This is a genomic window from Isosphaeraceae bacterium EP7 (genome assembly GCA_038400315.1).
In the GTDB taxonomy this organism is placed as follows: Bacteria; Planctomycetota; Planctomycetia; order Isosphaerales; family Isosphaeraceae; genus EP7.
In genome coordinates, this window is the sequence record CP151667.1 from 1,557,134 (window position 1) to 1,614,804 (window position 57,671).

The window sequence follows — 57,671 nt, forward strand, 5'->3', positions numbered from 1 at the left end:
ACGACCTGGACGATTGACCCCGAGCCGACCTCCCCTGATCCCAACCGCCGCCTCGACCCCGGACCTTGCCCGTGTGCCCTGCGCCCATGAGTCGCCCGCCGCGCGTCCCGAATGACGCGCCCGATGTCGCCCCATTGCCCGACCGCGGGCTCGAGCAGGAAATCACCCCGATCAGCGTGGCCATCCGGGCGAACGGCTTCCACCCGTTCGTCTACAAGAAGATGGTCCTGGGACCGACCGGGTCTGCTCGTCCGCGCGACGGGGACATCGTCCGGGTTGTCGACCGCGACGAGCATCCGATCGGCTATGCCCTCTGGAACGCCCGATCGCAGATCGCTCTGAGGATTCTCTCCCGTGCGGAAACCCCGCCCGCGACCGACTTCTGGGTCGATCGCGTCGACCGCGCCATCGACCTTCGCAAGAACATGCTGGGGCTCGACGCCCAGACGAACGCCTATCGGGTGATCCACGCCGAGGCCGACGGCCTCTCCGGCCTGATCGTCGACCGTTACGACGACGTGCTCTCCGCCGAGATTTACAGCCTGGGGATGTACCAGCGTAGTGGCGCGATCCTGCGTCTGATCGCCGACCGGCTGGGGACGAAGCACGCCCGGGTCCAGGTCGACGAGCGCATTGCCCTGGCCGAAGACTTCCCGGGCCGCCCCGCCGCCACCCCGAGGGTGCCACCGAAAGTCACGATCAAGGAGAACGGCCTGCGCTATCGGGTGCTGTTCGAGCACTCGCACAAGACCGGCTTCTTCTGCGATCAGCGGGACAACCGCCGCGACCTTGCGAAGTTTACGGTCGACCGATCGGTGCTCGACCTCTGCTGCTACACCGGCGGATTCGGCATCAGCGCCCTTGCCGCGGGCAAGGCGAAGGATGTGACGTGCGTCGACCTCGACGAGCGTGCGATCGCGATGGCTCGCGACAACGCCAACGCCAACAACGTCAAGCCCACGCTGGTGCATGCCGACGCCTTCGGCTACATGCGTCAGATGGGCATGAACCAGAAGCAGTACGGCGTGGTGGTTCTCGATCCGCCCAAGCTGATCCCGGGCCGGCTGGACATTTCCAGCGGCAAGCGGAAATACTTCGACCTGAACGTGCTGGCGATGGGGTTGGTCGAGCAGGGCGGCTTGCTTCTGACCTGCTCATGCTCGGGCCTGCTCTCGCCGGAGGAATTCCTCTACCTGCTCCGCGCCGCGGCGCGCAAGGCGGGCCGAGGGGTGCAAGTCCTGGCGATGACAGGCGCGGCGCCCGATCATCCGGTCGGCCTCGATGCGCTCGAAGGGGCCTATCTCAAGGCGGCCTGGCTGCGGATGGGCGACAAGTTCGCCCCGCCCGGAATGGCCTTCAGCCCCGAGAGTGACCGCGACGGCAATGCCGAGGGCGACGGCGACGCGGAATGATCACATCGCGGAAACGGTCGACGAGAGCTCATCCGGCCTGGACAAGGCAGGGGGGGTGGCAATGCCTAGTCTGACGGTCGAAAATTACGTGAAGATGATCTTTCAGATCTCCTCACGAGAGTCTGGCCGGCCGACCGTTGGCACGGGCGAGCTTGCCAATGCGCTCGACGTCTCGCCGGGCACCGTCACAGGGATGCTCAAGACGCTCTCGGAGTCCGACCTCGCCACCTATACGCCGTACGAAGGCGCGCAGCTCACGAGCAGCGGCCGCCGGCTGGCTCTGGCGGTGATTCGCCGTCATCGCCTGGTCGAGCTCTTCCTGGCGCGGACCCTGCAAATGTCCTGGGACGAGCTGCACGACGAGGCCGAGAACCTGGAGCACGCCGTCTCCGATCGCCTGGTCGACCGGATGGACGCCTTCCTCGGCTACCCGGCCGTCGACCCCCACGGCGACCCGATCCCTCAGGCCGATGGGACCCTCAACGAGCCGACCTGCGAGGCCCTGGTCCAGCTGGCACGCGGCAGCCGGTTCCGGGTGGTCCGGGTCGTCGATCAGCACCCGGCCTTCCTGCGATACCTGACCGAGTGCGGCGTCGAGATCGGCGTCGAGGGGACGTTGCTCGAAAATCGGCCCGAGGCGGGGGCGGTCGTGATCGTCCTGAGGGATCAGCCGATCGCGATGGGCGTCGACATCGCCGGCAAAGTCCTTGTCTCCCCAATCGACGGCACAGGCCCCACCGCCGCCGGCTGATCGCGGCGAATTCGCTCCGAGGGCGCGTCCGGGGCACCGATGAAATCGGAGTCGAGAGGTCGTCGCCCGAGACGGGTGAGCCTCGGTGGATCCGGTCGTCGGGAGGAAGCCATCATGGATGGTGCGGTTGGGAATTCCGGCGGGCCGAGCCGGCTGTCGAAGCGTCGCAAGCCTGGCATTGAACCTTGCGAGGGGCGCCTGCTCCTCTCCACGGTCACCGGTATCAAGCAGGCCCAGGTTCAGGCCCCCACGCAGACGAGGGCCCAGGCCGCCGCGGGCTTCCCCCAGAGCGGGGGTATTCTGGGCACGGCTCTCTCCACCGGGGTTGACCCCGCCGTCATCGCCGGCGGCGTGGGCGTGCCCACCCGGCACGAGGCGAGCCGGAACGCGTTCGTCGCCAAGTTCGCGGGCAACTACGACAGTGTCGGCGGGCGGACGAGCGAACTCGCCGCCACCACCAGGCTGGCCGCCAATGGCGCTTGGACCAATATCCTCAAGGGGTCAACCCTGGCGATCCTGTCGACACCCAAGCCCTCCGCGACGAACCCCGGCTTCGCCCAGGGGATCGTCGAGTTGAATCCTCGATCGATCAGCGTCACGGGCCAGCTCATCCTGCGAGTCGAGGGCACCGTCGGAGATACCAACCTGCCCACGCCCACGAAGCTGACCTGGGTTGTCGACCCCACCAGCAGCGGCGCCTACAACAACGCGACCGGGCAGGGGACCGTCGAGCTGCGGTATTTCCCCAAGGGACCCCGTAACGGCGGGACCACGGGATCCTTCCGCATGATCATCACCGGCACGCTCATCCGCTCCGGGCTCCCCTTCTGAGGGATGTTTCGCGGAATCGCGATGGCGATCAGGAGCGGATCGCCTCCTCGACACTGGCCGATGGCTCGCGGCCGACCCGGAACGGCTCCAGGTCGATCGCGGGCTCCAGGCCCAGCACCAGGTCGGCGAGGATCTCCGCGGTGGCCGGGGATTGTTGCAACCCGGCCCGCTTGTGCCCGGTGGCGACGTACAGGTTCGAGAGCCCCGGGACCGGCCCGAGATAGGGCCTGGTGTCGACACTTCCCGGTCTCAGCCCTGCCCACGACGTCTCGACCTCGGCGTGGGCCAGCGCGGGGCAGAGGATCAGAGCCTGCTCGATGAGCGACCTGACCTCGGGCTCGGTCGATTCGATGTCGAAGCCCGCGTCTTCCTCGGTGGCACCCATCAGCGTCCGGCCGTCGTCGCGGGGGATGAGGTAGTGCTTGCCGTGCTCGACGATCCGACGTAGCGCCGGTGTTTCACCGCGGAACATGACGATCTGCCCCTTCAGGGGCGGCGTCGGTACCTGGGCCCCGACCCCCGCGAGCAGGGCCTCGGACCAGGCGCCAGCGGAGACGATCGCCGCGCCGCACGGGATCGTGGCTTCGCTCGTTTCGACGCCCGTCACTCGACCTCCGACGCGACGGAATCCGGTGACGGCCCGACCTTCAAGCAGCGTCACGCCCCTCGCGCGGCAGGCCTCGACGAGCGCCCGGACGTGCCTCGGGTTACGGATCTGGGCGCGATCGGGCAGGAAGTACGCGAGGCGGATCGACGGGCCGAGGCCGGGTTCGACCCGGTGAAACTCGGACGGAACGAGCCGCTCGTAGGCGATCCCCTCGACCCTCCATCGGCCTGCCGTGGTCTTCAGGTCGAGCTCATCGCGGTCGGTGATCGCGACGTCCACGCCGCCCGTCCGGCGATATCCGTTGTCGATGCCCGTCTCGGCCCGCAGCCATTCCGTCCAGGCCGGGAACAGGGCCGCGGATCGCGCCCGCAGCGCCGCGATTGGGTTGATTCTGGGATTGGTCTGCTCCGGGGCGATCATTCCGGCGCCGGCCCACGATGCCGCGCGGCCCATCGCCTGCGATTCGACGACCGTCGAGCGGTGTCCGCGACGTGCCAGCTCGTAGGCGATCGACAGCCCGATCACCCCGCCGCCTACGATCACGACCTCAGTGGATTCGTCCATTACTTCCCGGCCCGCGCCCTGGCGGCCTGCCAGGTCGCTTCCTTGATTCGATAGACACCGCGAAATTCGCCCGCGAGCAGCAGGTCGGCCCCGTCCCAGCTGATCGATTCGATCTGATCCAGGACGATGAATCGGAGCGACCTGTGCGGCGTCAGCGTGCCGTCGAGCCCGCGATCATAGACCCGCACTCCCCCCATCCAGCACACGGCCAGCCGTCGCCCGTCATCCGAGAGCGAGCAGCCGGTCGCCGCGTCCTCGAACCCTTCAAGCTTGCCGAGCCTCACCGGGATCGCGGGCTTCGAGGGGCCGGTCGGGGTCATCGGGATCCTGAACAGGACCGCGTCGCGGCGGTCGAATTGCTTGGTGATCAGGATGATCGAGGTGCCGTCGAGGTAGAAGGCTTCGGCATCGAAGCGATTCTTCTTGCCGCCGTCGAATGCGTAGTGGATCGCCTCGCGGACGGGCAGGGGGCCTTCGGGGGCGGGCAGGGCGGGGTCGGGCTCGTCGATACGATAGATGGCACGATTCGCCAGGGCTCCGCCGTTGTTGCCGATGTCGCCGATCCAGATCGATCCGCGGTCGTCGACGATCAGCTCTTCCCAGTCGACATTCGGCGCTTCGACGGCATATTCGCGGATCAAGGACCCGTCGGCCCGCACGGCGAAGAGGGCCGGGGGGTTGCCCGAGTCATTGATAACCCAGAAGACCCCGGGGTGACGGCGGCTGCGGGCCAGGCCCGAGGCCTCGCGGATGGCCGGGTGTTTCAGGGTCCCGGCGCGTTCGAGCTTGACCTTGTCATCGGCGACGCCCGGCGAAGCGACCAGGGCCAGCCAGACTGCTGTGACTGCCGTCGTATTCAACGATTCTTCCCCTCGACGCCTGGCGCCGGATGACGCCCCTCCGCTATCAGACCCAATCTGATGAGTCCCGGTCAACCGAGCCCCGTCGGCTGGCCCTTGTGGGCGGCCCTTCGAGCGGTCACATTGGGGGCGACTCCGGCCGGATCGGACCGGACTTCCTCAACGATGCGCAGGTCGACATCCCATGGAAAGCCCGCAAGTCCGCCCCGGTCTCGTCAAGGACGAAGGACCGATGACCCGCGTGGTGGCGTTCTTCTATAACGCCGCCCAGGGGAACGTCACGATCCAGATGCTCGCGGCCATCGGCATCCCCAGCGACAAGCTCGGAGTGACGCCGCCCGAGAAGATCGAGACCGGCCAGGGGATGCTGCTCTCGATCCCCTGCCCGGACGAGAAGAAGCTGCAAGCCGTCGAGAAGCTCTGCCGCCAGCAGGGGGCTGAAGTCCACCGCCAGCGCCGCTGAGGGAGAGGGAGGCGAGACTCTGGCGGGGGGGCTTCGCGCCTGCTACGATCCGGCCCGCCAAGCCCGGATGACCCCGCCCCAACTCCCCCCTCCCGAGAGGACTGCGATGCGTCTGCCCAAGCCCCTGGCGGCCCTCGGCACCTGCCTGGCCGCCCTCATCCCGCTCTGCGCCCTGGCCGACTCGCCGGCCGTTCCCGACTACGCCAAGAACCCGCCCAAGGTCGAGTCGGGCCCGCCGGTCTTCGCCTTCAACGGCAAGGACCTGACGGGCTTCTACCCCTACACCCACAAGAACAAGTTCGCCGATCCGGACAAGGTCTTCACCGTGGTGGACGGCCAGATCAGGATCTCGGGCGAAGACTTCGGCGGCCTGGCCACCGGCGGCAACTTCAGCGATTACCACCTCGTCACCGAGTGGCGTTGGGGGACCAAGACGTGGCCTCCCCGAGTCAAAGCTTCGCGCGACTCGGGCATCCTGCTCCATTGCGTCGGCGCCGATGGCGCGGTCGGCGGGCACTGGATGGAATCCCAGGAGTGCCAGATCATCGAGGGGGGCGTCGGCGACTTCATCGTCGTCGCGGGCAAGAACAAGCCGAACATGACCTGCGAGGCGCGGCTCGGGCCCGACAAGCAGCTCTACTTCGAAAAGGGGGCGCCCCCCGTCACCCGCGACGCGGGCCGCATCAACTGGTGGGGCCGAGACCCCGCCTGGACCGACACGCTGGGCATCCGCGGCAAGCGCGACGTCGAGAAGCCGACGGGCGAGTGGAATCGACTGGAAGTGATCTGCGATGGCGGCAATATTTCCGTGATCCTCAACGGATTGCTGGTCAACCAGGCGAGCAAGTCGAGCCACACCGAGGGGAAGCTCCAGTTCCAGTCGGAAGGGGCAGAGCTGTTCTTCCGCAAGATCGAGATCAGGCCGCTGATCAAGCCGACGAAGTGAGCGGCGAGGGATGAAATTGAGGGGATGTGGTCCCAATCGGCCTCCACGGGCGTACAATCTAGGGCGTGCCCACGCATGTCCGGCCCGGGTCGAGAGCACGTCGACATGACCCATCCCCTCCGCATCTTCGGCCTGGCGATTGCGACCCTCCTGGGTTCGTCATCGCAGGTGCATGCCCAGGTCGAGGGAAACAACCCGGCGATTGGCCGCGGCGTGGCCTTCCTGCGAGGTCGCGCGTCGGGCGGCATGCAGGTGGGCGAGTCGGCCCTGATGGCCTTGGCCCTGATCAAGGCCGAGGTCCCGCCCGGCGATGCCGCGCTCGGCCTGCTCATCTCCAAGATCATGACCCGCTTCCCGGGCGGCGGCAGTTATGACCCCGAGCGACGCGGCGGGCATGACATCTACGAGGCGGGCGTGGTCACCCTGGCGCTGGTGAACCACGACCCCAAGGCCCACAAGCCCCTCATCAAGGCCGTGGCCGAATACCTGATGTCGAAGCAGAAGCCCAACGGGTCGTGGGACTACGACGCGCGGACCGCCGGCGACACGTCGATCAGCCAGTACGCGGTGCTCGGGCTCTGGGAGGCCGAGAATGCCGGCGTCGACGTCAGCCCCGAGGTCTGGGACCGGGCGGCGCAGTGGTATCTGTCGGTGCAGAGCCCGATCGGCAGCTGGAACTATCACCGGGACGACGGCGCCTCGCCCGAGACCGTCTCGATGACCGCCGCGGGCCTGGGCAGCCTGCTCATCTGCCAGCGTCAGCTCAACCTGCACCGCCAGTTCGCCAGCGTCTCCAACCCGCTGCTCATCCCCTTGAACCCGATCGGCTCGGGCGGACGGAACCTGCTGTACAAGCCGACGACCTCCAACCCGCGCATCAGCCAGGCCGTGGCCCGGGGGATCAACTGGATCGGCCGGAACTTCTTCATCGGCGGCGATGCACGCACCGGCATGTCCCGCTATTACGCCCTCTACGGCGTGGAGCGGCTGGCCGCCCTGAGCGATCGCAAGATGATCGGATCGATCGACTGGTATGCGATGGGCGAGCGGTACATCCTGTCCGCGCAGAAGCCCGACGGCGGCTGGACGGACCGGTTTGGCGACGAGGCCGAGTCCTCCTGGGCATTGCTGTTCATGACCAAGTCGACCGCCAAGTCGATCAAGGCGGTCGAGGTCCGACGGCTGGGGGCCGGGACGCTGCTCGGCGGCCGTGGCCTGCCCAAGGATCTCTCCAACCTGACCGTCGCGGGCGGGCGTGTCGTCGTCAGGCCGATGAACGGGGCGGTCGAGGGGATGCTCGCCGTTCTGGAAGACCCCCGCGCCACCGATGCCGACGCGGCACTGGCCGGACTGGTCACACGCTACCGGACCGAAGGACCCTCGGCCCTGAAGCCGCAGCGTGATCGATTCCTCAAGCTCATCGGCGACCGAGATCCGGGTGTCCGCAGGGTCGCGGCCTGGGGGCTGGCGCGGATGGGAGAAATCGACCTGGCGCCGAGCTTGATCTCGGCACTGAACGACCCCGATGACGCCGTGGTGGGCGAGGCCCGAGCGGGCCTGCAACTGCTCAGCCGCAAGCCCGAAGGCCTCGGCCCGCCGATTCCCCCCACGGCCGAGCAGCGAGCGGCGGCCGTCAAGGCCTGGGGCGACTGGTATCGATCGACCCGGCCGATCAGCCTGGACGATGAAGAGGAGCAGAAGAAGCCTCAGGCCCCCGCCGCCAAGACCGATGCGAGGGCCACGCCATGAGCGCCTCGATTGCGTCACCGACGGGGAAGGTCCCCGCGCGGGTCGATCCCAGGGTCAGGGGCGAGTCGGACTTCGACCGCGTCAGCTCGATGCTGATGGCCGTCGTCGTCGGCACCAGTCTGGTGGTCGGCTGGCTCTTTCTCGTCTACCTGACAAACCAGGGGTACAACGGCCGGGTCGCGGCCCCGCTGGAGATCGTCGATGTGTTCGGCGGAGGCGGCGGGAGCCCTGACGGCACGCCCGGCTCGACCGAGTCGATCGACGTGCCGGGCGCCGAGGCGGGGGCCGTGGCGTCGAACAACGAGGAAGTGGCCGCCGACTTCGAAGAGCCCTCGGTGATGAACACGCCCGCGGCGATGCTCGACGCCGTGTCCGAGGCGGGCGAGAGCCTGGCCGAGGTCGACCTGGGCGCGGTGATGCCCAACGGCGGCGCCGTGGCCAGCGGCAAGAGGTCATCGAAGCTCGGCACCGGAGGCCCCGGCCTAGGCTTCGGGCCCGGAGACGGCGGAGTCCCGCGCGAGCAGCGATGGAGCATCCTCTACAACCCCGGTCAGACCGCCGAGGAATATGCCCGCCAGCTCGACGGACTCGGGGTGGAACTCGCGGTAGTCTCGGGCAAGCAGATGCTTTACGCCTCGGGGCTCTCGTCGGACAAGCCCAGGGTCCGCAGCGGATCGGGCCAGGGGGACGACCGGCTCTACTTCCTCTGGCAGGGCCAGGGGCGCAAAGGTTCCGACGTCGCCTTGCTGAAGAAGGCCGGCATCGACCCCGGCGAGATGCCCCTGTTCCATTTCTACCCGAAGGGTGTCGAACAGACCCTGGCCCAGCTCGAAGTCAGATACAAAGGGCGCCAACCCATCGAGATCCGGATGACCCGGTTCAATGTCGTGCCCAAGGGTGACGGCTACGGCTTCGACGTGATGGCCCAGGATTTACTCCGCTGAGAGACGCCGCGGCGGGCCGGCGATCCCCGCTCGATCGAATCCCCTCGACCCAGGACCGGAACCCTGCATGGCGACGCTCGAAGTGCACGACGGCCGCGGAGGTGTAAGGCGGGAGGCGATCTCCCGCGAGAGCACGCTCCTGTTCGGGACAAGCCCGAAGTGCGACATCGTGCTCGAAGGCGAGGGGATCGAGCCCATCCACGGGCGGATCCGCTGGAAGGGGAGCCGGTTCAAGGTCGACGCCTCGCCCGATTGCCCGCCCATCGAGGTCAACGGCAAGCTCCTCACCTCGTCCAGCCTGCGGAAAGGGGACGAGGTCCGGGTCGGCAACTGCCGGATCTTCCTGATCCGCGACGATGCCCAGCCCGCCGCCGACGAGCCGACGATTGTCCAGGCCCCGCCCACGGCCCGAACGCCGAAGTCGGGCACCCTGAAGGCGGCCAGGGCTAAGGCCGTCGCCAGGAAGGCCGTCCAGGCGAGTCGCCCTTCGAAGCTCGATAGCCCGGATTGGTTCGAGGCGCTGGGAGTCGCCCCTTCCAAGCAGGTCGTCGAGCAGGAGTTCGTCCCCGAGCCCAGGCGAGAAACGCTCTCGGCTCGCCTGTTGCGGAAGTTCCCGCTCGAACGCCTCACGTCATGGATTCCCCGAGACGACACCCCGGGTCGAGAAGAGATCGCTCGCTCCCCGCTGATCCTTGGTCTCGCCGCGTCGATCGTCGCGCTGACTTTACTTGGCTGGGCGCTGTATGGCGTCATCGTACGCACGACGGCGAACAACCTGTTCCTTCAGGCGATCGAGGACTACGACGGTGGGAACTATCGCAACGCGGCGGATAAGTTCGATCGGTTCCTCGCCGCGAACAAGACCGATTCCAGGGCCGGACGCGCGACGGTGATGAGCGCGCTCTCCGGTGTCCGCCAGTTCGCCTCGGGCGCCGCCCCGTCGTGGTCCAACGCCGTGACCGCGGCGCGGGAGATGGTGGGGAAGGTCGGCGAGGTTCCCGCCTACCGCGATTACAATGTGGAACTGGGCGAACTGGTGGTGGCCGCGACCGAGGGGCTGGCCGACCGCGCCAAGGTCTCCGGCGACCCCGCAGGCCTGGCCGAGGCCGAGGCCGCCCTCCAGCTCCACCGATCGATCGCGGGCGAGGCGACCGACGCTCAGCTCAACCGGTCGCGGGCGCCCGCCAAGTTGGCCGACGCCCGAGCCGCCGTCGCCAAGGCCCAGGCCCGACTCTCGACGCTGGCGGCGATGGATGCCGCCATCAAAGCTTCTTCACCCGACGGCGCATACGACGCCCGCGATGCGCTCGTGGCCGCCTATTCCGACCTCGCCGGCGACCGGTCGCTGATCGAGCGGCTGACGAAGGCGAACGACCTGATCCGCGCCGCGGCGAAGTTCGACCCGTCGCGGCGTCCCGCCGAGAGCCAGCCCGGCATCGAGCCGCTCGGCCCGCCGACCACCCTCGTCCTCCGATCTCCGCCCGCCGCGGCGCCGCCGGACACGCCGACGCCTCCGATGGTCTTCGCGCTCGCCGATGGCTTCGCGTTCGGCCTGGATGCCAGGTCCGGCACGCCGCTCTGGCAGGTCCCCGTCGGGCTTTCGAGCCCCTTCAGGCCGCAACTGATCCCCGGCGATGAAAGTTCGGTCCTGGCCTTCGATTCCCGCCACGACGAGCTGCTGAGGCTGGAAGCACGCACCGGCAAGCTGCTCTGGCGCCAGCCCATGGGCGAGCCGATCGTCGCGCCCCCACTGGTGCTCGGCGACCAGATGGTGCAGGCGATGCCCGGCGGAACCTTGGTGGTGCTGGACCTGGGAAGCGGGGAAGTGCGCGGCACGTTATCACTGAATCGGCCGCTCGCGGGGGTCGTCGCGGCCGACGAGGCGGGCCAGTTCTTTTATGTGCCGGGCGACGAGGCGACCCTGTTCGTCGTAGCCCGCGACCCGATGGCCTGCACCTCGGTGGAATACCTGGGCCACGACTCGGGGACCATCCCGTGTCCCCCGGCACGCATCGGCCGCTATCTGGTCGTCACCGAGAACCAGGGGATCGACGCGGGCCGCTGGCGGGTCTTCGTGCTGGAACAGGACGGCGCGAGGCCCAGGCCGGTGCAGACCGTGCCGCTCGCCGGCTGGGGCTGGGGCACCCCCGCGTCGTCGGGCTCGGTGATCTGGGGCGTCAGCGACCGCGCCGGAACGGTGGCGTATTCGCTGGGCCCTTATGAGTCCAAGGCACCGTTCACTCCCGTTGCACGGCTTGCCCCCGACGCCGAGTCGTCGGGCCCGGCCTACGCACTGGCCACGACCGATCGGGACGTTCTGATCGCGTCGGGCCGTTCGACTCGCTTGACGCTCGACCCAGAGCGTGCCGCCCTGGCCAATGCCTGGACGCTGGGCGAGGCGGGCCCGGCGCTCGCGCCGCCTCAGCTCTCCGGCTCGCTCCTGATCCTCACCCAGAAGTACACCGAAGCTCAGGGTGTCGCCCTCTGGGGAGTCGATCCCGCCTCGGGAGCCGTGCGCTGGAAGACGATCCTCGGCTCTGCCTGGCCTCTACCTCCCACGGCCATGCCCGACCGCGCGGCGATCGGTGTGGTCGACGTCCGCGGCAAGCTGGCCCCGCTGGCCTCGGAACGGCTGCACGCCGGCGGCTTCATCGAGCGTCCCCTGCCGCAGCCCGGCACGTTCCGGTTGCCCGCAGGCGAGCTGGCCCGAGTCGAGGTCGCCGGCAGCGTGATCCTGGTGCCTCGCGGCCAGGTGGATGATGTGCTCGTCGAGGACGTGGCGGGCGACCCCAGGAAATTGGCCCTGCCCACCCCGCTGGCCGCAACTCCGCTGGCCTGGGGCGACGGCCTGCTGGTGCCCGGTGTCGATGGCCTGGTCTACTGGATCGACCCCAAGACAGGCGCCTCGCGGGCAGAGCCCCTGGTGCCGACCTTCAATCGCTCCAGCCCGACCCGCTGGCTCGCCCCGGTCGCGCTTGAGGACGGCTCGGTCGTCCTGGCGGATGCGTCGGGCAAGCTCCGCAAGCTCGAGCTGCCCAAGGGACCGGCACCCAGGCTTGTCGCGTCGCAGGAGGTCTCGCTCGATCAACCCCTGGTGGCCGACCCCGCATCGACGGGCACCTCGATCGTCGTGGCGACGGCCGACGGCCGGGTCCGCTCGCTCTCGGGTCGTGACTTCAGCCCCTCGGGCGCCTGGCCAATCGAAGCACGACGGGTCGTCGGCCCGGTTGCGGTCGACGGGCACGTCTTCGTGGCCGACGCCGCGGGAAACCTCCTGCTGATCGGGCCCGACGGTCGTCGGCTCTGGAGCCAGCGGCTGCGCGAGTCATCCGCCGCGGGGCCTCCCTCGATCCGCGAGGGCCAGATCTCCGTGGTCGGCCGCGACGGCGCCGTCAGCCGGTTTGCGCTCGCCGACGGCACGCCCATCGATCGCCGCGAGCTTGGCGTCGTCCCAGTCGGCGGCCCGATCCCGCTCGTCGATGGCGTCGTGTTGCCGACCGGCCTTGGCACCTTGCAGCTCATTCGACCTTGATCCGAACGGGGCCGGCCTCATGCTCTCCGTGAATCGATCGGGAACCTTCGGACGCGCCCTCGCGGCCTGCCTGGCCGCGACCTGCGTGGTCGCCTGCGCCTGGGCGGAAGACGCGGAACGGCCCGCCGACCTGCTGAGCGGCAGCCCATTCGATCGGATCACGCTGGTCGACAACAGCGTCTACGACATCGAGCCGCTCGCCCCCAGGCCGCTGCCCGAATACGATCCGGCCAAGGAGAAGAAGGCCGAGGACGTGCCCGTCCGCGCCAGGAACAGGCGCAAGAACCGGCAGGCCAAGGACGAAGGCCCCGAGGAGGTGAAGGACGACGACGGGCCGCCCGGCAGCATGGTCGTCATCCATCTGCTCGAAGGCGAGATGCGCGACTACAAAGTCAAGCGCAAGAATATCAAGAAGATCGAGTATTTCGAGGACATGCTCATCGCCGAGGCCGACAGGCTGGCCCGCGATCGCGAATTCGGCAAGGCCTTCGAACGCCTCCTCGTCGTCCGCCAGCGCGATCCCGCCTGGAGCGGGCTGGAAGAGAAGGTGAACACCCTCCTTTACGAGGAAGGTGCCCAGGCCCTGATGGACAACGACCGCGACCGCGGTCTGAGGCTGCTGGGCGACCTTAGCCGACGCAAGCCCGACTACCCAGGCCTGGCCGAGCAGCTCGCCAAGGCCTACTCGTCGCGCGTTGACCAGTCGCTGCAAGTCGGCGCCTTCGCCAAGGGACGTGCCCTGATCCGCGAGCTGGACTCGATCGCCCCCGGGCACCCCGTGGTGGTCGCCTCGACCGCGAGGTTCGTCGAGCGGGCCAGGGGGGCCGCCGACTCGTCGGACAAGCTCGAAGGCTTCGCGAAGCTCGACGCCCTCACCGAGGCGGCCCGCGTCTGGCCTTCGCTGGACGGACTGACACCCCGATTCGCGGAGGCCTTCCGCGCCGCCCCCACGCTGTTCGTCGGGGTCAACGAGGTCGCGGGCGTGCCTTCCCCTTGGCCTCGTTCGCCCGCCGCGGACCGTCAGGCGCGGCTGATCTATCGTCCCTTACTTGCGCGTGACGACGATGCCTCGCGCAAGGGAGAGACGCCCGGTCAGGTCTCCTCGGGAATCGAGGTGGCCGAGCTGGGCCGTCGCCTGGAGATCCGCGTGAAGGAGGGCGTCCCCTGGTCTGATGGCAGCCGCCCGGTTTCCGCGATCGACGTGGCACGCAACCTGACCGATCGAGCGGTGGCCAGCTCGCCCGGCTATCAGGCCCGCTGGGCCGACCTCCTGGATCAGGTGGAAGTCCTCGACGAGAGACGTGTCGGCCTGCGATTCACGCGATCCGTCCTCAAGCCCGAGGCCTGGCTTCTCGACCCGGTCGGCCCTGCGCACGGCGGCCGTGAAGGACTGGTGCCGACGCAGGATCGCGGTCGGATTGCGGTCTCCGACGGCGCCTACCAGCTCGGCGAGGTCGCCTCAGATCGCACCACCTTCTTGGCGACCGGTCCCGCGCCGATCCGCCGGATCGTCGAGCTTCCTCGAGACGCGGCAAAGGCCACCGTCACGGCCCTGGTGCGCGGTGACGTCAGCCTGCTCGAACGCGTCCCGCCCGATCGCATTGCCGAGCTTTCCGCCATGCCGGGCATCAAGATCGGCAGTTACAACCGCCCGAGCCTGCACCGGATCGCGCTGGATGGCCGCAACCCGCTGCTGCGGAACAGGACGCTGAGGCGCGCCATGTCGACGGCCATCGATCGGCGATTGCTGCTGGAAGATGTCCTGCTCAAGCACCCGGTCGACGACGTGAACCGGCCGCTCGACGGCCCGTTCGCCAAGGGGAGCTACGCTGACGCTCCCGACGTCCCCGCGCTCGGGTACGACCCGCTCCTGGCTCGGATGCTGGTGGCCGCCGCGCGTAAGGAGCTGAACGGCGTGGCTCTCGCCTTCGACTTCGAGTATCCGGCCAGGCCCGACGCTCGGGTTGTGGCGGCCAGGATTGCCGAGATGCTCACGCTTGCAGGCGTCGAGATCAGGCTCATCGAGCGGCCCGAGTCCGAGCTGGAATCGGCCCTCAGGGCGGGGCGGAAGTTCGACCTGGCCTATCGCGTTGGCCGGTGCGCCGAGCCTGCCTGGGACGCGGGCCCGTTCCTCTGCCCGGGCTACGACGCGGCCCCCTCGGCCGATGCGCTCGCGTCGATCGCCAGCCCGAGGATCAGGCAGCTGCTGCTCCTGCTCGACAGGGCCCCGGAGTGGCCGACCGCCCGAGCCCTGGTCATCCAGATCGACCGCGAGGTGCGAGACGAGCTGCCGATCCTCCCGCTCTGGCAGCTCAAGGACCACTACGCCTGGCGCGACCACCTGAAGGGCCCCGCCGAGGCGGCCGACGACTTGTATCAAAACATCGAAACCTGGGAGGTCGAGCCGTGGTTTGCACGAGACGCCGCGCCCTCCTCGCCCTGATCGTCGTCGCTTCGGCCTTCGCCACCTCGCTCGCCCGCGCCGAGGACTCCAAGCCCGCGACTCCGACCGAGCGGACCCCCTACGCCATCCGCGTCTCGCTCTCGACGGCGCCCGAGGCACGCATCGACCCCAAGGGGCGTGCCGCGCTGGTGGCTTCCTGGCGTGATCTGGTCAACCGCTTCGTCGGCTCTCCCTGGAAACTGGACGTCGTCGACGGCGAGGGGGAGCTCGCGGTTTCGCTCGGCTCGATCGATCCGGCCTCGCTCTCCGAACCCGCCAAGGGGGCCGACCGCCTCTGGCTGATCCGTGTCGAGCCTTCCGGCACCGGCCTGGACGTTTCGGGCCGATCCTTCGACCCGGAGACGGCGACCCTCGGGCCGATTCACCTTCGTACCGCAATCGTCCCGGCCGAGCTGCCAAGGGCCTTGTTTCGCGTCGCCCTCGACCTGTTCGTCCCGAGCGCACGCATCGACGAATCGGCGGCCGGCGGAGTGTCGATCACCGTCCAGGGCGCGGGCCTCGCCGCGGCATCTCCCCTGGGACAGGTCGTCGCGCCCGGCACCGTGTTCAGGCCCTATCGAATCTTCCAGTCTCCCGACGGGGCGACGCTCAAGATCGACGAGATCCGCTGGAGCTATCTGAAGGTCGATTCGCTGGCGGGCGCCGTCGCTCGCTGCTCGATCGTCAGCGGCCTGCGTGACCCGCTCACGCGGAGAGTGGCCCGCCGCAACCGCCTGATCGCGCGAGGGGTGAAGCCCTCGGATCAGCCGACCTTGTTCCGCTTCACCACCGAACCCGACAAGGCACCCGCCGCCGGGTATGTTCTGACGGCCCGGACCGTGCCCGACGGGGCGCCCTTCGAGGTGGGCACCACCGATCGCGACGGCCGAATCGCGCTCGGCCCGGGCGTGCGTCGCGAGTTGCTCGTCTTCCGGTTGCTCAGCGGATCGGTGGAACCGATGGTCGAGTTCCCCGCCATGCCCGGCGACGTCAGCGGCGAGCACACCATCCCGTTCGACCCCAAGACCCTGACCGTTGCCCTTGAGATCCAGCTCGACTCCCTCAAGGACGCGATCGTCGACGTCGTCGCGGTCCGGGCCCGTCTGGAATCGAGGCTCAAGGCTCGCCTGGCCGGGAGCGACTGGAACGCCGCCGACGAGTCGCTGGCCGAGTTCCGCAAGCTCACCCCCAAGGCAAGCTTCGCCGACCGCCTCGCCAAGCTCAAAGATGAGGCCGCCCGGAAGCAGGCGGCGACGAAGACCCCGATCCTCACCAAGACCGCCCAGGCCCAGGTCGCCGACGTCCAGGCGCTCATCGACCGCTACCTCGACGACGAGGCCTTCAACGCCTATGCCGAGGCCATCGCCCAGGGCCGCGCCGCGCCCGCCGAGGGCAAGGACAAATCCAAGGCCGCCAAAAAGACAGCCGGCACCGAGATCCCCAAGGTCTTGCCCGGCGCCGCTGCCTTCGCCCAGCCCGAGTCCGTGACGGAACCGGCTGCCCCGGCCGAGGTGCCCGCTGCCCCGGCCGTCAAGAAACCCGCGCCGGCGAAGGGAGGTGTCCCGTTCTGAAGCCCGAACATCAAGGCTTCTGGGCGACGGTCTCGGCCGGCTCGTGGCCGACGAGGCCGAAGATCTTGGCGATCTTGGCGCCACCGGCAAACAGGCGTTGCAGCGCGGGGGTCGGCATCCGGTCGATGTAGCCGTACCAGGCGGTCACCATCCGCGTGAAGTCGAGCATCTTCTCGAGCTGCTCGCGGGTGTATTGCTCGGCGTTTCCGCCGGCATTGGCCTCCTGGACGCAGTGCTCCAACAGCGCGATGGTCGGGTCCATCTCGCGCCGCTTGCGCTCGGCCATGATGACGTGGAACGTCTCCATCACGTCCTTGAGGGCCTCGAATCGGTCGCGGCGGTCGCCGATGATATGCACACGCCGCACCACGCCCCAGGTGATCAACTCGCGCAGGCTCGTCGAGACGTTCGATCGGCTCACATCGAGGAGGGCGCTGATCGACTCGGCATCCAGTGCCTCCGGCGAGACGAACAGGAGCGCGTGCACTTGCGCCATCGTCCGGTTGATGCCCCAGGCCTGGCCCATCTCTCCCCAGTGGAGCACGAACTTCTTCGCCGCCGGCGTCAATTCCACGTCCCACCGTCCTTTCGGTCGCGACAGTCCCAACCGAAATGTTAGACCGCCGGCCGGGGCCGGTCAATGAGAGGCGGGCCGTTTCGGCCTGGATTCGGAGGACTTGCCAAAACGATGTTCACGATTTAGGATGGGACCTCACTTCGACGTTTGTCAGGGCCTTCGATCCCCCGCGGGGGAGGGGTCAGCACATGCCCAGACGATCGATGCTCGGCGGCCTCCTGCTCGGATTCTCGGCCGGCTGCGGCGGCAACATCCCGCTTCCGGATCCGCAGCCCGTCCCCAAGGCGGCCGTCAAGACGGCCGTCCAGGTTCGGGTTCCCCCCAGCCTGGTCGTCTCCCCGCCGGCTGCAACGCTTGGTCCCGATGACTCGGGCCTCCAGCTCATCGTCGTCGGATCGGATGCGAAACTGGCCGACGCGACCTGGACGGCGTCCCCCGCGGGGGTGGTCTCCGTCGACTCGGGCGGCTACGTGCGAGCGATCGGGCCCGGAGAGGCGGTGGTTGCGGTCAAGGCGGGACTCGCCACGGGGCGTGCGACGCTGAACGTGGCCGAACGGTCGGGCCGGCCCTGGAGTTTCGGCCAGGACATCGTGCCGATCCTGACCCGTGGCGGGTGCAACGCAGGCGGATGTCACGGCAAGAAGGACGGCCAGAACGGCTTCAAGCTGTCGTTCACCGGTTACGACCACGAGGCCGATTTCGTGGCTATTTGCCGCGACTCGTCCGGCCGGCGGGTCTCGCTGCTCGACCCCAAATCGAGCCTGCTGGTGACCAAGGCGACCGGCACCGTCGGCCACGCCGGCGGACTCAGGTTTACTGCGGGGAGCGACGAGGCGAAGACGCTGATGGCCTGGGTCGCCGCGGGGGCCCCGCGCGAGCTGGGCAAGCCGCACGGCCCTTTGAAGTCGCTGGCCATCGAGCCCGGTTCGATGATCCTGCCCGGCCCTGGGATCAGGCAACTCAGGGTCGAGGCTATCTACGCCGACGGCCATCGCCGCGACGTGACCCGTCTTGCGGCGTACTCGTCGCTCGACGACTCTTCGGCGACCGTTGATGCCAACGGACGGGTCGAGCTGAAGCGAAGGGCGGAGGTCGACTTGGTCGTCAGGTATCAGGACAAGGTCGTCAGCCTCCGCGTGGGGACACCGATCAACCCCGACCTGGCGTATGACTTCAAGGCGAGACCTCGTGCGAATTTCATCGACGAGATGCTCTTCAAGCGGCTCGAATCCGTGAAGGTCCCGCCCAGCCCCGTGGCCGGCGACGTTGCGTTTCTGCGACGAGTCTCGCTCGACCTGACGGGCGAGCAACCGACGCCGGAGCAGGTCCGGCTTTACCTGGCGGACCGCGACCCGAAGAAGCGCGACAAGCTGGTCGACCGGCTGCTGGCCAGCCGCGACTTCGTTCGGTTCTGGCAACTCAAGTTCGGCGACCTGCTGGCCATCACGTCGGCACGGCTCGGGGCCGGGGCGGCGCGATACGAGACCTGGCTGGCCGAACGCCTGACGTCGAATACGCCCTATGACGCGATGGTCCGAGAGCTTCTGACAGCGACCGGAAACCCGTCCGGTTTCGAAGGGGGCGCGGCGAATTATGCGCTCGACAGCCCCGACCCCAAGGTCCAGGCCGAGCTGGCCGCCCAGAGGTTCCTCGGTCTGCGGATCCGCTGCGCCCAGTGCCACGACCACCCGTTCGACGTCTGGACCCAGGACGATTACTACGGACTGGCCGCCGCGTTCACTAAGGTGCAGAGCGGCGGGATGGGCCGGATGACGGTCCGGATCAATCCCGAAGGGAAGCTTGACCACCCGAGGACCGGCAAGCCGGCCACGCCCCGGCAGTTGGACGGCACCCCAATCGTGGTGGCCGCCGCCGAAGATCCGCGCAAGCCGCTCGCCGCTTGGATCACCGACCCCAAGAATCCGCAGTTCGCCCGAGCTTCGGCGAATTGGGCCTGGTCGCAGTTCTTCGGCAAGGGGATCGTCGACCCGCCCGACGATCTGAGCCGATCGAATCCGCCGGTCCACCCCGAGCTGCTCGAGGCGCTTGCAGGCCACTTCATCGCGCACAAGTTCGATCTGCGCGACCTCGTCCGCACGATCGCCACGAGTGAAGCCTATGCGTTGTCGTCGGCGACCGTGGCGGGCAATGAGCACGACTCGCGGTTCTTCTCGCACCAGATGCCCCGGCCCCTCACGGCCCACCAGATGGCCGACGCCATCGCGCAGGCGACGGGCGTGCCCAATCAATTCGCCGATCAGTTGAGCGCCCGGCGCGCGATCGAGATCGTCGATCCCGCGAAGCCGAGCACAATCCTCGACGCGTTCGGCCGCTGCGGGCGGATGACCGGATGTGCGTCGGTGGCCACGCCGTCGCTGAGCTTGCGGCAGTCGCTGCTGCTCATCGGCGGCGACGTGATCGAATCGAAGGTGACGAGCCTGGGAGGCTATCTGACCCACCTGCTCGAACTGGCGCCCGAGCCCGACGAGGTGGTCGAGAACCTCTACATGCGCACCGTCTGCCGGGCCCCGACCGACCTCGAACGCGACCACTGGGCCGCCGAGCTGAAGAAGGATCCTTCGATGCGTGAGGCGGCGGAAGACCTGTTCTGGTCGCTCCTGAACTCGCGTGAGTTCGCCTTCAACCACTGATCTCAAGGCTCTCAGGAGGACGACCGATGCCCAGCTCAGCCGCCTCTCACCTGTGCCGTGGCCCAAGTCGCCGCGATGCCTTGCGCGTCGGGATGCTGGCGGCGTTCGGGCTGGGGGTTGATGACCTGTTCCGGCTGCGCGCCCTGGCCGCGGGCCCGTCGAGCCACGTCAGTCCGATCCAGGCCAGGGCCAAGAGCTGCATCCTCGTCTGGCTTGCCGGCGGGCCGTCGCACGTCGACACGTTCGACCCGAAGCCAGACGCTCCGGCCGAGATCCGCGGCGAGTTCAAGGCGATTAACTCGTCGGTGCCCGGCCTTCAGTTGAGCGAAGTTTTTCCCGCGATCGCGCAGCAGATGGACATGGCGACTCTGATTCGGGGTGTTACGTCGCCCGAGGGAGATCACGATCGCGCGGCTCACCATCTCCTGACCGGGTATCGGCCGAGTCCGGCCCTGGTCTATCCGAGTTTCGGCAGCGTGACCGCGAAACTCGGTAACGACGCGAGCAGCCGGCTTCCCTCGTACGTAGCCGTGCCGGACGCTCCGCTCTTCTCGTCGAGCGGTTATCTGACCCCTGCCTTCGACCCGTTCTCGATCAACGGCGATCCGAACAGCGCGGGGTTCCGGGTCCGTGACCTGACGCCCCCCGACCGCCTGACGCTCGATCGACTCAAACGGAGGCGGTCGATGGTCCATCGACTGGACGGGTTCGCCGGCGAGGTCGGGCAGAGTTCCTTGACGGTCAGCCGCGACCAGTTCAGCGAGCGGGCCTACGACCTGCTCACCTCGAACGCCGCGCAATCGGCGTTCCAGATGGACGCGGAGACCCCAGAAACCCGCGACCGCTACGGCCGGAATGCGCTGGGGCAGGGGTGCCTGCTCGCCAGGAGGCTGGTCGAGGCGGGCGTCCCGTTCGTCACGGTCAATGACCGGGGGGCGGGCCAGCTCGGCTGGGACACGCATCAGGAGAATTTCAAGCGAATCCGCGAGGACCTTGCGCCCAGGCTGGACCGCGGGGTCGGGGCTCTGCTCGCCGATCTGCGAGCCCGCGGGCTGCTCGATTCCACGCTCGTGGTGGTGATGGGGGAGTTCGGGCGGACCCCCAAGATCAACCCGATGGCGGGCCGCGACCATCACGGTCGGGCCAACTGCGCGCTGCTGGCCGGCGGCGGGATCCCGAAAGGCCTGCTGTTGGGCCGGACCGATGCCAAGGCCGATTCGCCGCTGGACAACCCGGTCACGCCGGCCGACCTTGCCGCGGTGATTTACAGCCAGCTCGGGATCAGCCCCGACCTCCAGTTCGAGACGCCCGACGGCCGACCAATCCGACTGGTCGACGGCGGCAAGGTACCGAAGGAATTGGCCTGAACGACCGCGGGCGGGCCAATCCGGTTGGACGGCTCGCCCGCTGGGTTGAAGTCTGTTGGGCCTGGCGGCCGGCAGGATCAGGAGATGGCGCGCGGTCGGGCGGCGAAGAAGCCGAACGCGAGCACGATGATCGCGCCCAGGATGGACATGATCCAGCCGCCCGGCTGGTAGGGCGAGGTCCCGAGCTTGAGGGCGTAGGCGATGCCGCCACCGACCAGCGAGCCGATGACGCCCAGGATAATCGTGGAGCCGATCCCGAGGTCATCGGGTCCCGGGTGGATGGCTCGTCCGACGAGGCCGGCGATGAAGCCGAAGACCGTCCAGGCGATGAGACTCGTGATCATCTGAGAAATCCTTGAAGCGGGACATGACGACCGGGGGAAGTGGCCTCCCGGGGGAGTTCTTAGTCGCAATGTAATGCATCCCCTATGCCAATCTCGGGCGAAAGCAAGGGGGGCGTTGTGTGTGGGGCGTGATCCTGGTCTGATCGGGGAACGGCCGACCCACCTCGGGACGGTTGCCTCCGCTCCGACCCCCAGCCTCTTTGGATCCAGGGATGCCCAACTCACGCAGCTCGCCGACGTTCGAGGAGATCGTGGAGACTCGCGACCCGTCCCTGTTCTCGGTCGCCACCAAGGCGGCCGGGCCGGCGGGGAGCCTGCCTTTGACCGACGAGATGCTGCGGCAGTGGCCCTCGGGCGACCTGTTCGGTCTGAGCCAGGACGCGGGGATGGGGTGGGACCCCTCGTCGGTGAACCGCGACCAGTTCCTGATCCTGAGCACCCAGGGGGGGATGCGTGCTGAGGACGGCAGCCCCATTGCGCTGGGGTATCACACGGGTCATTGGGAGATCGCACTGCTGGTGAAGGCGGCAGCTGAGGAGTTGCGCGCGCTGGGCCGACTGCCTTTTGCCGGGATGGTCAGCGATCCATGCGACGGGCGTTCGCAGGGGACCACCGGCATGATGGACAGCCTGCCGTACCGCAACGACGCCGCGATCGTCTTCCGCCGCCTGATCCGGTCGCTTCCCAGACGCAAGGGGGTCGTCGGCATCGCCACCTGCGACAAGGGGGCGCCGGCGATGCTGTTGGCGCTGGCGGGGTGCAAGGGGTTGCCCTCGGTGTTCGTGCCGGGCGGGGTCACGCTGCCCCCGGCCTGGGGCGAGGACGCCGGCAAGATCCAGACGATCGGGGCGCGGTACAGCCACGGCGAGATCTCGCTGGAAGAGGCCGCCGACATGGGTTGCCGGGCCTGCGCCAGCCCGGGGGGTGGCTGCCAGTTTTTGGGGACCGCCGCGACGGCGCAGGTGGTGGCCGAGGCCCTGGGCATGAGCCTGCCGCACTCGGCACTTGCCCCCTCAGGCCAGCCGATCTGGACCGATATGGCCCGGCGTTCGGCGCGGGCCGTGGTGGCGATGGCGCAGAAGGGGATTACGACGGCCTCGATCCTGACCGACGGGGCCATCCGCAACGCGATGGTGGTGCACGCGGCGTTCGGCGGTTCCACCAACCTGCTGCTGCACATCCCGGCGATCGCCTTCGCGGCGGGCCTGCGGCGGCCGACCTCGGCCGACTGGCACGAGATCAACTGCAAGGTGCCGAGGCTCGTCTCGGTGCTGCCCAACGGGCCCGAGTCGCACCCCACCGTCCGCGCGTTCCTGGCCGGCGGTGTGCCCGAAGTCATGCTGCATCTCCGGCCGTTAGGGCTGCTGGATGAGGACGTCTCGACGGTTGCCGGCGTGCCGCTGGGCGCGGTGCTCGACTGGTGGGAGGCCAGCGAGCGGCGGCGGCGGAGCCGTGAGTGGCTGTTCGAACAGGACGGCGTCGAGCCCGACCGGGTCATCATGAGCCCGGACCAGGCCAGGGAGCGGGGCCTGACCAGCACGGTCACGTTCCCAACCGGAAACCTGGCGCCTGAAGGGTCGGTCATCAAGAGCACGTCCATCGACCCGAGCGTGGTCGATGGCGACGGTGTCTATCGCAAGCTGGGTCGGGCCAGGGTCTTCACCAAGGAGCGGGATGCGGTCGCGGCGATCAAGGGGCAGGGGGGCTTCAGCCCGATCGTCGGCGGCGAGGTGATCGTCCTGATCGGCCGGGGGCCGATGGGTGCCGGGATGGAGGAGATCTATCAGGTCACCTCAGCCTTGAAGTTCCTGCCGTTCGGCAAGCACGTCGCGGTGATCACCGACGCCAGATTCTCGGGCGTCTCGACCGGCGCCTGCGTCGGTCACGTCGGGCCGGAAGCCCTGGCGGGTGGGCCGGTGGGCAAGGTCCGCGACGGCGACCTGATCAGGATCGTGGTGGACAGGCTGAAGCTGGAAGGGACGGTTGACCTCGTGGGGGCGGATGGTGTCGAGTTCGGTGCAGAGCGCGGGGCCTTTGTTCTGGCAGGCCGGGCAGCGCATCCAGACCTGGCCCCGGACCCCGACCTGCCCGACGACACCCGGCTCTGGGCGGCGCTCCAGGCCGTCGGCGGCGGCACCTGGGGGGGCTGCGTCTACGACCCCGATGCCATCATCGACAGGCTCAACCGGGGACGAGGCTGAAGTCGATCCGCAACGGGAGGTGGTCGCTGGCCCGGCGCGATCCGTGGGTCTTGACGATCTGGGCGTGGTCGACGTTGATCGCGCCCCGAGTGAATGCCTTATCGAGCGAGCCCATGGCCATCCAGGCGGGGAACGACCGGAAACGGCTGGGGGGTGCGGTCACCTGGCTGAACCCTTGGTGGGCGAACGGGCCTCTCGTCAGGGTGTTCCTCCAGTCATTGAAGTCGCCGATGATCAAGGTCGGCAGGTGGGCGGATTCCAGGAAGAGGGGGTGATTCAGCAGGTGGGCGGCCTGCCAGTGGCGTTCCTTCTCGGCCAGGCCGAGGTGCCAGTGAACCAGGTGAAAGTTTCCCTGAGGGGTGTCGATGACGACGAGTTGGGCACCCCTCGGCTTGCGACGGCCGAGCTTGAGCGAGACTTGATGCGACGTCAGGACGGGCCAGCGGGTGACGATCAGATTGCCATAACCCCCTTCCAGCTTGGGCACATTGAGCTGGTACAGGAGGGTACTGTTCTTCAAAGTCTCGGCGATGAGCCGCGGCTGATCGTCGTGCCTCGAGCGGCGGACGTTGAGGTCCACCTCCTGGAGGCAGGCGATGTCGGGCTCCTCATGCTCGATGACCTTCAGGATGCGTTCGAGGCGGTATCGGCGGTCTCGGCCGCCGACCCCTTTGTGAATGTTGTAGCTCAGAAGTCGCATCGACGGCGCCGTGATCGAGGTAGATTGGCCTGTTTGGAGCGGATGATGCCCCGGATCGGCTCATCATAGCGTCCCAGGAGACTCGATGCCGGCCTAGGCCGCGAGATCCGAGGTTTGGTCGACTTCCGACAGCAACCGGTCGCGGTCCAGGTCCCCCTTGATCGAGCCGTCCAGCACCTCAGAAGGGTGCCAGGCGGTCGGCAGGCGGTCCTTCAATGCGACGCTGATGCCGCGGAGGGCCAGCAGGTGCGAGACGGCGCGGAAGACGAACCAGTAGCCGATCAGATTCGGGCCGGGGAACGGGGCGAGCAGCAGCGATAGGGGCGCCAGCAGCAGGTTTGCCACCAGCCAGATCGTGTGCGAGATTCGCCGACGCCGCAGGTAGGTGTTCCATGCCTGCCTGGCCTCGATCTCGGTCATCGCCGAAGGGTGGTGGATGGCCAGTTCCTGGGCCAGCCGGAGGTTCGTGAGCATCGACTCGTCCGACGGGATCAGCCCGTGCAGCCAGTCCCAGGTCTTCGCAAGTCCTTTGCCAACACCCTTCTTCGACTTGCGGATGGCGTCCCGGGCGGCGCGAAATTTATCCTCCACCCAGCCACGCGCGGCCCCCTTGCGCGACTCGTTCAGGGCCCTCTCTGAGTGGTTGAGCCCTTCGGAGTGGAACGCGGTGCCGACCACTTCGACTCGGTAGACGTAGATCTTCATGCGACCACCTCGACGAAGTTCGGGGCCAACTGTTGCGGGCGATCGACGCGCCCCATTAATACGACGGTTCCATGATCTAGTTCGGCCACGAGTTTCGTTTCTTCGGCTTACAGGTAAGGGAAGAAGAGGCCGGCGGCTCCGTCCCTTAACTTGGCCGGCAGCGACCTCTGCCTGATTGAATCAAGCGTCACGGCTTCGGCCGACTGCTTGTGCGCCGACAAGATCTTGAGCAGTTTCGAGGCCAATTCGGGGCAGTAGCACTCCAGGTTCAGCTCGAAGTTGAGTCGGAGGCTCCGAGGGTCGAGGTTTGCCGAGCCCAGGAAGGTCCACGAGCCGTCGACGACCATCAGCTTGGTATGGTCGAATGGCGGGCTGGTCCACCAGACGCGGCAGCCCCCTTCCAGGACCTGCTCGATCAATGAGGTTGAAGCCCACTTCACGAAGGCCAGATTGTTTTGGGAGGGGAGCAAGATATCGACCTCGACGCCCCTCATGGCGGTGACCTGGAGCGCCGAGATCAGGGCTTCGTCGGGCAGGAAATAGGGGGTCACCAGCAGGACCGATCTCCGGGCCTCACCCAGGCCGCCCAGGATCATGTTCTGGAGCGGGTCGGTGTCGTTGTCGGGCCCGTCCATCACGGCGCGGCTGAAGACGGAGCCTTCCTTCTCCAGTCGAGGGAACCAGCCTTCGCCGCGGAGGATCTCACCGGTCGTGAAGCTCCAGTCGTCGGCGAAGACGCGCTGGAGGGTCTTGACGATCGGGCCCTGGACGCGGAAGTGGAGGTCTCGCTTGAGTTTGGGCGGATCAAGACTCTCCTGGTAATCGGCCAGGATGTTCATCCCGCCCGTGAAAGCGATCGACCCATCGACGACCATGATCTTGCGATGGTTCCGCAGGTTGAAGAACGGCAGTCGCAACGGCGTGGACGTCGGCAGGAAGGCGGCGTGCTTGATGTCGGTCGATTTCAGGACCTTCAGGATCGTCGGCCAGTTGTAGCGAGCCCCGACGTCGTCGACCAGGACGCGGACCTCGACCCCACGGTCGACGGCCCGCTGGAGGGCCCCCACGAATTGCTTGCCGGCGTCGTCGTTGTTGAACAGATACGAGCAGAGCGAGACGGTCCGGGAGGCCCCTTCGATGGCGGCCAGCATGGCCGGATAGGTCTCGTCGCCGCTTTCCAGCGGCTCGATCTGGTTCCCCTGGAGCAGCGGCAGGTTCGTCACGCTGCCGCCCAGATGTTCGAGCGAGCGGAGCTGCCAGTCCTCGGGCGTCTTGGCCGACCTCGGTTCGACCGGCTCGGCCATCTCGGCGAAGTTCTGGACCTTCAGCTTGCGTCTCTGCTGGAGGCTACGCCCCCTCCGGTTAATTCGATTGATGCCGAGCATGACATAAAGGACCGTGCCGATGATCGGCGAGAGCCAGATGAGGCCGATCCAGCTGACCGCCGATCGCGGGTTGCGCTTGGTCAGCAAGACGTGCCCGCTGGCAATGAGACTGACGACGATATCCAGCAGCGTGACGAGAATTCCGAACCACGTTGAGATCTCGAAGCGGATGTTGGGAATTTGGAACACTTCAACCTCACCATCGACAATCAACGCCGCGGCCGGCACCGGCAGTCCGCCTCGAAGGGTCATTCTACAGTAGACCTCCCGCCGTCGCTGTCCTCCGACGCAAACCGAGAAACAAACACGAGATCGGAGGCGCCGGGTTCGTTTCGAAATCTTCGTTCGAGCGATCGGAACGAACCCATCTGCCAGATCGAAATGCCCTATCCCAGACGCAATGTCTTTGTATGCTCGAGAGGCGGACCAATTCGGGAGTGAACACTCACCGACCTAGGTTGAGAAATTCGCGAATCCCTCATGAATACCATCGTTCGAACTGGCGATTTTCTCCCTAGAACTTGAGGAAATTTCCAAACTTTTGCTCAGTCTTGACATAACCACTGATTTAGACATGGCTTAAAACTTTGTCGTTCGGCCGAATCATGCCGCCCCCGCTCTGGCTCTTGCATGGGCGAGCGGGAAGGCTTACTCTCCGACTGTTGTCATTGGAAGGAGCGTGGGCCCCGAGTGTTCCTCGCCGCGAGAATTGCGAGTTCCACCGATGGTGCAGACCGAGGCTACCGACGTTGTCCGGCGGACTTCCTTGGTTCGGTCGATGATCCTCATCGCGATCTTCGCCGCAGACATGGCATTCCTGCGCTCCATCGAAGTTCGGGCGCTTCCCGATCCCGGAATTATGGTGATGGTGATCGTGCTGGAGGTCGGGCTCTGGCGTAAGACGGCTCGACGAGCGCGAATCGTGCCGGAGTGGGTGGGCTTTCAGCTCGCGGGATGGGCTTACGTGGCCGTCCTCGTCATCTATGCCAGGCCGATCAGGCTGTTGTCGGCCCAATTCTTCCTGAGGGTGATTCTGGGCAGCCCGGTCTTCATGGACAACCGGCAGCGCTGGGCCTTCTTCGCGATCTCATGGGGGGGGCAGTTGGCGATCGCGCTGAGCCTGGCCATGCTGGGCGGGTTTATCGCTGGCCGGTTGTGGGAGCTGATCGGGAGCCCTGAATCCATCGAGGCGATCCGGGAGCGAGAGACGCCCCTCGATGCGCTGGGCTGACGGGACCAACCGGAGTTCTGTCGCCGACCGCAGGTCAGGGCCCGGCGATCGGCAACGGAGTCTCATCTCGGTCAGACACGAGCCGGAGGCTCGGACCTCGTCGAGCGGGTCTGCGACGGTTAGACCACGGACCTGCGGAGTCGCCAGAAGGCCAGGGCGAGCAAACCCAGGCCGCCGCTGACGATCGATGAGGGTTCGGGCACGACGGTGGTCGCGATCGTCACCGTGCCGGATCCGCTGCCGTTGGGCAGACCCGCGAACGAATTGATGTCGATGATCGCGGCGTAGGTGCCCGGGATGAGTGACAGGCCGGGGTCTGTATAGACCTGGTCGCCGTAGAAGTTCAGGGTGTTGCCGTCGTCGAAGTTGAGGTCGAAGAGGCCCCCAGGCTCGAGCGGGAAGAATTCGACGCTCGACAGCGTCGTGTTCACCAACGACCCGTCGAGGAAGTACTGGAAATTGAACGCCGTCGAGGTCGGATTCGCATCAAGCGGGTCGGGCACGTCGAAGGAGAAGGACCAGAGGCTACCCGGGGCCGAGTAGTCCGACACCGGTGCGTCGGCGCCCCAGGTCCCCGACCCCGAGATCGTGACGAGGTCGGCCCGGGCGGCCGTTTGCGCGAAGAGCACGCATGCGCATGCCGCGGCGATCGAAAATGCTCTTATTTTCATGTCACAATGTCCCCGAGTTGGGATGGCGGGGCCTCTTCGTGCATCCCGAGATCGATCGAAGCGTATGGGTTCGGGAGAGTATGGGACGGCCTGGAAGGCCCGGTCAACAGATTCCCTAGATAGACATCGATTCGTCCCATTTGGGGGACATATCTTGACACGCAAACGCATAAGCCTGATTAAGCCGGTTGTTCATTTGGGCCCCTGGCAAGGGGGAAGGGCCTTGCCCCAACGGATTCCGCGTGCTGATAATCCCCGTTCAGCTCGGCCGCATCGACCGCCGGCCGACGCATCTCTTCCCCTCCGAAACCGCCGGGAATCGACCGCGGAATCAGTCCGTATCAATGAATGTCTTCGTCAATGCGGCAGGCCGTCCGGCCTCCCGGAAGGCCCGTCGGCACGAGTCAGAGATTCGGAAACGATCGAACACACCCGCTAAGGGTCAGCCGGGGAACACATCATGATGCCTTCAGCTTCGGGCAGGGTGAGTCTGGCGGGTCGAAGATCAACCGGGTCAAAGCGCGGGCGAAGGCCGGGGGTCGAGACGCTCGAGGGGCGGCAGATGCTCGCCGCGGACATCAGCGTCGGCGGCGATCCCATCGTCCACCCCGCCGATTTCCGGATCACGACCTTCGCCAGCGGGCTCAACTATCCGCACGGCTTGCAGGCGCTGCCCGACGGCTCGATGCTCGTGGCCGTGAACAATCCCAATAACGGGGGCGCCAACATCTTCGACTCGACCGGTGCGCTGCTCCGGTTCGTCGACGCGAACGGCGACGGCGTGGCCGACGGCGCGGGCAAAGTCCTCTTCGACGGCTTGCCGGGGCCGGTGACCGCGGTCAAGCAGGTGGGCCACTTCATCGCCGTGACGAGCAGCCCGGCGGGCGGAGAAAAGATCTCGTTCCTGCGTGTGGGCAGCACCCCGGCCGCCCCGTTGAAGCTGGTCGGCAGCATCAATTTCAACTTCGGCGACCCGAGCTGGGAGCACACGACCTTCGCCCTGGCGACACGCCCGACCCCGGGCCAACCGGGGAATTACGACCTCTTCTTCAACATCGGCTCGCAGCTCAATGGTGTGGTGATCGGCAGTAATGGTCAGGTCACGCTCGACGCCAACGGGAACCCGATCCCGCAGCCCACGCTGGGGACGGTGCAGGCCACAGGCCTGCTCTCGGCCACGCTCAATGGGGATGCGATCCACATGGTGACGGTCCGCGACGTGCGGGGCACCCCGCGCCTCGTGAATCTCAGGCAGGTCGCCTCAGGCCTGCGCAACGCGGCGAGCATGTCCGTCGATCCGAAGACGGGCGACCTCTGGCTGGCTGACAATGGGATCGACGGGAACGAAGGCAGCAACGCGGCCTGGAGCACCGACGAGCTCGACAAGGTCCCCGCCGCCGAGATCGGCAAGGTCGTCCAGAATTTCGGATTCCCCTACAGCTACGTGAAGACGGTCGACCATCCGGGTGACCCGGTCACGGTCGTCAACCCGACCTTCGGCGTCCAGCCGGTGATCGCCTTCCAGCCCATCCCCGACGCGGCCGGGACACCGGCCGGTTCCCAGAGTGAAGGGGCCTCGGGCTTCGCGCTCTCACCTTCCGGGTTCCCGGTCGGCCTGAATCAAGGGGTCTTCATCGGGTTCCACGGCAAGTTCAACCAGGGGGGGACTGATAATGAGGAGAATCCGCTCGTCTTTGCCAATCCCATCACGGGTCACTATTTCGACTTCATCAGCAACGACCTGACCAACATCGGCCACCTCGACGAGCTCTTCTCGACCAGCGACTCCCTCTTCGTGGCCGATCTGTCCTCCTCCGGAGATCTCTTCAGCCCGACCGGTGTGGGCGACGGGAAGATTTACCAGATCAAGGCGATCCCACAGCCCAGCATTGTGGCCAGGGCCGCGGCGATCGCCCCAGTCTCGAGTGCAAAGAAGACACCGGTCGCGCCGAAGCTGAACACGTCCGGGATCATCCTCCCGGTCGTTCCTGGCACCGTACCCCCGGCCAAAAGCCAGCCAGTCGCCGTCCGGATTGCGCCGGTCCCGCCGAAGGTCGTGCGCTCGAACGTCTCGACCCAGGTCAAGGACAGGCTGCCTCGCCAGGGGACGACGGACACTGACCTCCCCTGAAGCAAGTCTCGGAAGGACTGCCACACAACGGTTCCCCTGAGTCTCCGGAAGGTCGACGACGACGGGCTCCTCCTCTTTTTTGAGGAGGAGCCCGTCGTTGAATTTCGATCGCGGAACGAGCGAGGAAATGAACTCCTCCGAGTCAGCTCCCCACTTCCTGGTCGGTGGTCACGCGCACTTCCAGGCGGCTCATCAGCTTCTTGAGCATCTCCTCCTTCTGGGTGATGCGCAAGACGTTGTCCAGGATGATCGCCTTATTCTCGCTGGCGACGTGCAGGACCAGGCGGCCCGAGCCGAACATGAAGTGCTCGAAGATGTCGGGCACCTCCTTGTCGAACTTCAGGTTCATGGTCGGGAACCGCTCCAGGTCGCTCCAGGGGCCGTGATGGTGGAGGATCTCGTTGGGCAAGATCTCCCAGTAGTCCAGCCAGCGATACAGGAAGATCGTGCCGTAGATGAAGATCAGGGCCAGCGTGAAGAAGAAGTAGAACTGGGCGTTGGCCGCGACGTAGATGCCGGACATCAGCACGCGGATGGGCGTGAAGAGGTCGAAGTAGGTGGCCAACCAGAGCATCAGGAAGAGGATGGTGGTGATCAGCAGCAGGCCGGCGACCACGGTGAACCTCGGGAAGTCGATGGCCAGCACCAGCAGATTCAGCACGAAGATGCCCAGGAAGAGCAGGGCCAGCATGTTCTGCGGGCTCTTGAAGTCGCGGAAGTCGCGATCCTGGCGCTCTTGCTTGGTGGTCGGCGCGGCCGGCTTGGCGGTGGTCTTCTCGACGACAGTCGTGGTCTTGGTTTCACCCTTGCTGTCGGCCTTGGTGATCGCGCCCGACTCGATCGTCGAGACTGCGGTTGCCGAGGGGGCGTCGACCTCGTCGCCGGTCATCAGCATGCCGATCCAGCAGACCAGGGACATGATGAGGGTCGGGAACAGGAAGATGATCTTCGGATAAGTGAAGATCTTCACGCCCTTCTCGCGGTTGGTCACGACCTTGTTGGCGGGCAAGCCCTTATTGATGGCGGACATGGCGCTGATGCTCTCCGTGGTCGGGCGACGGCCCCGGGCGGAACGCCGGGGCGGAGCGGTCCGGGCGCGTTGGTTCGGTCCGACGACGCCCGGGTCGAAATCGTAACCTTCGCGGCGCAAAGGGGAAAGCCTCACCCCCGCCGATGGGGGTCGTTTCCGCGAGGGGCCCGCGCGCCGCGACCTTATCCAACCATTCGAGGCCTGCGTCTCGATCTTGGATGGGTCCGCCCCCAGGCGACCCGCACGTCACGGGCCGTCGATCGCCGCCAGGCCGGCGCGGACCTCGCCCAGGCCGGGTCGGGACACTTGCTCGAGCACGGCCCCGTCCTTCATGAACACCAGAGTCGGCCAGAGCTTCACCCGGAATGAGCGGCCAAGAGGCCGGCCCGGCCCGTCCTCGACCTTCAGGTGAGTGATTTTCGGATGATCCTCCAGCATCTTTGCCAGCGCGGGGGCAAGCTGCCGGCAGTGGCCGCAGTCGGTGGCGCCAAACTCGACGATCACCGGCCCCTGCATCGCGTCGATCTCGTCACGTTTCGGCTCGGGCTGTTGTTCGCTCATCAATCATTTCCTCGAATCTCGATCGGGATTCGATCGAACCTCGATCATCCGGTACAATGGGGCCTTGGACGCAAACAACGCGCCGGCCCGAGAGTGATCCAATCGTGCAGTATCGACGTCTTACGCCCTTGCTCGTCTCCGCGCTACTGGCCTGCTTGACCCTGATGGGTGCGATTGCGGCCGAGAAGGCGCCTCGCAAGCCCCCCAATATTGTGGTCTTCCTGGCCGACGACATGGGGTTCTCCGACGTCGGCTGTTACGGAGGCGAGATTGCCACGCCCAACCTCGACGCGCTCGCCGCGGGCGGGGTCCGGTTCAGCCAGTTCTACAACACGGCCCGCTGCTGGCCATCAAGGGCCTCGCTGCTGACGGGATATTATGCCCAGCAGGTGAACCGCGATCCGATGGCCAATCGACCGAAGTGGGCGGCACTGCTCCCGCAACTGCTCCAGCCGGCCGGCTATCGGTCGTATCAGACGGGCAAGTGGCACGTCGATGGGCCCGTGCTGGCCGGCGGGTTTTCTCGGTCATACGAGCTGCTCGACCACAACCGGAACTTCAACCCGAGGCAGCACAACCTCGACGATACGCCCCTGCCGCCCGTCCCCCCCGGCACCGATTACTACACAACCACGGCCGTCGCCGGGCACGCCCTTGAGTTCCTCGACGAGCACGAAACGAAACACAAGGCCGACCCGTTCTTCCTCTATGTCGCGTTCACCACCCCGCACTTCCCGGTGCAGGCCCCCGAGGCCGACATCGCCCGATACCGGGGCAAGTACAGCGATGGCTGGGACTCGGCCCGCGAACGTCGCCTGAAACGGATGCGCGAACTCGGAATTTATGACGGGACCCTCTCGACACGCGACCCCCTGACCATCCCCCCCGGCAACAAGCCCAACGCCCTGACGGCCAAGATCGGCCCAGGCGAAGTCGGCCACGCCGTGGCCTGGGACACACTGTCCGACGAGCAGAAGGCGTTCCAGGCCGAGAAAATGGCGATCCACGCGGCGATGGTCGACCGGATGGACCGCGAGATCGGCCGCGTGCTCGACCGCCTGAAGGCGCAGGGGCACGAGGAAGACACGATCGTGCTGTTCGCCTCGGACAACGGAGCCAGCGCGGAAGAACTCATCCGCGGCGACGGCCACGATCCCGCGGCGCCCGCCGGTTCGGCCGGCAGCTTCCTCTGCCTCGGCCCGGGATGGTCCACGGCATCCAACGCCCCGTTCCGACTGCACAAGATGTGGAACCACGAAGGGGGGATCTCCACCCCCCTGATCGTGCGCTGGCCCGCCGGAATCCCGGCCCGGGGCGAGATCCGCCGCAGCCCCGGCCACCTGGTCGACTTCGCGCCGACGTTCCTCGACCTGGCAGGCCTGAAGGCCCCCAAGACCTGGTCAGGCGAGCCCAGGCCCGAATTCCCCGGCAAAAGCCTGGTTCCTTCACTGGTCGACAACACCCCGATCGAGCGCGACTTCCTCTTCTTCAAGCACGCGGGCAACCGCGCCCTGCGAGCCGGCAACTGGAAGATCGTAGCGGCCGGCCCGAACTCTCCCTGGGAGCTGTACAACCTGGCCGTCGACCGTGGCGAGACCACCAACCTGGCCGCCGCCCATCGCAATCAGGTGCAGCAGATGTCCGATACCTGGGCCAAGGCCGATCTCCAATACACCGCGCAGGGGGCTACGGGGGGTTCTACACCGGTCAAAGCGAGGACCGCTCCCGATCGTTAGCGGACAAACGGTCGAGCGACGATTTGATCGCGACGGGACGAATCGGACCTCGATGGGACGGGATGGCCGGGACCTGGGCTCGGGGGCGATGACTCAAAGGCCACACGCGAGATCGATCAGTTGTTTAATGCTTTTGCATTTGTGAATATCAGCAACTGATGCTTCCTTGCCCGCCCGGTCGATCAGCGCGAGAATGCTCATGATCTCGATCGAGTCCCAGGTCTTGGGGGAGATGGCCAGGTCCTCCGTCAGCGAGTCGTCTTCGAGGATCTTGCGGATGCCGTCGAGGCATTGGGGACGTTCCATCGGCGATCGCTCCTCGAATATCAGGGAATTCTGATCAGGGTCGCGGCCCACGAGTAGCCGACGCCGAACCCGACAAGCATGACCCGGTCGCCCGGTCGCACCTCGCCCCGGGCCGTGGCCCGCTCCAGGGCGATCGGGATGCTGGAGGAGACCGTATTGCCGGTGTCCTCCATGTCGATTGCAAACTTCGCGGGGGGGATGTCTAGCTTGTCACGCAGCCGCTCCAACATGAATTTGTTGGCCTGGTGGAAGAGGAAATAATCGACATCCGCGATGCCGAGGCCGGACCTTGCCAGGAGTCCATTCACCGCGGCCGGCACCGAACGCAGGGCGAAGGCAAACACCTCGGCACCGTTCATGGACAAGTTCTCGTCGGATCGGAAATTGCCGGCATCGTCGGACCTCTCGATGCTCGTCTCACGAGTGGCCGGGCATCTCATCCCCCCGGCCCTCACGATCAGGTTCGGGGCGCCACCGCCGTCGGTGCCGAAGAGGAACGGGCCGATCGATTCTTCGTCGTCCGACTCAGTGCTTTGCGCGATGAGGGTCGCCGCGGCCCCGTCGCCGAAGATCGACCGCGTGCTGCGGTCCCTCGGGTTGATGAACTTCGAATAGGTGTCCGAGGTGATCAGCAGGACATTCTCGGCGACACGACTCTCCACGAGCCCTTTCGCCACCGCCAGGCCGTAGAGATACCCGGAACAACCCTGGTTGATGTCGACCGCCGCGCAACTCTCCCGGAGGTTCAGGCCCGCGTGGGCGAGGCATGCGGTCGTCGGCAGGAAGTGGTCCGGGCTCTGGGTGCAGAAGAGGAGGAAGTCGACATCTCGCGGGTCGCATGCACCCGCTGCAAACAAGGCCTTCGCCGCGGCGATGCCGAGGTCCGAGGAGCACTCATCGCGGGCCGCGATCCTCCTCGCGGCGATGCCCGTCTTGGACCTGATCTTGTCCCCGTCCCAATCCCCGAATTCGCGGACGAGCTGCTCGTTCGTCAGCGAATACTCGGGGAGATGAGAGGCGACCTGCTTAATCGCGGCTCGAATCCGGCCCATCGCTGGCGCTCCTCTCGTCGTGTCGCACCGGAAGATCCGGGTCGACGGCCCCCGCCAACTCAGTCAGCGAGCGGAGATAAATCTCCAGGAATTGCAGGGCCGCCCGGCGGTCGAACAAGGCCCTGCGATAGCGGAGGGCGAGATGGATCCGGCCCCTGAGGAATGCGGCATCCATGCCGAGTCCCATGGGCATCGTGACGGGCGGCGAGGCCCAGAACTCCGTCAGGTCGCCGGCGCCCGGGCCGAAGCCGGAAATCTTCCGATCGATCCGGCCCATGTTCGCGAACAGCATCGAATCCACGGGCCCCTTGATCGAAACGGGGACGACCCGCGGCGTGTACAGGATCATCGGCAGGATGGTGTTCGAGATCAGCCAGCGCACCCATTCCGGTCGGCCCAGGAATCTGGAGAATCCAGGGCCGGAGCGGATTCGATTCATCTGCGAGGTGACCGCCGCGACGAGTGCCCTGTGGTCCGCCCGGTCGTTGGGCGTGGTCGCATTTCGATCGACGATGACGACCATCGAGGCCACCTCGTTGCTCCATTCGATGGGCCTGAGATTGACCGGGACCAGGATCGAGATCCGGTGGCTGTCCCCGCCGCACACCCGGTTCCAGCGCTCGATTGTCAGGTGCAGACCTGCCAGGAGCAGGTCATTGACGGTCGTGTCGCGCCCGTACACGCTCGGATCGAAGCGGTCGCATTGTTCCGCCGAGATGACCTGGTGAACGATCCCGAAGCCGGGCTCGTCTCGGTCCACGACGCGGGCGACCCCTGAGACGATGCCAGACGAGGTTTGAGGGGCGACCTCGACGCTGGTGGTCGGCGCGCACTCGGGCACGAAGGCGCTGAGATCGCGCACGGACAACGGGTCGACCTCGGGCACGGGATCGGCCCGTCCTGCGTACGCTCGCGCCACCGAGTTGACCCAGCGGATGGCCCCGATCCCATCCATCAGCGAATGATGAATGTTGAAGAGCAGGCTGTCGCCTCCGAGGCGGTGGACCAGCAGGGCGCGGATCGCGGGCGCCTTCCTCAGATCCGGGAGGCTGCTGTAGAACTCGTCGCGGAGCGAGTTCAGTGCCTCCTCGTTGTCAATGACCTCGGAACAAACTACACCTTCCGCGCCGACGCGGCCGATCGCCCAGCGAGGTGCCCGGGCCAAAAACCGCCCGGAGACGAGCCGGGCGCGAGACATGGGGTGCTTCGCCAGCGCGGCGGCGATGGCATCATTAAGCCTAAGCTCGCAGATCGATCCCGAGACGCGGACCTCGAACTGCATACTTTGCGGCTCGTCGGGGAGATTCGGGGCGAAGATCTCCTCCCCGGGGCTCATCGGGAATGGCTTCACGCGGGTCCGATCGCCGGGCCTATCCTCGGGCGGCCCACCTGCCGGGCTCAATGCGGGGATGGGCCTGATCCTCTCTTCCTGAAGCATGGATTCCCCCGGTGGTCGCGGGCACCGACTGATCGACTGGCGTCGGCTCAGGATGGGTCGTGACGGCTACTGGGCGGTAAATCCCCCGTCGACGACCAATGTCGTGCCGGTGATCCATCGGCCGGTCTCGGCGAGTAGGAACGCGATCGCGTTGGCCACGTCGACCGGCTCTCCGAGGCCGAGCGGGTGCAATAACTCGACGGCGGATCGCTGGCCCTCGTCGAGGTTCTTCAGGATACGGTCGGTCATCGCTGTCTTGACGAGTGAAGGGGCGACGCAATTTACGCGGATGTTCTCGCGAGCCATCTCCATCGCTGCCGACTTGGTGAAGGCGATCAATGCCCCCTTCGTCGCGGCGTAAGCCGAGACTCCGGGTTGACCAGTCAGTCCGGTGATCGACGCGAGCAGCACGACGCTCGAGGGTCGGCTGGCGACCCCTTTCTGACGGAACCCGCGGACGAGCTGGACGGCCGCAGCGACGTTGATCCGCCAGAGACCGTCGAGTTCCCCGGGCTCGAGCATCCGGATCGGGACAATCGAATGAAGGCCCGCCGCGTGGACAAGGCCATTCAGGCCACCCACTCGCCTCCCCAGCTCCTTGACCCAACCCATGATCGGCTCGGGCTCGGAGAGGTCATGCGACTCGATGATGTGCCCCGCTCCGGCCAGCCGGAGGGCCGTCTCTTCGAGGCGTGCTCGGTCGCGCGCGATCAAGATGAGTCGCGCCCCCAACTGGCTGAGCAGCACGGCCGTCTCGCGGCCGATCCCCGAGGACGCCCCAGTCACCAGGACGGTCCGACCGCTGAGATCCATGGGATTGACGATGGTCATCCGGAACACCCGCGAAAGGACAACAACCGGGATGCGCCGCCAGGTCCGACACCTCGGTCGCCCTGGGACTTGTGATCGATCTTACTCTAGTCGTGCCTCGTGACAAAGCGGCGGCCGTGTTCGGTTCATACTTTGTTTGGAATCGACTCCTGAACCTACGAACTACGCGGCATGTCCGCCTCAAAGCGAAGGCATAGACCGGGCGAATCCGAGGCCCCGAACCTTCGAGAGGCCGACCGATCCTCGGTCGTCGATGAAAGACATCCTTTCTTGTTATATTAATGATCTAATTACATAGCTAAGTTCCAATCGGGAGCAGGAGCCGGACTTCTCGATCTCGGACGTCGATCTGCGCCAAACTCCGACGCTCGATTTCGATCACTGGAGGCGTGCAGCCGTGTATTGCCGTCAATTCCGATCTGGAAGGCGGCCGATGAAGGCGGACGGGATTCCCGACGTCGCCAGGTCGTGGCAACCTCGCAAGACGCCCGTGACACGTTCCGAAGGTGGAGACCGAGGGCCGAGGGCAAATGCCTCGAAACACGCTTCAACCGCGAACGGCACCCGTCCCGTCCGGGCTTCCGGATTAATCCCGCCGCCGCAGCAGGGACAGGTAGAACTGGAGGACGTTGCCGGGTAGAGTACTCTCTCCTCATCGTGAACCGCCGGCTCAGAGATCGGCTCAGAAGCGACATCGATCGGGCGAGTTTGCAGGTGAGTATAGACGCAAGCTTCTGAATAGGAATGACTTGCGTCAATCGGAGAGGTGACAGAGCGGCCGATTGTGCGGCACTGGAAATGCCGTGTACCGAAAGGTACCGAGGGTTCGAATCCCTCCCTCTCCGCTTGAGATTCCCCCGTTGAGATCCTCCCGTCGCCGGTATCGAGACGCGGAATCGCGAATCGAAGCCACGGCGATGAAAGCGTCTGGGTTATCCGACTGGTCAAGGGTCGGAAAGAACGATCCAAACGTGGGGAAGATCGATCGGGGACGGGCCAGGCGCACCGAGATTCGATCGCGAAGGCAGATCGAGAATCTCGACAGAGATCGCCAGAGGCCGCAGGAATTCTCGTGCCCCAGGCTTGAAGGTTGGGCACGAAAACAGAGTCTCTGAGACTCGTCCCAATTCGAGTGGGCCTAGGTCAGTTGCGCCGTTCCCTCGCCCACACTGGGAGGGGGCCGCGAGGTTATACGCTACCTGGTCATCAGTCCACTCCGAATCGCGTCCGTTGCACCGACCGCCAGTGACGGGCCAATTCGGGAGATGTGCCCCTCGAGCACACGCTATCTGAGGGGCGAAGCAACTCCCCCGCACTGCGGAGGGATTGTTACGCGCAGTTGCATTCGATTCCTAAGGACAAAGGAACGACCGAGCGATTCCATGCGAGACGTTCTCAGTCCAGTCTTCCGCCAAGGACCCAGAAGGGAAGAGCAGGGGGGAGCGAACTGACCTCCACCTGGGGCGTCGCGAACGGTAGATCGTCACGTAAGAGCGTAATTGCCGCCGTGACAAAGAACATGAGACGAAGACGGCCACAGTAAGCTGAGATTTCCGCCGTAGAATGGTCAAACTCCGAACGAGAATGTGCAACTCCGTGAGGCTTCGGGATAACAACTGGACAGGGCGCCATATAGAGGAAGGAAAACAGCGAAAGGGGCCGAATTAATTACGAAGCGAGACGAAAGTGTTGACTGTCCGTGAAGCTCGGGTAATATCCCCCTTGTCGCCAGTGACGAGACGCGGAGACGCGAAACGACACGAAGGGTGACTCAAACGTCCGGTTCACTCGAGTCCGCGGTCAGGCCTCTCGGGGCAAAGATCGCAAGACCCGACGGGTGGATCATTCAAGACGTGGCCCGGTCGAGACGACGGGGCCGAAAAAATCGGGGTTGACGCCTGACGGGGCCACGCGATACAGTGGCCCCTCCTGACGCGAAACGCTGCGGAAACGCGGTGACGCGGATGCGGGTGTCGAAGGTGGCCGGGGGGTTCGAGGGGCGTGCAGACGCCCGGAGACGACCCGGTCGCGACGGGCGGCGAGCGATCGCGGCCCCGGTATCGACTGTTCGGTTCGAGTCGGTTCTTTGACAATTCGGTCGATCGAGAAGACAGTCCACATGAGTGGACCCTTGAGGGAAGCCGATGCGAGTCGTCGCACTCATCGGGACGGGGGGCTCTTCGGAGTCGCTCGGACGGATGATGCGGGCGGACTCAGCTCCGGCCGGGGGGGTTAAAGCCCTTGGCTGGTGCGACCAAGTTTTTTTCCTCGACCCAGAGGAATGGTTCGGAGGAGGAGTGCGGGACGGGGATTTATTCCCGGACTACGCTTCTCTTATCTCGACCTCATCTCGAAGGGTTTGATCCTGGCTCAGAATGAACGTTGGCGGCGTGGATTAGGCATGCAAGTCGTACGCACCGCAAGGTGAGTGGCGCAAGGGTGAGTAAGGCGACGGTAACCAACCCCATGGTTGGGCATAGCCGGGAGAAATCCCGGGTAATTCCCAGCGACGTCGCGGGGAGGCATTTCCCCGCGACCAAAGGTGCGATTCCGCCGTGGGACGGGCCGTCGTGGTATTAGGTAGTTGGCGGGGTAACGGCCCACCAAGCCTTCGATGCCTACCGGGCGTGCGAGCGTGGCCCGGCACACTGGGACTGAGACACTGCCCAGACTCCTACGGGAGGCTGCAGTCGAGAATCTTCGGCAATGGGCGCAAGCCTGACCGAGCGACGCCGCGTGGAGGATGAAGGCCTTCGGGTTGTAAACTCCTGTCGAGGGGGAGGAAGGGGCGGCGCAGAGCCGTCCTTGACCGATCCCTGGAGGAAGCACGGGCTAAGTTCGTGCCAGCAGCCGCGGTAAGACGAACCGTGCGAACGTTATTCGGAATCACTGGGCTTAAAGAGCGCGTAGGCGGATTGCCGCGTCGGAGTCTGAAATCCCCCGGCTCAACCGGGGAACTGGATCCGAAACGGGCAGTCTTGAGGGACGTAGGGGGGGCTGGAACTTCCGGTGGAGCGGTGAAATGCGTTGAGATCGGAAGGAACGCCCGTGGCGAAAGCGAGCCCCTGGACGTCTACTGACGCTGAGGCGCGAAAGCTAGGGGAGCGAACGGGATTAGATACCCCGGTAGTCCTAGCCGTAAACGATGGACACTGGGTAGGGGGCTCGCCGATGGGCTCCCTGCCGCAGGGAAACCGTGAAGTGTCCCGCCTGGGGAGTATGGTCGCAAGGCTGAAACTCAAAGGAATTGACGGGGGCTCACACAAGCGGTGGAGTATGTGGCTTAATTCGAGGCTACGCGCAAAACCTTATCCCAGGCTTGACATGCACGGATTAGCCGGCGGAAACGTCGGTGAGGCCGCAAGGTACAACGTGCACAGGTGCTGCATGGCTGTCGTCAGCTCGTGCCGTGAGGTGTTGGGTTAAGTCCCCTAACGAGCGAAACCCCTGTGTCCAGTTGCCAACGCGTCATGGCGGGGACTCTGGACAGACCGCCGGCGTTAAGCCGGAGGAAGGCGGGGATGACGTCAAGTCCTCATGGCCCTTATGCCTGGGGCTGCACACGTACTACAATGGGTCGGACAGAGCGAAGCCAACCGGCAACGGTGCGCCAATCGCAAAAACCGCCCCCCAGTTCGGATTGCGGGCTGCAACCCGCCCGCATGAAGCCGGAATCGCTAGTAATCGCGGATCAGCATGCCGCGGTGAATGTGTTCCTGAGCCTTGTACACACCGCCCGTCAAGCCACCAAAGCGGGGGGCATCCGAAGTCGCCGGAGCCGCAAGGCAGGCGCCGAAGATGAAACCCGTGATGGGGACTAAGTCGTAACAAGGTAACCGTAGGGGAACCTGCGGTTGGATCACCTCCTTTCTAAGGATGTCTCCAAGTTATCGGCACCGCCCGCAACCGCGGCGGCACGCGTCGGCTTCCCTCAGAGGTTCACACGCTGGATCTGTCTTCTCGCTCGATCGATCACCGCGCGGATAGTCGCCGGCCGGGTTCGTCCCGTCCGGCGATTGTTCACTCGGATGGTTTGGGGATTCGGTCCCCCCCCCCTGCTTCACCGGGCGGGGGGCGTCGCCTGCACTTGACTGTGCGGACGTCGCCCTCCGGCCGGTGGCCGGGTCTCTCGGCGGCTTCGGCCGTCGGAGGGACACTCTTTGACAATCCGGTGTCAGTCACGCAAGAAGTTTCTAGGACGTGATACATCTCCGCCTCCGGCGGGCGTGGGCTTCGGCCCATGAGCCTCGGAGGGGCGACTTGCACGTTTCATCTCCACGAAAGTGGACCTTCGGAGCGATAGTGATAAGTCAGTCCTCGCCGTGAGGCGACGATTGACTTGCAGAGCAGAGAGAGGACCGCATCGGTCCGGATGAGCCAGGCTGGATCAAGGCCGAAAGGTCGTGGGTCCGACAGGGCGGGTTCGGGTCGGCGTGGTCAAGCTCCTAAGGGCACGGGGGGGATGCCTAGGCGTCATCAGGAATGCAGGCGTGGAAGGCTGCGAAATGTCCGGGGGAGCTGCCCAACGAGCATTGATCCCGGAATACCTGCGGAAGACCCGGGGAACTGAAACATCTCAGTACCCGGAGGAAAAGAAATCAACCGAGACTCCCTCAGTAGCGGCGAGCGAACGGGGACCAGCCTAAACCGTCGGGGACACCCGGCGGGGTCGTGGGGCCGGAGCCATGGAATGCGAGTTTCTGTAGCCGAAGTCCGCTGGAATGCGGCACCGCAGCGGGTGATAGTCCCGTAGGCGACATGGGAACTCCTCCTATCCGGTACCCGAGTAGGGTCGGGCACGTGAAACCCGGCCTGAATCGGCGGGGACCCTCCCGCAAGGCTAAGCACTCGATGACGACCGATAGCGAACCCAGTAGGGCGACCGAACGGTGGGAAGAACCCCGACCAGGGGAGGACACTGATCCTGAAACCCCGTGCCTACGAGCGGTGGGAGGGCGTTTGGCCTCGTGCCAGCCTGACCGCGTGCCTTTTGCATAATGATCCGGCGAGTTACTGTGTGCGGCCCCAGGTTAACCTCTTCAGGAGGGGAGCCGCAGGGAAACCGAGTCTGAACAGGGCGACATAGTCGCACGCAGTAGACGCGAAACGAGGTGATCTACCCATGGGCAGGTTGAAGCGGCCCTAACCGGCCGTGGAGGACCGAACCCACCAGTGTTGAAAAACTGGGGGAGGACCCGTGGGGAGGAGTCAAAGTCTTATCAAACCTCGAGATAGCTCGTTCTCTCCGAAATGGCTTTAGGGCCAGCCTCGGACCATTGTCGTGCGGGGGTAGAGCGACGGACTTCGGATGGGGGGCTTCCCGCCTACCCACCGAAACCCAACTCCGAATACCGCACGATGTACTCCGGGAGTCAGAGCGTGGGGGATAAGCTCCATGCTCGAGAGGGAAACAACCCAGACCGCCGACCAAGGCCCCCAAGACGACGCTCAGTGGTAAAGGAAGTGGGATCGCGGTGACAGCCGGGATGTTGGCTTAGAAGCAGCCACCATTTCAAAAGTGCGTAACAGCTTACCGGTCGAGCCATCCCGCGCCGAAAATGACGGGGACTCAAGCGTCGCGCCGCAGTCGCGGATTCTTAATTGAATGGTAGGAGAGCGTCGGAGGCCGCATCGAAGCCGGACCGTAAGGACCGGTGGAGCGCCCCCGAGTGCGAATGCCGGAACGAGTAACGATAAGATGGGTGGGAAGCCCATCCGCCGAAAGCACAAGGTTTCCTGGGGAAGGTCAATCCGCCCAGGGTCAGTCGGGACCTAAGTCGAGGCCCAAGGGCGTAGACGATGGGCAGGGGGTTAATATTCCTCCACCCGGCGGTGAGGTTGAATCGCGGAGGACGCCGTGATGAGTCAGGTCGGGGCGTTAGATTGCCCCGTGCCGCAAGGCCGACAGCATTCGATCTGGAAGCCTGATGACTTCATGGCCACGAAAAGCCCCGCGAGGACGATCCGTCGGCCCGTACCGCAATCCGACACAGGTGTGCTAGGCGAGCATCCGAAGGCGTTCGGGAGAACCCTCGTGAAGGAACTCGGCAAAATGACCCCGTAACTTCGGGATAAGGGGAGCTCCCATCGCGAGATGGGAGCCGCAGAGAATCGGCTCTAGCGACTGTTTATCAAAAACACAGGACTCTGCTAACTCGCAAGAGGACGTATAGAGTCTGACGCCTGCTCGGTGTCGGTAGGTTAAGGGAGGCGGTGAGCGCAAGCGTAGCCGGCGACCGAAGCCCCGATAAACGGCGGCCGTAACTATGACGGTCCTAAGGTAGCGAAGTTCCTTGTCGGGTAAGTTCCGACCTGCATGAATGGCGTAACGACTGGAGCGCTGTCTCCACGAGGGACCCGGTGAAACTGTAGTCGTGGTGAAGATGCCACGTACCCGCGGTCAGACGGAAAGACCCCGTGAACCTTTACTGCAAGATGACATTGGTCCTGCGTCCACGCTGTGTAGCATAGGTGGGAGGCTACGATCCGACGGCGCCAGCCGGCGGGGAGCCACCGGTGAAATACCACCCTGCTTGGACGTTGGCCCTCACCGGCGCGATGAGCTCGCGCCGGGACCGTGTTCTCCGGGCAGTTTGACTGGGGCGGTCTCCTCCCAAAGCGTAACGGAGGAGTGCAATGGTACCCTCGGCCCGGTCGGCAATCGGGCAACACGAGCGCAAACGTATAAGGGTGCCTCACTGCGAGACCCATCAGTCGAGCAGGGACGAAAGTCGGCGTTAGTGATCCGGCGGTGCTGGATGGAAAGGCCGTCGCTCAACAGATAAAAGGTACTCCGGGGATAACAGGCTGATCTCCCCCGAGCGTCCATAGCGGCGGGGAGGTTTGGCACCTCGATGTCGGCTCATCGCATCCTGGGGCTGGAGAAGGTCCCAAGGGTTTGGCTGTTCGCCAATGAAAGCGGTACGCGAGCTGGGTTCAGACCGTCGTGAGACAGGTCGGTCCCTATCTGCCGTGGGCGTCGGAAACTTGCGGAGCGTCTCCCCTAGTACGAGAGGATTGGGGAGGACCGACCTCTGGTGTGCCGGCTGTCCCGCTCGGGGCATCGTCGGGTAGCCAGGTCGGGACCGGATAAGCGCTGAAAGCATCTAAGCGCGAAGCCCCCTCCAAGACGAGGTTTCCAGTGACTTCAGGTCACGAAGGCTCCTGGAAGACGACCAGGTCGATAGGCCGGGAGTGTAAGGCGGGCGACCGCCTCAGCCGACCGGTACTAACAGCCAAGACGCTTGACCACCCCGACTCGGCCCCGCCCCCCAAGGCGGGCCACCCGAGACGAACAGGGTGTGTCCTCAACCTGCCGCGAGTGCCCGCACCCTCGACCTCCGTCGAGATGCGGAATCACCGCTCCGGCCCATCTTTCGCCACGAGACGAGGCGTCCAACGACGCCCCTCGCGGACGATCGCATCCCGCCCGAAGATTCTGATCGCGTGACTGACCGGATTGCCAGAGCAGCATCCACCGCGAACGTCGGGCCTGACCGCCCGCCGTCCGCTTTCCCGGCGACCATACTGGCGGGGCCACACCCGTTCCCATCCCGAACACGGCCGTTAAGCCCGCCAGGCCCATGATAGTGCGCAAGCGCGAAAGTCGGTCATCGCCGGGATCCCCCACTGACCCGACGCCCCGCCGATTCCCCCCACGGAATCGGCGGGGCGTTCGGCGTTTCGAAAGATCGATCCGATCCGATGTAGCCATTTTGTTCTCTCAACGACGATCATCGAGCTTTTTTCTTCTCAGGTTTGATTTGGTCCCTTGGTCGACGTTTCGGTGGTGATTCATGGGGCAGGAGTCGAAACGGCGGCCAGCTTTGTTACTGATCAATGCCTGGCTGTCCACTGCCTCAATTGTCGTTTGATCTTGTCGCCTTGCCTATGTTTCCTCGTGATGTCCAATTGTTGTGGATGATCGTTCTGATGGACCAGGCGTCATCGAGTCCCAGCACCTTTTGATTTTCTTCGACCTGTCTCCGCTCCGCGTGTTCCCGCGTTACTGCTATTAAGTGGCTTGATTCCCTCGTAACGGTCACAGGAGCGGACCGCAATTTGATCTTGCGTGCTCTGCTCATCTTGCCGCGTCATTCCGATGAGTTTCGCCGAGATCGAGATGGCCCTGCCAGGGCTGAAGGGCGAGGTCGTCGTTGCTGACGCGCCAGGACTGCATCTCTCGGCTTGGATCGATCGCGGGGGCTCTCGCCGGAGGGATCTCGACTACATGGATCAAGGCCCTTCGGCTACGATCGCAGTCCGTCCCCCGGTCTCAGGAGGGAAGGGGGCCCGTCTCTCGAAGGAGCGATTTGACGATGCCCCGATCAAGGCGCAGGCGGCCCGGTCAAGGCGGGCCCGGCATCTCCGTCTCCTTCCTCGAAGGGCGGGCATTGCCCAGCGGCTCCGCATGGTCGATTGCGTTGCCGACCACGATGTCGGACGTTGGCCCCTCCGTCTCCTTCCTGGAAGGGCGGGCATTACCCAGCGGTCCTGTCTTTGCGATGGCCTCGACGACACCGATCAAGGTCGTTGGCCCCCTGAATGTGTCGATTGGGACATCCATGCCCTCCCCAGCCCTCGACCACACGTCCTGGACGTGGTCGCATTCGGGTGCTTCGAGGCTCACCCCCGGCGCAGGGCCCCAGTCGGCCGCGGGCATCCGTGCATGGGGGGGAGCATCGCCTGCGACTTCGGATGGCTCCGATCGTGGGCCGTCCGACTGGGTGATTCCGACATCGAACGGGCCGAGGGCGGTCACCGTCGGGTTTGTCCGTGGCGAAATGATGTCGCGCGAATTTCGGGCATTCGGTTCGGATTCGCCGGTGATTTTATCCATGTCTACTCAGATCGACGGCGGCCCGACCTCGGCGACCAGCGTGGCTCCCGATGCCGATCATGGCCGCGACACGCCGCAGATTGACGACGGTGCGGAGCGTTCAGCTCCCGGCGGGCCCACCAACGACTTGTCGAGCTCGCCTCGCGGCTGGCATGCCGACGGACCTAAGCCGGCGATGTTTCCGGGGTATAAGGCGCTCGCACAGATTGCAGCAGGAGGTCATCCGGGGGCCTCGCGGATGATGGACCTTGCTTCGATGCCGGTGAGTTCAGGCCCGTCGGCGGCGCCGTTCGTCGCGGCCGACTCCGGCATTGCCTCCGATTCGGCTTCGAATATGACTGGTTACGACCAGGGCACGTCGGTTGGCGCATTAAACTCACTGCCCACGGTCGAGGGAGTCGCCCGGGTGATTTTCGGATCGAGCGAGGTCGATCTCGACACGGCCGAGCTTGCGGGGACGCCCCGAGGGACGAAGAGCCTTGAGCCGCCGGCTCGGAGGTCGATTGCGGCCGATTCCGTGACTGAGGCGGTCGACGCGTTGACGCTGCTCCCGGCCCCGCAGGCTGCGGACTTGCTGTCCGAGTTCTTGCCGACCTCGGGTGTGGCGTTGGTCAGGGCGGTCGACGATTTCCTCGCCTCGATCGACGAGCTGGCTCCCCCAGAGGAGCCCGGCGCTGGCCTGCCGATCCAGGTTCGCGAGCCGCTCGCGTGGCTCGCCTCGGGAGTGGCCGTCGAGGTCATTCGCCGGAGCCTCTCGAGGCGAGAGAAGGAGCAGGACGAGGAGACGAGGTCGCATCACGACCGGCCGAGCTGGCCGGGGGTGCCGAGGTTCCTGGGCTTGCCCGGTCGTTAACTCCTCGGGGAAAGGGAGCCGCCGATGCATGACGTTCAACTGGACGAGCTCATCCAACGCCTCAACGAGGGCGACCACGCCGCCGCCGAGCAGGTCTTCATCGAGTATGAGCCATACCTGCGGATGGCCGTGCGCCGGCAATTGACCGGGGCGCTGCGTGCCAAGCTGGACTCGATGGACATCGTGCAGACGGTCTGGGCCGACGTGCTCAAGGGGTTCAAGGAATCGGGGTGGCGGTTCGCCGACCGCGGCCAGCTCCGCTCATTCTTGACGACCCTGGCGCGGCACCGCCTGATCGACCGCCGCCGCCACTACCGCAGGTCGATGGAGAGCGAGCGGCCCATGGGCGACGCCGACCCGGGGGACTTCCCGGCGTCGGGCCAGCCCCGTCCGAGCGAGGAGGCGCAGGGGATGGAGCTCTGGCGCCAGATGCTGGGACTCTGCCCGCCGCAGCATCGTGCGCTCCTGGAGCTGAAGCGCCAGGGGTTGCCGCTCGCGGAGATCGCCGCCCGCGTCGGCCTCCACGAGGGGAGTGTGAGGCGGATCCTGTATGAACTCGCCCGCAAGCTCGCCGAGGTCCGCGAGCGCGAGCTTGCCGAGGCGGAATGAGTTCGGATTCGCTGCGAGCGACTCGCGGTCGGCAACGATCGCGTTGAGGTGAGTTGAAGACTCGGCGTCAGGGAGCGAACTCCGATTGCCGAGGCATTCTCAGCTCGAAACGCTCCAGAGAGCCAGCGGTGATCGACCCACACGGAGCCTCGAATCAGGCGACCGATCCGGCCCGAGCCTGGCGATTCAATCTGGGGGATGGGATCGTCTCGATCGGCGCGATCGCTGCGTGCCTGGGGCTCGCGCGGGTGTTCGTCCCCTGGATTCGACTCGGATTCCGAGGGCTCCCCTTCGAATCGATCTCGGGTGTCTCGGGCTGGTGGACTTACGTTCTGAATCACCCGAAAGTTGCCGGGGGATTTGCACTCTACGCAAGTGTGGTGTCGATCGCCTTCCTGATGATCTGGTCGATCGCTTATGTCATGATGTGCATGCGCAGGCCCGGGCCCGGCTTCGTGGAATCGGTATCCGAGTCCGGGATGGTCGCGATCGGGGCATTGTTCGCGGCGTTCGCCTTTGCCTTCGTGCTGGGCAACCTCTGGGCACCCGGATTACTGCTGTGGGTGGTGCTCTCCGCGGCGATACCGACGGCCTGGGCGACCCTGGTCCTGACCGGCTGCTGGGAGTCCAGGCCCGATTGGATCCATCGGTTCGGCCGGATGATTGGATTCCTCTGGTGCCTGATGATTCCGCTTTATAGCTTGCTCATTTTGATTCAGTAGGCTTCGACCAACCCGAGGAAATCGGCGGACCGATGATTGCACGTCCGACTGCTTCCTCACGGGACATGACCACGTCGATGCCGTAGAATAGGTCCTCCCTGCCTTGCTGGCGACCGCGGCGGAGCCCGCCCATGGATGCACACGGATCGACGCCCGAGATGCGACCGACGACCGACCCGGTGGTGCGCTCGGACGGGGTCGATGACTGGATCGACGAGCAGGTCGAGCAACTGGCCGATGCCTGGGCCCGCGGGCAGCGGGTGACGGCCGCGGAGCTGCTCGCGCAGAAGCCGGGGGTGGCCGACGAGGACGCGCTGCGACTGGTCTTCGAGGAAGTTTCGCTCAGGCGCGATGCGGGAGGGGGGGGTGAGACCAGCCAGGTGGTCGCGCGGCATCCCCGTCTGCGATCGAAGCTGGAGGCGCTGCTGGCCTGCGACCGCCTGATGCGGCCCGAGGCGCCGGTCGGCTTCCCCGAGTTGGGGGAGACTCTGGGCGACTTCCAGCTGCTGGAGGAGCTGGGACGGGGCCGGTCGGGGCGGACGTTCCTGGCGGTGCAGGTCTCGCTGGCCGACCGGCCGGTGGTGCTCAAGGTGATGGCGCTCGACGAGGAAGAATACCTCAGCCTGGCGCGGCTCCAGCATACGCACATCGTCCCGCTCTACTCGATCCTCGCCGACGAGGACCGGGGGCTCATGGCCCTTTGCATGCCCTACCTGGGCGGGGCGAATTTTTCCCAGATTCTGGCCGCACTGGGAGACATCCCTCCCGAGCGACGCACGTCCGCGGACTTGCTCCGGGTGCTGAACGGCTTCCCGGCGTCGCCCACTCAGCTGGAGGCCGGGCCCGGGCCGTATCGCGATGCGCTGGGGCGTGCGACGTATGTTCAGGCGATTTGCTGGATGATTTCGTGCCTGGCCGATGCGTTGCAGTATGCCCATCAGCGCGGGCTGGTGCACATGGACGTCAAGCCATCGAACGTCCTGATCGCGGCCGACGGCCAGCCGATGCTCCTGGATTTCCACCTCGCTCGCGGGCCCGTGCTGCGGGGCGAGGACCGGCCTGCGCGGCTTGGAGGCACGCCGGGATGGATGTCCCCCGAGCAGCGTGCGGCGATGCGACAGATCAGCGAGGGGCGGGCGGTCGCCGCCGAGGTCGACGGTCGCTCGGACATCTATTCGTTGGGGCTCTTGATGCACGAGGCCCTGGCGGGCCCCTGCGACCCCGACTCGCCGTCTCGTCGGTCCCGGCTCGACCGAGTAAATCGGACGGTCAGCGTCGGGCTTGCCGATCTCGTGGAGCGTTGCATCCAGGCGGATCCCGCGAGGCGCTACCCCACCGCGGGCGAGCTGGCCGATGACCTGCGGAGGCACTACGATGACCTCCCCCTGAAGGGGGTCGTCAACCGGAGCCACGCCGAGCGACTGGCCAAGTGGCGCAAACGCCATCCCCATGCGTTGACGCGAGGCCTGGCGCGGATGTCCATCGTCCTGGCCATCGCGATCGTCGGCCTGGCCGCCTGGCTGGTCTACCTCCAGCGCCTCCGGGAGGTCGACGCCTCTCTCGAAGACGCGCGGAACTATCAGGCCAGGGGGGCCTACGACGACGCTCGGCGCGCGGCGAGTCGCGGCCTGACGCTTGCCTTGAAGACCCCGGGCCTGGGGGCAGTGGTCAAGGCGCTGGAGACGCAGCACCGCCTGGCCCTGCGCAGCCGCAAGGCCGTCGAGTTGCACCGACTCGCCGACCTGATCCGCTTTCGCTACGGGGTTGATCCGGCGTCGGGAGTCGAGGCCCATAAGCTCGTGGATCTCGGGCGAGCTCTCTGGTCGGACAAACGCCTGATCAAGCCCCCGCCAGGTCTGGCCCTGGCCCCCGAGGTCGAGCATGAGCTTGGCCTGGACCTGCTGGAACTGGCGGTGGTCTGGGCCGACCTCCGGGTGCGGATTGCCCCCGACTCCGAGGTCGGACAGGCGAGGCTCGATGCCCTGAAGGTCCTGGACGAAGCAGAGGCCACCTTCGGGTCGAGTCCGTCGCTGCGCCGCGAGCGCGCCGTCCATGTGCTGGCGCTCGGGCTGAGGGACGTCGTTCCGGGGGCGGATTTGCCGGCGAAGACGCCCTGGGAACACTACGACCTGGGCCGCTCACTGCTGCGGGCCGGCCAGTTCGCCGATGCCGCCGCCGAATTCCGGGCCACCATCGACGAGAGGCCTCAGGACCTCTGGCCCAACTTCTATCAAGGGCTCTGCGCCTACCGCCTCGGTCAGCACGCCGACGCCCTGGCCGCCTTCCGCGCCTGCGTGACCCTCTCGCCCCGCTCGGCCGAGTGCCTCTTCAACCGGGGGCTGGCCAACGCCGCTCTGGGCCGGGTGGATGAGGCGAGGGCCGATTATACGAGGGCCCTGACGATCGACCCCACGCTCGCGCGGGCCGCCCTGAACCGGGGGATCCTCGCGTATGAGTCTGGCCAGCCCGGGCGGGCCCTCGATGACTATCGACGGGCCCTCGAAGCCAGTCCCGAGGGGCAGCTCGCGGGTCAGATCTCGTTCAACCAGGCCTTGGCCCACCTCGCGCTCGGCGATCGGCCCGCCGCGCAACACGCTGCAAACCAGGCGCTGAGACTTGGCCACGCCGAGGCCAGGACTCTCGTGGAGACCCTTGGCCCTGTGATTCCCTGAACTGTCTCGACTGGGGTGATTCGATCGATCTTGGAGGCGAGTCGATCCATCACTCCGTACTTGGTCCGATCCGCTTATGTTACGAGAATTCCTGGATCACCCTTGCGACGGACGGAGTGTGCGGGGCGGGGGGGAGCTCGTCGGCGGGCTGGACCAGGGGTCGGGCCATCTTCAACTCATCGAGGATCGTCCCCTGGAGGGTACGCTCGATGTCGAGGAGGCGGCGGGCGACGTAGGCTCCGTCGAGGACCCGGTGGTCGTAGATGAGCTTGACGACGACCTGGCCGGAGTCGGCGATGGGGCCGAAGGTGAGGGTGGTCGTCAGGGGTGAGATCGGGTGGAGGGACTCTGCGCCCAGGGCCCCGTAGCTGGTCAGGCCGAAGGTGCCGAACCGCTTGGCCCGCTTGTAGCCCGAGACGTGCAGGGTGCTCCACCAGAGGGTCCGGCGGATGGGCGTGGGCACCCGGCTTAGGCGCAGGGCCTGGCGGAAGATGCCCACCTCTTCGAGGGGCTGCTTCTTGTACCAGTTGAGCGCGGCGTGGAGCTGCGCCAGGGACTGGCACTCGGGGGCCCGGAAGAGGCCGACGAAGATTCCTTCCTCGCCGCCGTGGACCCGCTCAAGGGCGAGGGCGCAGGAGGTCTGCGGGTGCTCGTACAGGCGAGTCCAGGGGAAGTTGAGCAGCGCCCGTCGCAGCGGCGGCTCGCCGGCGCAGACGAGGGCGTAGGCCTTCATGAACAGGACCGCCCACGAGGGCCGCGATGGGTGCGACTCGCGGGGGCCGAACAAGGCCCCGACATTCATGGTCCGGCTCACCGGGATGCTGGGAACCCGGTGCGCGAAATGGACCAGGTCGATGATGAAGCGGCGTGGACCGGTGATCGGCACCGATCCCCCCTTCGGCTCGTGCATCCTTGCACCTCGACCAGACGGAAACTTCACCAGCCCGCCGGAGCCCGTCCGTGGGACCGACGCCGGGTGTCGCACGGGGCGACCTGGCGAGAGCAAGGCTACTGCAAACCGGCCGGGGCGTGAAGCCGAAGGTTGGCACGAGGCCGATCCGGGGTCGGCCCTCCCCAAGTCGGGCGTCGGCATGCCATAATGGCCGACCCGGGTGCGACCGGGGGTCGAAGATTCCCGGTCCCGAGGCCGCTCGATGTCCGCAGAGCCGTCGCAAATTTTCGTCCACCTCCTGCCCGCCCTCATCCCGGCGGGCGCCTTGCGCGGCGGAGTGGCCGTGGTCATCGACGTGCTCAGGGCGACCACCGCGATGGTCCACGGCCTCGCCGCCGGGGCCACGCACATCGTCCCCTGCCTGGAGATCGACGAGGCCCGCGGCGTCGCCGCCGCCCTGCCTCCGGGCACCGCCGTGCTGGCCGGAGAACGCCTGGGTGTGCCGATCGAGGGATTCGACCTGGGCAACTCGCCGGCCGACTTCAACGCCAGCACCTGCCGGGGCAAGACCCTGGTGATCACGACCACGAACGGCACTCGCGCGATCCATGCCAGCCGCGAGGCCGAACGCGTCCTCGTCGCCGGCTTCGTGAACCTGGAGGCGACCGCCCGGGCGCTCATCGCCGACGGACGTCCGGTGCACCTGGTCTGCGCGGGGACCGACGGGCAGATCAGCCTGGAAGACACGCTGCTGGCCGGCGCGATCGCCGAGACGCTCAGGGATCGAGGCTGGACCCTGGAGAACGACCCGGCGCGGATCGCCTCGATCTTGTGGTTCGATGTGGATTACCGGATCGACGAGGGCGAGACTCTCGCCGGAGTCCTCTCCGACGGCCGGGGCGGTCGTCGGGTGCGCGAGCTGAAGTTGGCCCCCGACATCGAGGCTGCGGCGACCCTGAACCGGTTCGACCTGGTCGCCGAGCTGGTGTCCAATCCGCCGGGGATCGTCGCGGTCCCGGTCGTCGAGCCGGAGTGATCGCCCGGGTTTCGAACGACGCCCCTGACCGGGATCGTTGGCGGTGTCATGGCCGGACACCCGGCCGGTCGATCAAGTCGTTTCTCCTTCCTGTCTTCCCAACGCAACCAAAGGTGGGGGTGGGCCCTGCCAAGGTCAGAGCCCCCGGAGAGAGCCAAGTATGATGGACATGGACAAGCTGGTCTCGCTCTGCAAGCGTCGCGGGTTCATCTTCCCGTCGAGCGAGATCTACGGCGGGATCAACGGCTTCTGGGACTACGGCCCGCTGGGCGTCGAGCTGAAGCGGAACATCAAAGATGCCTGGTGGCAGGACACGATCCGGTCGCGCGACGACGTGGTGGGCCTGGATTGCTCCATCATCATGAATCCGCGCGTCTGGGAGGCCTCGGGCCACGTCGGCGGGTTCAACGACCCGATGGTCGACTGCCGCGAGACCAAGGAGCGCTACCGGGCCGACCAGCTCTATGTCTTCCAGTGGAACTTCCCGGCCCCCGAGGGTGGGGCCGCCGCGCCCGAGCCGCTCTGGCTGTCGGCGATGGGCGCCTCGGCCGAAGACGCGATCACGGCGGTGGAGAAAAAGGCCCAGAAGATGGCCAACAAGCGGGGGGTCCGCACCAAGGATATTCCCGAGCCGTTGGCCGTGCCCTACCTGAGCCTCGCCGAGCCGGAGCGGGCCAAGGTCATCGGGCCGGCGACCGAGACGCCGGGAACCTTGACCGAGCCCAGGCAATTCAACCTGATGTTCAAGACGAGCGTCGGGGCCTTGGAGACGGCGTCGAGCGTGGCCTATCTGCGGCCCGAGACGGCTCAGGGGATCTTCGCCAACTTCAAGAACGTGGTCGACACCGGGCGGGTCCGGCTGCCGTTCGGCATCGCGCAGATCGGCAAGAGCTTCCGCAACGAGATCACCCCGCGCAACTTCATCTTCCGCTCGCGCGAGTTCGAGCAGATGGAGCTCGAGTTCTTCTGCCGGCCCGACGAGAGCGCCGAGTGGTACTCCTACTGGCGCAAGACGAGGTTTGACTGGTACACCGGCCTGGGCCTGCGCAGCGACAAGCTCAGGCTGCGCGACCACGACAAGGACGAATTGGCGTTTTACTCGAGCGCGACGGCCGACATCGAGTATGAGTTCCCGTTCGGCGTGAGCGAGCTGGAGGGGATCGCCCATCGTGGTGCGTATGACCTGACCCAGCACCAGACGCACAGCGGCAAGGACCTGAGCTACTTCGACGAGGAGAAGAAGGAGCGGTTCATCCCGCACGTCATCGAGCCCTCGGCCGGCGCCGACCGCGCGACGCTCGCGTTCTTGTGCGAGGCGTACGAGGAGGACACGATCGCCGGCGAAGTCCGGACGGTCCTGAAGTTCCACCCCAGGCTCGCGCCCATCAAGGCCGCGGTCTTCCCCCTGGTGAAGAAGGACGGGATGCCGGAGACGGCCGACAAGATCTATCGCGACCTGAAGAAGCACTACAACGTCTTCTTCGACGAGAAGGGCGCAATCGGCCGCCGCTACCGCAGGCAGGACGAGGCGGGGACGCCGTTCGGCATCACCGTCGACGGCCAGACGGCCGAGGACGGCACGGTGACGATGCGCGACCGCGACTCGTGCAGGCAATGGCGTGTCCCCTCGGCCGGGATCGTGCAGGCGATGCGCGACCTGCTGGACGGGCAGGGCGTACCTGCCGAGTGATCGGGAAATGACGGACAGGCCGGCGGCGCATCGAGCGATGCGCCGCCGGCCCCTTGGCAATCCGCTGGCCAGAGGCCACGATGTTACGGGACCGCCCTTGATGGTAGAAATCGACCACCTCGGCTGCGGATGCCCGTCGGCCACCCGGGTCTTGCCGCCACGCCTTCCGAGATCGGGACGCCCGTCGATGAAGCTTTGTATCGCCCAGGCCACGACGATGAGCTCGACCTTCGAGGCCGACCTGCAGGCCTATTCGCGGGCCGGATTCCCCGCGGTGGAACTCTGGCTGACGAAGCTGGAAGAATATATCCGCGAGCACGGAGTCGGGGCCGCGCGCGACTTGCTGGCGAGCAACACCCTCACGCCGCTGGCCGCGGCCGGGCAGGGGGGCCTGCTTCTCTCCGAGCGTGCCGAGCGTCAGGTCCACTGGGACCTGTTCCGGGCGAGGCTCGAGCTGCTGAGAGACCTGGGCGTGCCGACGATGGTGGTCGCCGTCGACTTCGTCCGCGAGATGGCCGAGGAAGACTACGGCAAGGCGGCAATGAGGCTCAGGGAGGCCGGGACTGTCGCGGCCGACCACGGCGTGCGCATCGCCCTGGAGTTCCAGAAGACGGCCCGCTTCTGTTCCAGCCTCGACACGACGATCGCCCTGGTGATGCAGGCCTCGTCCCCCGCGGTCGGCGTCTGCTTCGACCTCTTCCACTACTACACGGGCCCGAGCAAGTTCGAGGACCTGGCCTACCTGTCGCCCTCGAATCTGGCCTGGGTCCAGCTCTGCGACGTGGCGGGGACCCCGCGCGAGATCGCCGGCGATGCCGACCGGATCTTCCCGGGCGAGGGCGATTTCCAGATCACGCCGATCCTCGACCACCTGGCGGCGATTGGCTATGAAGGCGGGGTCTCGCTGGAAGTCCTGAACCCGCTGCTATGGTCGATCCCGGCCGATCGCGTGGCAGATATGGGCTATCAGGCGATGTCGCGGGCCCTGGGCGATCGCGCATTGGGAGGCCGGTATGCATCCGGCCCCATGCCCGATCCGGCGACCGGTGCGGGGGCCTGACGCATGTCGGTCGGGACCCTCCAGCCGCCGGCAGCCCTGTACCGCGAAGATCAGACGTTCGGGTGGTGGGTCTACGCGATCATGCTGGCCGTCACCGCGCTGAACGTCCCCTGGTTGGCCGCCGAACCGGTCCAGGGGCAGGATTGGAGCGACGTCGGGCAAATCGCCACGTTCGCCCTGAAATCGCTCCTCCTCGTCGGGCCGGTTTTCTTCGTCATCGGCCTGGGCCGGCTGACGACGGTGGTCACCCCGGCGCAGGTCCGCGTCTGGTTCGGCCTGATCCCAACCTATCGGCGATTCCTCCCCGTCGGGTCGATCTCCGCCGTCGAGGTCGTCGAATACCAGCCGATCCGCCACTGCGGAGGCTGGGGCATCCGCCGCGGGAGAGGCGGCGAGCTGGTCCTCAACGCCCGAGGCAGCCACGGCGTGCGTCTTCACCTGGTCGACGGTTCGAGGATCCTGATCGGCAGCCAGCGGCCCGAGGAGCTGGCGGCCGTGATCCGCGGGGCGATCTCGCCGCTGGGCTGAGATCGCTCCGACTTAGAGGTTGAGCATCCGGTCGCGGGCGACGATGTCCCAACGTTCGACGACCTCGCCGTTCTCGATCACATAGGCCTGCCTGTGCAGCGCGCAGGTGGGACAGATGTGGGATGGCATGGCGAGGAATGTCGTGCCGGGGGGATAGTCCTCGGCGTGGGGGGTGTCCAGGACGAGATGCTCCTCGCTCTGGAAGGCGACCGTGGCGTCGGGCAGGTCGGGGAAGACGACCCGGCTTGCGACCGGGGGATCGCTGGCGACGGCCTTGTAGCCGAGGTCGAGCGTGATCCGCCCGGGGCGGGGTCGGCTGATGACGCGGGTGAGGAGCAACGCCGAGGGGACGAACGGGAGGTCGGGATAGCGGGTCGCGTAGCCGTAGTCGTGCAGTGAGCAGGTGCCCGGGGAGAGTTCAAGGCCGGGAATGTCGAGCCTGGCGTGCACCGGGAAGGTGGGGGTGCCGCCGAAGACAACGATCGAGACGTCGTGGCCGGCGTCGATGAGCCGCTGTCGCAGCGCGAGGGTCGCCTCCTGGCCGGGGCGGGCGGCCTCGATGCGCTCGGAAAGGTCGGTGACCGCGATCTGGCCGTCGTAGGCCTGCAGGCCGTCGGGCCTGAGGTTCGGCAACGTGGCCAGGTGCTCGTAGAGCTGGAAGGCGGCGTCGCCGGGATCGATCCCGGTGCGGCCCATGCCGATGTCGAGGTCGATGAGCGTCGAGATCGTCTCGTTCGCGGGGAGGCCGGCGGAGAGGGCCGAGGCGGCGTCGGCGTCGTCGACGACCGTGCGGAAGGTCGCCTTGGGGTAGCCCCGGACCAGGCGGGCGAAGCGGGCGATGTTGGGCCCGACGATCGGGTAGGCGATCATGATGTCGGTGCCGCCGGCCGCGGCGACCATCTCGGCCTCGGCGATGGTGGCGCACTTATGCTTGCGGATGCCCAGCGACTCGGCCAGGCGGATCATCGCGGGCATCTTGTGCGTCTTGACGTGCGGGCGGAGGCGATTCGCCCCGCCGGCCACATCGATCATCGCCCGCAGGTTGGCCGTCACCAGGTCTTTGAAGATGACGAGGGAAGGGCTCAGCATCGAGTCGGTGTTGTTCAGGGCGTAGCGGGGATCCATCGGCGAATCAGCCTCCCTTTGAGGGTCGGGGGTGCGGCACCGGGGCCCACCGACC

41 protein-coding genes, 1 tRNA gene and 3 rRNA genes (1 of these 45 cut by a window edge) are annotated in these 57,671 nt (G+C 66.3%); 29 read left to right on the top strand and 16 right to left on the bottom strand.

All coding sequences use genetic code 11. The features are described from left to right. From EP7_RS06055 to EP7_RS06070, 4 genes are all read left to right on the top strand, one after another. Nucleotides 1-17: the final stretch of a hypothetical protein gene (locus tag EP7_RS06055; RefSeq protein WP_463526842.1), read on the top strand. It extends 301 nt beyond the left edge of the window; only the last 17 of its 318 coding nucleotides appear in the window; the start codon falls outside the window, past its left edge; the stop codon is at nucleotides 15-17. A 117-nt stretch (nucleotides 18-134) separates the two neighbouring features. After that, nucleotides 135-1,412: a class I SAM-dependent rRNA methyltransferase gene (locus EP7_RS06060; RefSeq protein WP_463526844.1), complete on the top strand. Its 1,278-nt coding sequence runs from the start codon at nucleotides 135-137 to the stop codon at nucleotides 1,410-1,412. 61 nt (nucleotides 1,413-1,473) lie between these two features. Beyond that, nucleotides 1,474-2,163, top strand: coding sequence for a metal-dependent transcriptional regulator (locus EP7_RS06065; RefSeq protein ID WP_463526846.1), 690 nt, complete (start codon nucleotides 1,474-1,476; stop codon nucleotides 2,161-2,163). 114 nt (nucleotides 2,164-2,277) lie between these two features. Continuing rightward, nucleotides 2,278-2,994, top strand: coding sequence for a hypothetical protein (locus EP7_RS06070; protein WP_463526848.1), 717 nt, complete (start codon nucleotides 2,278-2,280; stop codon nucleotides 2,992-2,994). Nucleotides 2,995-3,022: 28 nt separating this feature from the next. Here the strand turns inward: EP7_RS06070 and thiO are convergent, their stop codons facing one another. Continuing rightward, entirely contained in the window at nucleotides 3,023-4,165 is a 1,143-nt protein-coding gene (gene thiO, locus EP7_RS06075; protein WP_463526850.1) for a glycine oxidase ThiO, read from the bottom strand. Beyond that, nucleotides 4,165-5,025 (bottom strand): hypothetical protein, encoded by an 861-nt coding sequence (locus EP7_RS06080; RefSeq protein ID WP_463526852.1) that lies wholly within the window; start codon nucleotides 5,023-5,025, stop codon nucleotides 4,165-4,167. The genes thiO and EP7_RS06080 overlap by 1 nt, the downstream gene beginning before the upstream one ends. 232 nt (nucleotides 5,026-5,257) lie before the next feature. Here EP7_RS06080 and EP7_RS06085 point away from each other — a divergent pair, with 232 nt between their 5' ends. The 7 genes from EP7_RS06085 to EP7_RS06115 all read left to right on the top strand — a co-directional run bounded on the left by EP7_RS06085 (nucleotide 5,258) and on the right by EP7_RS06115 (nucleotide 16,673). After that, nucleotides 5,258-5,488: a hypothetical protein gene (locus EP7_RS06085; protein ID WP_463526853.1), complete on the top strand. Its 231-nt coding sequence runs from the start codon at nucleotides 5,258-5,260 to the stop codon at nucleotides 5,486-5,488. A 106-nt stretch (nucleotides 5,489-5,594) separates the two neighbouring features. Further along, on the top strand, nucleotides 5,595-6,434 hold the full coding sequence (locus EP7_RS06090) for a 3-keto-disaccharide hydrolase (protein WP_463526854.1): 840 nt from the start codon (nucleotides 5,595-5,597) through the stop codon (nucleotides 6,432-6,434). A 105-nt stretch (nucleotides 6,435-6,539) separates the two neighbouring features. After that, nucleotides 6,540-8,183 (top strand): HEAT repeat domain-containing protein, encoded by a 1,644-nt coding sequence (locus tag EP7_RS06095; protein ID WP_463526855.1) that lies wholly within the window; start codon nucleotides 6,540-6,542, stop codon nucleotides 8,181-8,183. Beyond that, entirely contained in the window at nucleotides 8,180-9,127 is a 948-nt protein-coding gene (locus tag EP7_RS06100; protein WP_463526857.1) for a hypothetical protein, read from the top strand. The genes EP7_RS06095 and EP7_RS06100 overlap by 4 nt, the downstream gene beginning before the upstream one ends. Before the next feature lie 67 nt (nucleotides 9,128-9,194). Further along, nucleotides 9,195-12,659, top strand: a complete 3,465-nt coding sequence (locus EP7_RS06105) for an outer membrane protein assembly factor BamB family protein (protein ID WP_463526858.1) — start codon at nucleotides 9,195-9,197, stop codon at nucleotides 12,657-12,659. Between the two features lie 19 nt (nucleotides 12,660-12,678). Beyond that, entirely contained in the window at nucleotides 12,679-15,102 is a 2,424-nt protein-coding gene (locus tag EP7_RS06110) for an ABC transporter substrate-binding protein (protein ID WP_463526860.1), read from the top strand. Then, nucleotides 15,066-16,673, top strand: coding sequence for a hypothetical protein (locus EP7_RS06115; protein ID WP_463526861.1), 1,608 nt, complete (start codon nucleotides 15,066-15,068; stop codon nucleotides 16,671-16,673). Before EP7_RS06110 ends, EP7_RS06115 begins: the two co-directional genes overlap by 37 nt. A gap of 10 nt (nucleotides 16,674-16,683) precedes the next feature. Here EP7_RS06115 and EP7_RS06120 read toward each other — a convergent pair whose 3' ends face one another. Further along, nucleotides 16,684-17,247 carry a GbsR/MarR family transcriptional regulator gene (locus tag EP7_RS06120; protein WP_463526862.1) on the bottom strand — a complete coding sequence of 188 codons (564 nt, stop codon included), beginning with the start codon at nucleotides 17,245-17,247 and terminating at the stop codon, nucleotides 16,684-16,686. Nucleotides 17,248-17,438: 191 nt separating this feature from the next. Between EP7_RS06120 and EP7_RS06125 the strand changes: the two genes are divergently transcribed. Next, nucleotides 17,439-19,901: a DUF1549 domain-containing protein gene (locus EP7_RS06125; RefSeq protein WP_463526863.1), complete on the top strand. Its 2,463-nt coding sequence runs from the start codon at nucleotides 17,439-17,441 to the stop codon at nucleotides 19,899-19,901. 26 nt (nucleotides 19,902-19,927) lie between these two features. Then, nucleotides 19,928-21,268: a DUF1501 domain-containing protein gene (locus EP7_RS06130; protein ID WP_463526864.1), complete on the top strand. Its 1,341-nt coding sequence runs from the start codon at nucleotides 19,928-19,930 to the stop codon at nucleotides 21,266-21,268. Between the two features lie 77 nt (nucleotides 21,269-21,345). On the opposite strand, the gene EP7_RS06135 is transcribed toward EP7_RS06130, so the two are convergent. After that, nucleotides 21,346-21,612, bottom strand: a complete 267-nt coding sequence (locus EP7_RS06135; RefSeq protein ID WP_463526865.1) for a GlsB/YeaQ/YmgE family stress response membrane protein — start codon at nucleotides 21,610-21,612, stop codon at nucleotides 21,346-21,348. Nucleotides 21,613-21,824: 212 nt separating this feature from the next. Here EP7_RS06135 and EP7_RS06140 point away from each other — a divergent pair, with 212 nt between their 5' ends. Beyond that, nucleotides 21,825-23,813 carry a YjhG/YagF family D-xylonate dehydratase gene (locus EP7_RS06140; protein WP_463526866.1) on the top strand — a complete coding sequence of 663 codons (1,989 nt, stop codon included), beginning with the start codon at nucleotides 21,825-21,827 and terminating at the stop codon, nucleotides 23,811-23,813. Here EP7_RS06140 and EP7_RS06145 read toward each other — a convergent pair. The 3 genes from EP7_RS06145 to EP7_RS06155 form a co-directional block, all read right to left on the bottom strand. After that, the gene (locus EP7_RS06145; protein WP_463526867.1) at nucleotides 23,794-24,513 is read right to left on the bottom strand and encodes an endonuclease/exonuclease/phosphatase family protein; all 720 of its coding nucleotides are present in this window, start codon (nucleotides 24,511-24,513) and stop codon (nucleotides 23,794-23,796) included. The genes EP7_RS06140 and EP7_RS06145 overlap by 20 nt on opposite strands. 93 nt (nucleotides 24,514-24,606) lie before the next feature. Beyond that, on the bottom strand, nucleotides 24,607-25,218 hold the full coding sequence (locus EP7_RS06150) for a hypothetical protein (RefSeq protein ID WP_463526868.1): 612 nt from the start codon (nucleotides 25,216-25,218) through the stop codon (nucleotides 24,607-24,609). A gap of 107 nt (nucleotides 25,219-25,325) precedes the next feature. Beyond that, complete coding sequence (locus tag EP7_RS06155; protein ID WP_463526869.1) at nucleotides 25,326-26,855, bottom strand: phospholipase D-like domain-containing protein; 1,530 nt, start codon at nucleotides 26,853-26,855, stop codon at nucleotides 25,326-25,328. Nucleotides 26,856-27,327: 472 nt separating this feature from the next. Between EP7_RS06155 and EP7_RS06160 the strand changes: the two genes are divergently transcribed. Beyond that, nucleotides 27,328-27,834 (top strand): hypothetical protein, encoded by a 507-nt coding sequence (locus EP7_RS06160; RefSeq protein WP_463526870.1) that lies wholly within the window; start codon nucleotides 27,328-27,330, stop codon nucleotides 27,832-27,834. Between the two features lie 119 nt (nucleotides 27,835-27,953). On the opposite strand, the gene EP7_RS06165 is transcribed toward EP7_RS06160, so the two are convergent. Further along, nucleotides 27,954-28,463, bottom strand: a complete 510-nt coding sequence (locus tag EP7_RS06165; protein WP_463526871.1) for a PEP-CTERM sorting domain-containing protein — start codon at nucleotides 28,461-28,463, stop codon at nucleotides 27,954-27,956. Nucleotides 28,464-29,067: 604 nt separating this feature from the next. Here EP7_RS06165 and EP7_RS06170 point away from each other — a divergent pair. After that, nucleotides 29,068-30,636, top strand: a complete 1,569-nt coding sequence (locus EP7_RS06170) for a PQQ-dependent sugar dehydrogenase family protein (RefSeq protein ID WP_463526872.1) — start codon at nucleotides 29,068-29,070, stop codon at nucleotides 30,634-30,636. Nucleotides 30,637-30,778: 142 nt separating this feature from the next. Here the strand turns inward: EP7_RS06170 and EP7_RS06175 are convergent, their stop codons facing one another. Together EP7_RS06175 and EP7_RS06180 are read right to left on the bottom strand one after the other, a co-directional pair. Next, nucleotides 30,779-31,666 carry a hypothetical protein gene (locus tag EP7_RS06175; RefSeq protein WP_463526873.1) on the bottom strand — a complete coding sequence of 296 codons (888 nt, stop codon included), beginning with the start codon at nucleotides 31,664-31,666 and terminating at the stop codon, nucleotides 30,779-30,781. Nucleotides 31,667-31,912: 246 nt separating this feature from the next. Then, the gene (locus EP7_RS06180; protein WP_463526874.1) at nucleotides 31,913-32,227 is read right to left on the bottom strand and encodes a thioredoxin family protein; all 315 of its coding nucleotides are present in this window, start codon (nucleotides 32,225-32,227) and stop codon (nucleotides 31,913-31,915) included. Nucleotides 32,228-32,331: 104 nt separating this feature from the next. Here EP7_RS06180 and EP7_RS06185 point away from each other — a divergent pair, with 104 nt between their 5' ends. Next, nucleotides 32,332-33,963 (top strand): arylsulfatase, encoded by a 1,632-nt coding sequence (locus EP7_RS06185; RefSeq protein ID WP_463526875.1) that lies wholly within the window; start codon nucleotides 32,332-32,334, stop codon nucleotides 33,961-33,963. 93 nt (nucleotides 33,964-34,056) lie between these two features. Here EP7_RS06185 and EP7_RS06190 read toward each other — a convergent pair whose 3' ends face one another. From EP7_RS06190 to EP7_RS06205, 4 genes are all read right to left on the bottom strand, one after another. Then, the gene (locus tag EP7_RS06190) at nucleotides 34,057-34,269 is read right to left on the bottom strand and encodes a hypothetical protein (protein WP_463526876.1); all 213 of its coding nucleotides are present in this window, start codon (nucleotides 34,267-34,269) and stop codon (nucleotides 34,057-34,059) included. Nucleotides 34,270-34,289: 20 nt separating this feature from the next. After that, nucleotides 34,290-35,321 (bottom strand): 3-oxoacyl-ACP synthase III family protein, encoded by a 1,032-nt coding sequence (locus EP7_RS06195; protein WP_463526877.1) that lies wholly within the window; start codon nucleotides 35,319-35,321, stop codon nucleotides 34,290-34,292. Continuing rightward, nucleotides 35,296-36,657 carry a hypothetical protein gene (locus EP7_RS06200; RefSeq protein ID WP_463526878.1) on the bottom strand — a complete coding sequence of 454 codons (1,362 nt, stop codon included), beginning with the start codon at nucleotides 36,655-36,657 and terminating at the stop codon, nucleotides 35,296-35,298. The genes EP7_RS06195 and EP7_RS06200 overlap by 26 nt, the downstream gene beginning before the upstream one ends. A gap of 168 nt (nucleotides 36,658-36,825) precedes the next feature. Continuing rightward, nucleotides 36,826-37,590 (bottom strand): SDR family NAD(P)-dependent oxidoreductase, encoded by a 765-nt coding sequence (locus EP7_RS06205; protein WP_463526879.1) that lies wholly within the window; start codon nucleotides 37,588-37,590, stop codon nucleotides 36,826-36,828. Between the two features lie 760 nt (nucleotides 37,591-38,350). Here EP7_RS06205 and EP7_RS06210 point away from each other — a divergent pair. The 8 genes from EP7_RS06210 (at nucleotide 38,351) to EP7_RS06245 (ending at nucleotide 51,285) form a co-directional block, all read left to right on the top strand. Beyond that, a tRNA-Ser gene (locus tag EP7_RS06210) sits at nucleotides 38,351-38,435 on the top strand. A gap of 1,502 nt (nucleotides 38,436-39,937) precedes the next feature. After that, nucleotides 39,938-41,460 (top strand): 16S ribosomal RNA (locus tag EP7_RS06215). Nucleotides 41,461-42,025: 565 nt separating this feature from the next. After that, nucleotides 42,026-44,842, top strand: a 23S ribosomal RNA gene (locus EP7_RS06220). Nucleotides 44,843-45,104: 262 nt separating this feature from the next. Then, nucleotides 45,105-45,212: ribosomal RNA gene (rrf, locus tag EP7_RS06225) — 5S ribosomal RNA — on the top strand. The 16S, 23S and 5S rRNA genes sit together here, the layout of an rRNA operon. A 1,623-nt stretch (nucleotides 45,213-46,835) precedes the next feature. After that, nucleotides 46,836-47,282, top strand: coding sequence for a hypothetical protein (locus EP7_RS06230; protein ID WP_463526880.1), 447 nt, complete (start codon nucleotides 46,836-46,838; stop codon nucleotides 47,280-47,282). 24 nt (nucleotides 47,283-47,306) lie between these two features. Beyond that, complete coding sequence (locus tag EP7_RS06235) at nucleotides 47,307-47,891, top strand: RNA polymerase sigma factor (protein ID WP_463526881.1); 585 nt, start codon at nucleotides 47,307-47,309, stop codon at nucleotides 47,889-47,891. A gap of 128 nt (nucleotides 47,892-48,019) precedes the next feature. Further along, entirely contained in the window at nucleotides 48,020-48,613 is a 594-nt protein-coding gene (locus tag EP7_RS06240; RefSeq protein WP_463526882.1) for a hypothetical protein, read from the top strand. Nucleotides 48,614-48,744: 131 nt separating this feature from the next. Next, nucleotides 48,745-51,285, top strand: coding sequence for a tetratricopeptide repeat protein (locus EP7_RS06245; RefSeq protein WP_463526883.1), 2,541 nt, complete (start codon nucleotides 48,745-48,747; stop codon nucleotides 51,283-51,285). Nucleotides 51,286-51,364: 79 nt separating this feature from the next. Here the strand turns inward: EP7_RS06245 and EP7_RS06250 are convergent, their stop codons facing one another. After that, nucleotides 51,365-52,195: a hypothetical protein gene (locus tag EP7_RS06250; protein ID WP_463526884.1), complete on the bottom strand. Its 831-nt coding sequence runs from the start codon at nucleotides 52,193-52,195 to the stop codon at nucleotides 51,365-51,367. 244 nt (nucleotides 52,196-52,439) lie between these two features. On the opposite strand from EP7_RS06250, the gene EP7_RS06255 reads away from it, so the two are divergent. From EP7_RS06255 to EP7_RS06270, 4 genes are all read left to right on the top strand, one after another. Further along, nucleotides 52,440-53,213: a 2-phosphosulfolactate phosphatase gene (locus tag EP7_RS06255; protein ID WP_463526885.1), complete on the top strand. Its 774-nt coding sequence runs from the start codon at nucleotides 52,440-52,442 to the stop codon at nucleotides 53,211-53,213. A gap of 163 nt (nucleotides 53,214-53,376) precedes the next feature. Continuing rightward, nucleotides 53,377-54,903, top strand: a complete 1,527-nt coding sequence (locus EP7_RS06260) for a glycine--tRNA ligase (RefSeq protein WP_463528372.1) — start codon at nucleotides 53,377-53,379, stop codon at nucleotides 54,901-54,903. Nucleotides 54,904-55,090: 187 nt separating this feature from the next. Further along, the gene (locus EP7_RS06265) at nucleotides 55,091-55,963 is read left to right on the top strand and encodes a sugar phosphate isomerase/epimerase family protein (protein ID WP_463526886.1); all 873 of its coding nucleotides are present in this window, start codon (nucleotides 55,091-55,093) and stop codon (nucleotides 55,961-55,963) included. 3 nt (nucleotides 55,964-55,966) lie between these two features. Next, nucleotides 55,967-56,491: a hypothetical protein gene (locus EP7_RS06270; protein ID WP_463526887.1), complete on the top strand. Its 525-nt coding sequence runs from the start codon at nucleotides 55,967-55,969 to the stop codon at nucleotides 56,489-56,491. A 12-nt stretch (nucleotides 56,492-56,503) separates the two neighbouring features. On the opposite strand, the gene EP7_RS06275 is transcribed toward EP7_RS06270, so the two are convergent. Beyond that, entirely contained in the window at nucleotides 56,504-57,616 is a 1,113-nt protein-coding gene (locus EP7_RS06275) for a D-TA family PLP-dependent enzyme (RefSeq protein WP_463526888.1), read from the bottom strand. Nucleotides 57,617-57,671 lie beyond the last annotated feature (55 nt).

Bases quoted from the DNA above. Each gene is read 5' to 3' on its own strand.
- thiO (WP_463526850.1), bottom strand. From the start codon at position 4,165: ATGGACGAATCCACTGAGGTCGTGATCGTAGGCGGCGGGGTGATCGGG.
- EP7_RS06105 (WP_463526858.1), top strand. From the start codon at position 9,195: ATGGCGACGCTCGAAGTGCACGACGGCCGCGGAGGTGTAAGGCGGGAG.
- EP7_RS06160 (WP_463526870.1), top strand. From the start codon at position 27,328: ATGGTGCAGACCGAGGCTACCGACGTTGTCCGGCGGACTTCCTTGGTT.
- EP7_RS06195 (WP_463526877.1), bottom strand. From the start codon at position 35,321: ATGGGCCGGATTCGAGCCGCGATTAAGCAGGTCGCCTCTCATCTCCCC.
- EP7_RS06065 (WP_463526846.1), top strand. From the start codon at position 1,474: ATGCCTAGTCTGACGGTCGAAAATTACGTGAAGATGATCTTTCAGATC.
- EP7_RS06085 (WP_463526853.1), top strand. From the start codon at position 5,258: ATGACCCGCGTGGTGGCGTTCTTCTATAACGCCGCCCAGGGGAACGTC.
- EP7_RS06200 (WP_463526878.1), bottom strand. From the start codon at position 36,657: ATGAGCCCCGGGGAGGAGATCTTCGCCCCGAATCTCCCCGACGAGCCG.
- EP7_RS06070 (WP_463526848.1), top strand. From the start codon at position 2,278: ATGGATGGTGCGGTTGGGAATTCCGGCGGGCCGAGCCGGCTGTCGAAG.
- EP7_RS06260 (WP_463528372.1), top strand. From the start codon at position 53,377: ATGGACATGGACAAGCTGGTCTCGCTCTGCAAGCGTCGCGGGTTCATC.
- EP7_RS06090 (WP_463526854.1), top strand. From the start codon at position 5,595: ATGCGTCTGCCCAAGCCCCTGGCGGCCCTCGGCACCTGCCTGGCCGCC.
- EP7_RS06245 (WP_463526883.1), top strand. From the start codon at position 48,745: ATGGATGCACACGGATCGACGCCCGAGATGCGACCGACGACCGACCCG.
- EP7_RS06135 (WP_463526865.1), bottom strand. From the start codon at position 21,612: ATGATCACGAGTCTCATCGCCTGGACGGTCTTCGGCTTCATCGCCGGC.
- EP7_RS06205 (WP_463526879.1), bottom strand. From the start codon at position 37,590: ATGACCATCGTCAATCCCATGGATCTCAGCGGTCGGACCGTCCTGGTG.
- EP7_RS06140 (WP_463526866.1), top strand. From the start codon at position 21,825: ATGCCCAACTCACGCAGCTCGCCGACGTTCGAGGAGATCGTGGAGACT.
- EP7_RS06265 (WP_463526886.1), top strand. From the start codon at position 55,091: ATGAAGCTTTGTATCGCCCAGGCCACGACGATGAGCTCGACCTTCGAG.
- EP7_RS06180 (WP_463526874.1), bottom strand. From the start codon at position 32,227: ATGAGCGAACAACAGCCCGAGCCGAAACGTGACGAGATCGACGCGATG.
- EP7_RS06130 (WP_463526864.1), top strand. From the start codon at position 19,928: ATGCCCAGCTCAGCCGCCTCTCACCTGTGCCGTGGCCCAAGTCGCCGC.
- EP7_RS06150 (WP_463526868.1), bottom strand. From the start codon at position 25,218: ATGAAGATCTACGTCTACCGAGTCGAAGTGGTCGGCACCGCGTTCCAC.
- EP7_RS06170 (WP_463526872.1), top strand. From the start codon at position 29,068: ATGCTCGCCGCGGACATCAGCGTCGGCGGCGATCCCATCGTCCACCCC.
- EP7_RS06255 (WP_463526885.1), top strand. From the start codon at position 52,440: ATGTCCGCAGAGCCGTCGCAAATTTTCGTCCACCTCCTGCCCGCCCTC.
- EP7_RS06155 (WP_463526869.1), bottom strand. From the start codon at position 26,855: ATGACCCTTCGAGGCGGACTGCCGGTGCCGGCCGCGGCGTTGATTGTC.
- EP7_RS06100 (WP_463526857.1), top strand. From the start codon at position 8,180: ATGAGCGCCTCGATTGCGTCACCGACGGGGAAGGTCCCCGCGCGGGTC.
- EP7_RS06175 (WP_463526873.1), bottom strand. From the start codon at position 31,666: ATGTCCGCCATCAATAAGGGCTTGCCCGCCAACAAGGTCGTGACCAAC.
- EP7_RS06125 (WP_463526863.1), top strand. From the start codon at position 17,439: ATGCCCAGACGATCGATGCTCGGCGGCCTCCTGCTCGGATTCTCGGCC.
- EP7_RS06110 (WP_463526860.1), top strand. From the start codon at position 12,679: ATGCTCTCCGTGAATCGATCGGGAACCTTCGGACGCGCCCTCGCGGCC.
- EP7_RS06095 (WP_463526855.1), top strand. From the start codon at position 6,540: ATGACCCATCCCCTCCGCATCTTCGGCCTGGCGATTGCGACCCTCCTG.
- EP7_RS06145 (WP_463526867.1), bottom strand. From the start codon at position 24,513: ATGCGACTTCTGAGCTACAACATTCACAAAGGGGTCGGCGGCCGAGAC.
- EP7_RS06270 (WP_463526887.1), top strand. From the start codon at position 55,967: ATGTCGGTCGGGACCCTCCAGCCGCCGGCAGCCCTGTACCGCGAAGAT.
- EP7_RS06190 (WP_463526876.1), bottom strand. From the start codon at position 34,269: ATGGAACGTCCCCAATGCCTCGACGGCATCCGCAAGATCCTCGAAGAC.
- EP7_RS06250 (WP_463526884.1), bottom strand. From the start codon at position 52,195: ATGCACGAGCCGAAGGGGGGATCGGTGCCGATCACCGGTCCACGCCGC.
- EP7_RS06275 (WP_463526888.1), bottom strand. From the start codon at position 57,616: ATGGATCCCCGCTACGCCCTGAACAACACCGACTCGATGCTGAGCCCT.
- EP7_RS06235 (WP_463526881.1), top strand. From the start codon at position 47,307: ATGCATGACGTTCAACTGGACGAGCTCATCCAACGCCTCAACGAGGGC.